This window comes from Synechococcus sp. ATX 2A4 (assembly GCF_024346375.1).
In the GTDB taxonomy this organism is placed as follows: domain Bacteria; phylum Cyanobacteriota; class Cyanobacteriia; order PCC-6307; family Cyanobiaceae; genus MW101C3.
This window is the reverse complement of record NZ_JAGQCV010000015.1, coordinates 1-55,140: the sequence shown is the minus strand read 5'-3', so window position 1 is coordinate 55,140 and position 55,140 is coordinate 1. Positions and strand designations below refer to the sequence as shown.

Here is a 55,140-nt window from a genome sequence, read left to right as displayed (position 1 = left end):
ATCTGCCAGCCGATCGGCCGCTTCACGGCGGAGCCGGGCGTGCGCCTGCGGGCCGGCGGCGGCGAGGAAACCGTGTGGAGCGGCGCCGAGGCGCTCACCGGCTTCGGCCCGGTGCCGTCGGGGTAATGAGGTTTGCGCGGCGAGCGCCGTGCTCAGCCTCGGTGGGTTGGTTCTGCTTCAGCGCTCACCATGTTTCCTTCTCGATCAGCTGTTCAAGCTGTTCGTTCACCTGCACCTTTCCTCATCAATACCTTTCCGCATCAATACCTTTCGGGATCAACACTTTTCGAGATCAACACTTCTCTGCATCACGCCCTCTCACCGCTACTGCTTCTCACGACCACCACCTTTTACTTTCACCGTACCCTTTCACCTCTCGCTTTTTAGTCATGCCCGAAGTCACCCTGCAGCTCGAATGGCCCGACGGCCGCCAGACCACGCTCTATTCGCCCTCGACAGTGATCCTCAAGCACCTGCAGCCTGGTGAGCGGTTGCCGGTGGCGGAGTTGCAGCAGCGCGCCGAGCGGGCGCTGGGTGAGGCGTCCGAGCGGGTGCGGGCCCGCTATGGCTTCGCCTGTACCCGCACCGATGAGGAGCGCAGCAAGTTGCGCCACACCGCCAGCGCCTTCGCCGCCGACCAGTTCGTACAGATCAGCGCCGCTTGAACGCCTCCTGCTTCGCCACGTTCCGCGGCGACCGGGCGCCGCTTCCCCCGTGCAGGCTGCAGGGCCATCGCCGTGGCCGGCCCAACCCGTTGATCGTGTTCCTGGTGCAGCCCAGGTGGAGCTTCCTGCACCGCATTGAGAGGCGGAATCCTGCCGTTGACACCAAGCGATGAAGGATGTTTTTCCTGAAGATTCGGGCGGGCTTCGCAGCACGTAGATGAGCCGCCATTCGTGGCAGGCCACAGCATCCAGTTCATGTGCGGCGAGGAAATACAGCAGCAACAGGTAGGGCGCGAGCATCATCTTTGAGCCAGCATGCTGCAGAGCTTTTGCCGCATCAGCATTGCAACCCCGCTGCAACCCCGCTGCAACCTTGTCATTCGTGCACTATTTTGTAGTCGGTCGTAATGCAGCCATCACTTGGATTCAAGGCTCGTAGCTCGCCTCCGGCCATAGCGCATTGATCTCATCGGCCTGATGGCGGGCGGCGAATCGCTCCCACGCAATACCGTTGACATCCGTGTCCTGGGTGAAATCGGTGGCCGTAGGATCTTCCCAGCCCAGATGACGCAGCGAGCCCGGAGGAATGGCGGGGTCTTGGCGTATGGAAAGATTGAAAGCTTCTGTTCGCCACAGTGCATACTGCCCTGGAATGCTTGAACACGGCGCGGTGCCCAACCGTCTGGAATAGTCCTCAATGGTGGCTTCGATGTTGTCTGTTGAAATGGAGATATGAAGCCGTCTCATTTCTTTCCTGCTGCGGGTTGGCCATCCCAATGATGCAGGAAACGCTGGCCTGGGACCAGGTTTCAGCGTCCAGCCACTCCCCAGCCACTCTTCAGCCAGTCTTCAACCTTCCGCCTGGTGAATCACCCGCTGCGGGAAGGGCATCTCGATGCCTTCTTTGGCGAAGCGCTCCCACACGGCCACGCTCACTTCGCTTTTGATGCTGGCGTTGTTCATCGGATCTTCGATCCAGAAGCGCAGGCCGTAGTTGATGCCGGAATCTCCGTAGCTGAGCAGCAGCGCTTTGGGCGGTGGCTGGCTGAGCACGCGGGGGGAGAGGCGGGCCACGTCCTCCAGCAGGGGGATCACCTGGGCGGGGTCGTGGCGGTAGGCGGCGGCCACCTCCACCTGGCTGCGGCGCAGGCGGTCGGTGCCGGTGTAGGTGACGGTGGTGGTGGTGAAGAAGTCCTGGTTGGGGATCACCAGTTCGGCATTGTCGCGGTCGCGCCAGAGCACGGCGGCCCGCAGGCCGAGGCTGCGCACCTCGCAGGGATCGCCATCGATGAACAGGATCTCACCGGGCCGCACCGACCCTTCAAACAACAACCACAGCCCGCTGATGAAGTTGGAGAACACTTCCTTGATGCCGAAGCCGATGCCCACCGACAGCCCGCCGGCGATGGCGGCGATCGCATTGGGATTGAGGCCCACCCGGTGCATCAGCCACAGCACCCCCGCACCGATCAGCAGGTACCGCAGCACCAGCGTGGTGGCTTCCCGGGTTCCCTCGCTGAAGTGCAGCAGCCCCTGCAGCACGCGCGCCAGCCAGCTCACCGGATAGGCCGACACCGCCACCAGGAAATAGGGAATCGTGAGCAGCAGAAACAGATTGCCGGTGGTGAGCGTGTCACCGAAGACCGGCAGCAAGGGGATGTCGGCCACATCCTCAAGCGAATCGAGCTGGTTCACCAGCGAGCCCGCCACCAGCAGCACATACAACGGCTGCACGATCTGGCTGAACAGCTGTTCCACCCCCCTGGCGGAACAGCGCAGCAGCAGCACTTCTCTCAGAACGGCCAGGAACAGCCAGATTCCATAGATCTGGGCGAAATAGAGGGCCAGGCCGTGCGGTTGGCCCAGCCACTCCAGCGCCAGTGCATTGAGGCGCAGTGCCAGCAACAACCCCACAGCCCCCAACAGGGCCAGCCGCCGGCCTCTGTGGCGCAGGCGCGGGCGAACCACCGTGAGGAACAGTGTCAGCAGGGCTGCGGCACTCAGGCACTGCACCAACACCACTGGGCGGCTGAGATATCCTGCCCAGCCCGTGATTTCGTACAGAAGGGTGTTCATCTGCCTCCCTTCATGGTGCCTGTGGAGCCAAGGGGCGGATCGCCAGCAGCATGGCGGAGGCCTGGGCTGGTGTGAGCTCTCCCTGGATCGTTTCCTGCAGCACTGATTCGATTTCCAGACTCGCCGCAACGGTTTGCTCGGGGTTGCTGAAGTTCAGCATCTGGGAATTCTCCCAGCTTGCAGCCAGGGCAGCCAGGCGGTGGGAACTCTTGGTGGGGATGAGCACGTCCGGGTTCACCGGCAATGTGCCCGGAGACGACAACATCATGTCTTTCTGGTTCACCTTGTTGAGGCTGAAGAACACAAACGCCTCTGCCAACGCCCGTTGACGGCCTGTGGAGTGGCGCCCGAAACTCCACACCCGCAGCGCGGTGATCGGTTCTGCTGGACGTCCATTCCCGCCCGGCAGAACCGACATGCCCAGATTGTTGCCGAGCTTGCGATTGAGCGGCTCCAGCCAGTTGCCATTGCAGCTGACCCAATCCCGTTCGCCCCTCTCCAGTTGGCCCGCCAGCTCGGTATCGTCCTCAGCGAAATCAACGTTGTTCTGGAGGCTGGTGGCTGCGAGCCATTCCAGCCATTTTCTCAGCTGCTCTCGGTCGTTGGTGGTCAGTGGTGGCTGCAGCGATGCTCTTTGACCGGGCGGGGTCTCCACCAGCCGGATGAGTGTGTCGCTGGCACCGAAGCTGCTGGCGGTCCACAACAGGTCGGCAAGCCGCAGGGGCAGACCCACCCGCAGCCCCTTGGCGCTGAGCTCCAGCAGGGCGTCAAGGGTGGCCGGAGGGGTGCTCACACGACGACGATCGAAACAGGCCACCTGGGGCATGGCCAGCAGCGGCACCGCCATGTAGCGATCGCCCCTGCGGAAATCGTCGCGGAAGTAGGGGGCCAGGCGGTCGAGCTTCGCTGGGCTGAGGGCCACGTCGGTGGTGAGCCCCCGCTGGTGCAGCCGCAGCGCCGTGACCACCGAACTCACCACCAGATCGGGCCCGAGGCCGCGCGACTGGCGAAAGGCCATGGCGGCCACGATTCGGTCGGCCGGGTAGTGGGTGATGTGGACGTCCACCCCGGGATTGAGTTTGCGGAAGCCGCTGATCAGGGATTGCGTCAGGGTGGAGACACCGTCGTTGCGGGCTGGCCTGCTGCTGGAGCCCGCTGCTTTCTCCACGTAGATGTAAATCGGCTCACGGCCCAGCAGGTTCGCGATGCCACCCTCACAGCCGCTCAGCGCCAGCAGCACCGTCACTGCGGTGCCGATCCGCCACCAACGCCGGGTTCCATGCTCCCCCCGGCGCTGATTCATCGGCCGATCCCCGTGAGCGTTTCGCTCACTTCCCATAGCTGTCTCCGCTGGGCGGTATCGAGGGCCGCCGGCGCGATCCGCACCTGGGTGGGCCAGCCGCGCATGCCACCCCATTGATTCGGTCCGTAGTGCTCCCCGCCCTTGGCACTGGGGGCCGTGGCGGCATGGAGCTGGGGCAGGGCGCCCATCGCGGCGCTCTGGAACAGCGGATCCATCAGCCGGTAGCTGAGGGCTTCCAGCTTCGAGCCGTTGGCGGCCACCGAGGCGGGCTGCAGGTTGGTGCGTGCCAGGCCGGGATGGGCGGCCAGCGAAGCCACGCCGCTGCCGTCGGCGGCCAGCCGCTCCTGCAGTTCGAGCGCGAACATCACATTGGCCAGCTTGCTCTGGCTGTAGGCCGCCCAGCGGTCGTAGCGCTGCTCTGCCGTCAGGTCGTCGAAGGCGATGCGGCCGAAGTACTGGGCGCCGGAGGTGACCGTGACCACCCGCGCCTCGCGGCGGCCCCGCATCAGCGGCAGCAGCAACAAGGTGAGGGCGAAATGGCCCAGGTGGTTGGTGCCGAACTGCAGTTCGAAGCCATCGCGGGTGAGCGTGCGGGGCGGCGCCATCACACCGGCGTTGTTGAGCAGCAGATCCAGCCGGCCGTACTGCTCGGCCAGCCACAGGCTGGCGCGCCGGATGCTCTGCAGATCAGCAAGATCCAGCTCCAGCACCTCCAGGCCCCCGCCGCTCCGCACGCTGGCGATCAGCTCGTTGCGGGCCGCCTCGCCTTTGCGGCGGCTGCGGCAGGCCAGCACCACGGTGGCGCCATGGGCCGCCAGCGCCCGGGCCGATTCCAACCCCAGGCCGCTGTTCGCTCCGGTGATCAAGGCGATCCGACCGCTCTGGTCAGGGATGGCGTCAGCGGTCCAGGGCATGGGACGAGCGGCTGGGCGGCGGGCATTCACGCCTACCACTGTGCCGTCTGGGGCCATTGAAGCGGATCAGTCCTCCGGAAACAGCAGGTTGGCCAGTTCGTCGGGATCCACGTCGTAGACGCGGGCCAGGCTGGTTTCGATCGCGGAAGTCACTTCACCGGGCAGGAAGCGCATGGCGTTCAGGGCGTCCTCGGCGATGTCATCGGTGAGCAGGGTTTCCTCGCCGCCCAGCTTTTCGTCGTTGATCACCGCCATCACCCAGCTCTGGTAGGCGTACACGAGGTCGGAGAACTCGAGCTCCGGGTCATTGAGATCCAGGGCCATGGAGGTGTCGTGCGCAGTCGAGAGCAGTTTGGCCCCCAGTTGGCCCCCAGCGGTGACGTTGCGCCCAATCCGCTGGTCGGCGCCGCGACGTTGTTCAGTAGCCCGAGGAGCCCGGCGGCGGCGCGCTGGCCGGCTGGCGCCGCAGGTGGGCTGCCACCGCGACCGGCTGGCTCTGGGCGTAGCCCACCGGCAGCCACAGGTCGCCACCGGCGGCAGCGAAGTGGATTTCCCAGTGGTAGAGCCCGATCAGGGCGCGGGGATCCTCCTGGATCAACGACGCGTAGGCCAGCACGGCGCGGCCGTAGTTGTCGCTGTTGTTGTAGCCCCACAGGCCTTTGCGGATGTCCTTGAGGCCGCCGCGCCGTACCAGGTAGCGGGCGGCAGCCTGGATGGCGTCGTGGGGATCGCGGATGTTCCCCTTGCCCACGCCGGCCTGGGCCCAGGTGGTGGGCAGGAACTGCATTGGCCCCTGGGCGTTCGCCACCGACACCCCATCGATGCGCCCCATGCCGCTCTCCACCAGATTCACGGCCGCCAGCACCTCCCAGTCGATGCCGGTGGCCTGCTCCGCCTGCTTGTAGAAGCGCACCAGCTGCTCCAGCGGCGGCGGCGGCAGGATGCGCCAGCCCGGCAGGCTGGTGGGACGCCGGTCGCTGCGGTGCATGGCCAGGAAGGAGCGCCGGGCCAGCAGGTGCCGGTCGTAGATGCTCAGCCAGCCGGACGGGAGCGCGCGGCGCACCTCGGCGGCGAGTGGAGTGCGGTGCGCCAGCACCCGGTAGATCACCTGCTGCTGATGGCCGAGGGCCGGCAGGGTCTCTGCGGGCGTGGCTGCGTCGCGCAGGGCCTCCTCCACCGCCGCCAGCAGGGCCGCCAGCTCCACTGGGTCCGCTGGCACCAGCGGGTAGTGGCGCCCATCGGTGTGGGTGGGCAGGGCCGGATCGGTGGGCAGCCGCGGCAGGCGCGGCCCCACGGCCAGGGTGTCTGCGGCGGCGGGGTCAGGCTGGCTGGGTGGAGCGCTGGCGGGTTCGGTGCCGGCGGCGCGGGAGGCCTCCAAGGCGGGGCGCAGCAACAGGCTGCCGCCCAGCAGGGCCGCCGCGGCGCCCACGCCGATCAGCAGCTGAGGCGGGGAAAGCCTGGGCATGGCGAGTCAGCGGCAGGGTTCCGGCGCCAACGCTAGTGGTGAAAGCCGCTGGCTTCTGCCGGGGTGAGCGTGGCGTGCTGGGGGTGGCGCTCGAAGTAGGCCAAGGCCTGACGGATGTCGTCGAGCAGCAGTTCGGCGAGATCGCGGCTGACGCCATGGCGCACCAGGATGCGCTGCACCACCTGCTCCTGGCAGTGCGGCGGCAGCGTGTACGCGGGCACCTGCCAGCCCCGCACACGCAGCCGGTCGGCAAGGGAGAAGAGGTTGAAGTTGGCGCCGGCGTGTTCCTTCAGCGTCCAGCAGATCGCTGGAATGCCGCCGGCTGGATCTCCGCCATAAATGATCTCGAAGGGGCCGAGCGCGGCGATGGCGCCAGCCATGAATTGCGCCGTGCCGTAACAAGCGGTATGCACCTTCTTGTAGCCCTCGGCTCCCAGGCGCAGGAAGTTGTAGTACTGCGCCACGATCTGCCCACCCGGACGCGAAAAGTTCAAGGTGATATCACGCATGTTGCCGCCCAGATAGTTCACCCAGAAGATCATGTCGTCCGGCAGATCGGCGGCCTCACGCCAGAGCACCCAGCCCACCCCCAGCGGCGCGAGACCGAACTTATGGCCGGAGGCATTGATTGAACGCACCCGCGGCAGCTGGAAATCCCACATCAGCTCCGGTGCGCAGAACGGCGCCAGGAAGGCGCCGCTGGCGCCGTCCACATGGATCGGGATGTCGAGGCCGGTGCGCTCCTGCAGCCCGTCGAGGGCGGTGGCGAGCTGCTGCACCGGCTCGTACTGGCCGGTGAAGGTGACCCCCAGGGTGGGCACCACGCCGATGGTGTTCGCATCACAGGCCGCCAGCGCCGTTTCAGGCGAAAGGATCAGGCGATCGGGCTCCATTGGGATTTCCCGGTGTTCGATGTCCCAGTAGCGGCAGAACTTGTGCCAGCAGATCTGCACCGGACCAGTCACCAGGTTGGGCCGTTCGGTGGATTGTCCGGCTGCTTTTCGCGCTGCCTCCCAGCGCCGTTTCATCGCCAGGCCCCCCAGCATGGCGGCCTCGCTGGAGCCGGTGGTGGAAGCTCCGATTGCCCCTTCGATTGAGGGGGCGTGCCAGAGATCGGCCAGCATGTGCACGCAGCGTGCTTCGATCTCGGCGGTCTGGGGATATTCGTCCTTGTCTTCGATGTTCTTGTCGATGCAGAGATCCATCAGGTCGTGGATTTCGCTTTCCACCCAGGTCTGGCAGAAGGTGGCCAGGTTCTGCCGCGAATTGCCATCCAGCATCAACTCATCGCGCACCGCGGCAAACACCACCTTCGGATCGCTCTCCACCGCCGGAAAGCGCTGCTTCGGCAGTCCGCCGAAAAGATCCACCGCGGCGTAAATGTCGTCTGCTTTGATGTCGTCGTCGGGGGTATCACCGGCGGTGGCGTTTCCTTGGAGTTGCACTGCTCAACCGCACGGCTCTGCGGTGATGCTATAGAGAGAAATCGCGCTGCTCAGCCACGCCTGGCCAGCATCTCCAGCGCCATCACCCCCACCCGGTCCCTCCCACACCCATCGCTGCCGGCACGGCAGCAGGCGTTTCAGCCGCAGCCCACGTCTGCAGGGGCGTGAGGGTCAGCTCCTGGCGCCATTGCTGCAGGGGCTTCTCCCAGTCTTCCTCCCAGCGCATGGCGAACAGCGGCCGGGCCTGCTGGCCCATGCGCAACCCGGTGTGGATGGCCTGCACCAGGGCTGGCAGCTGCTCGGCGTCGAACAGCGTGATCGACTGCAGCGCCTGGGCCGTGAGCATGGCGCCCAGGGGGTAGGGGAACTGGCCGAGGTGGAAGGCCTGCAGGCCGATTTCGCCGTGCAGCGAGGTGTCGAAGCCGGTGAGCACATGCCAGAGGTCGTGGGTCTGGCTGAGGCGAATCTCCACGTAGGCCGCGTCGCTGCTGGCCTCCATGCCGGCGTGCAGGTCGGGGTCGTAGCCGAGGCGGGTCACCGCAGCGGCATAGGCAGCGCCGAGTGAGCCCTGCGGCAGGTCTGCGAGCCGCTCGATGTTGTGTTGGCCCGGCAGCCAGCGGGCGTCGAGCAGGGCCGCGCAGCCGGGATCGCGGCGCAGATGCTCCGCCGCCAGTGCGTAGGAGGGGGTGTCGAGCAACGCGTCGGTGAGGGTGCCCACCAGCTCCAGGCTGGTGTCGCCTCCGCCCATGGCGAGCATCGTGCCGAGCACGCGAAAGAGGGGGTCGGTCATCGATGGGTGCCTGAAGGGTCAGCGCGGGCGGTGAGACACAAACATGAGGAAAGCTCACGTCAGTAAAATATGAGCATCCCTCGTCTTTGTCAAGGCGAATGCGAGGATTGCTCGTGTTGCCTCCCTCTGCTGGTGGCGCCATGAGCGCTAGGCCTGTCGTTCTGCGCCTGTGCCCTTGTCCGCGCCGGCTTGCCCCTTGCTGCTGCCATGACCCAGCGCTCCACCCCCGCGCCCGTCTCCACCACCGGTCTGCGCCGCCAGCCCCGTCAGGCCCGCAGCCAGGAGCGGGTGCGGCGGATCCTGGAGGCGGCCGAGGCCTTGTTCGTGGCCGAGGGCGTGTCCAGCGCCACCACCAATGCGATCGCTGCACAGGCGGGCGTGCCGATCGGCTCCCTCTATCAGTTCTTTCCCGACAAAGCGGCGATCCTGCGCAGCCTCGCCCGTGGCTACGGCGAACAGTTGCACAGGGAACTGGCCGCCTTCGAGCAGAGCGAAGCCGCCGCGCTGCCGCTCGATGCCTATATCGAAGCGATGGTGACGCGCACGGATCAGTTCTTCACCAGCCATCCCGGTTATCAGGCGATCTTCAATGAGGCGCAGAGCGCCACCGCCGATCTGCTGGCGATCGAGGAGGAAGCCGATGAGCGGCTGGTGGCGGATTGGTCGGCGGCCCTGATCGCCCGGGTGGGCGCTGAAGGCTGCGTGCTCAGCGCCGATGATGCCCGCACGATGGCCTACGTGCTGGTGAAGTCAGTGGGCCATCTGCTGTGGTTGTCGCTGGCGAAGGCGCCCTCCTTCCGTGCCCAGCTGCTTCATGAAACGGTGCACCTTGCGGTTGCCTACCTGCGCCGGCGCATCACCCTCCCCCGCGACCCGGGCGAGCCGGCCTCAGGGTGAACCGGGCGTTCCGACAGGAGGCGTATTGCCAGGAAGGGCCTGCACCTCAAGTTCCAGGCAGTTGGTGATGGCGTCGTTGCTGCGGCTCAAGTTCCAGCCGCCGGGGCAGACCAGCAGGATTTCCGCTGTGGTGCGCACGCGGCTGTCTTAGCAGAGGTGGCCGCCGCGCACCTGCCCCTGGCCATCAGCCACGGCAATGTGCAGGTGCGCGCCATCTGGGGTGAGAGAGCCCGATAGCGAGAGGATTTCGAACGGCCCATCAAGCTGGGTTTCCGCTTCGGCGGCGGCGAAGCGGAGCCTGGGATGCCACAAGCTGCCAATGCCTGAAACAACGAAGCAACCGTTGACGGCCGCCGTGGCCGTGGCTTCGAGGGCACGGCGAAGATCCTCACCGGGAGGCAGCCTGAGGGGCAGATAGGACACGGAATATCAAGGCGGAATGATGGGATGGCAGGCCGAAATGGTGGCGTAAGTGACGCCTTATGACGTGACCGGCTGAAGCCTCGGCTGAGCAAAAGCCTGTAGGCCAAGCCAATCGGAGCCGCAAGGTGAATGGCGTTTTCCTTTGCCCGATGGCCTGATGATGTTGGATCAACCGTTGTAGGAAACAGTGCAATCTCTCCCTTGTCGTTTGGCGAGATACAAAAGCTGATCGGCCTGCTTGAGAATCTCCTCAAGGCTCACGTCAGCAGAGGGCAGAACGGAAACAAGCCCGATGCTTGCTGAATAGCGAATGGAGGATTGCTCATAGGCCACCACAGAACCACGGATCGCCTGGTGAAGGCGTTCAGAGAGTGCCAGCGCAGCTTCCTCAGGCGTGTTGGGGAGAAAGATGATGAATTCTTCGCCGCCGATGCGACCGAAGTAATCACTCTTGCGCAAAATCGCCTTCACCGTGATCGCAAAGCTCTTGAGCACTTCGTCGCCGCCAGCATGGCCATGGGTATCGTTGATGTCTTTGAAACGGTCGAGATCTACTGCGAGCACAGAAATATGGCTCTGCTCGCGCTCCGCCAGATGCATCACCTGCTCAATCTGATCAAAGATGGCCTGCCGTGTCAGCAATCCGGTGAGTTGGTCGTAGGTGGCCATCACGCGCATTTCCTTTTCAAGGCTGTCGATCTGCATCACCAGGCCCACCAGTGGCCAGGTGACCAGTGGCGCAACGAATGAAGGAATGGCGATTGCGGTAGCAATTGCAATCTTCGGTGCTTCACATTGCTCGAAAAAGCAGAGAGTTAAAGTGAGTGCGACGGAACACAGGACTGAAAAGGAGGTGACGATCAGCACCGTCGCGAGGGTGCCGAGGCTCTGGATCAGCTGCCGCATGGAACCCCTCCCGTCTCAGCGTCCGTGGCGGAGGGCTCAGCCTTTAGACGTCCGGTGTCATGACGGTGCACGGCAGGAGAGCCGTTCATGCAAAGTTTGCCTTGGGGAAGGTCAATGGCGCGGGTGTGGACAGGCCTGCTTGTGGAGAGTTCAGCGGCACGCATGAGCCTCCTTCCTTTGCATCCGTCTCCATAAGATAGGAGCAGCACAGCATTCAGCGCGCTGCAGGTTGGGTGGCCTGCCAATGTTTCCTGGCTCCGCAGGCCAGGCTTCATTCGCCTCAACCAACTCCCTCGCCGCAACCTTTCCCCCAACCCTTGCTGCAACCCTGCCAGAGCGATGGCGGCTCACCCGCTGCGTCCCAGCCTCAGTCCTGCAGCATGCGTTGACGCGTGTCTCCGCTTTGGTCAGGGTGTGCGCATCACCACCGCTGCCGGCTGCCATGTCCCTGCTTTCTTCTGCGGCCCATTTGGTGACAGGGGCTCTGCTGCCGCCCCTGGCCATGTCCGCCTTGATGGCCGGCGCCCCCGGCGCCTCCCTGGCGCAGTTACGGGCGCCGATTGAGGAGGTGCGGGCCATCAATTTCGCCCGTAGCTACGCCGTCAAGCTCAACGGTGGTCTGCAGGCCTACCGGCCGGCGCCATGCATGTTTGCCACCGTCACCAACGACAACCCCTGCCTGGTGAGCCGCGGCCCTGATGGCTTCGTGTTCCGTTTCCTCGGTGGCCCCCCGGCCTGGGAGGAACGCCAGGAGCCTGCCACCCTGGAAACCGAGATCGTGATCTCCCCCGATGGGCGCAGCCTGCAGAAGCTGGTCTTCAACGGGGCGCCCCGCTGACCCGGTTCCAGCCGCATCGGCCGTGCCGCTGGGACCCTGGCGTTCGGCTCGTAGCCTGGGCGCGCAGATGAGGCTTCCGGCGCACCCATGGACCTGACCCTGTACCAGGCCTGCGTGCCGCCACTGCGGCGTGCCCTCACCAACTTGATCCATGTGCTGGAGAAGGGCCAGGCCCATGCTCAGGTGCAGGGATTCGATTCCACCGTGCTGGTCACCAGCCGCCTCTACCCCGACATGTTCCCGCTGGCGCGGCAGGTGCAGATTGCCTCCGATCTGGCTCGCCGTGGTGTGGCCCGCCTGGCCGGCCTTGAGGCGCCGCCGATGGCAGACAATGAAGCGACCCTCGAGGCGTTGATCGAACGCCTCCAGCAATCGATCGCCTACCTCGACAGCTTCAATGCCGAGCAGATCGATGGGGCAGAGGAGCGCCCGATCACGGTGCCGATCGGCAGGAATGAAACGATCACGATGGCGGGCTGGCCTTTCCTTTCGGCCTTCGTGTTGCCCAACGTCTACTTCCACACCACCACCGCCTACGCGATCCTGCGCCACAACGGCGTGGTGATCGGTAAGCGCGACTTCCTCGGTGCCCCCTGAGCGCCAGGCGCCTCCTTCTTTGCTTTTGCCATGACAAACTCCTCCCCTGCCATCACCACCCAGCTGGGTCAGCAGGGTCTGGGCCAGCAGCCCTGGTGGGTGGAACAGTGGATGGAGTTGATCAACTCTTACCGCTACAAGAAGCGTCTGGAGCGCGCCTGGACCTACGCCCGCTCCGGCAATGTGCTGTCGATCCGCTTCGAGGGGCGGCGGGTGCACGCCAGGGTGCAGGGCACCGAAGCTGAGCCCTACAAGGTGAAGCTCTGGCTCGACACCCTCTCCGATGAAGACTGGGGCTATGTGCTGGAGGCGCTCGGTCAGAAGGCGCGCTGGTCGGCGCAGCTGCTGGCCGGAGTGATGCCGCAGGACATCGAGCGGGCCTTCGCCGCCAGTGGCAAGCGCTTGTTTCCCTTCAAGCTGCAGGAGGTCCGCTGCGAATGCAGCTGCCCCGACAAGGCGGCTCCTTGCAAGCACGTCAGCGCTGTCTACTACCTGATGGGGGATCGCTTCAGCGAGGACCCTTTCGTGCTGTTCCAGATGCGCGGCCGCAGCCGTAGCCAGCTGCTTTCCGATCTGGCCACCCAACGGCGCCGGCAGCTGGCGGCGGCCGTCTCCGAGCCGGCGCCGGAGGCTGCGCCCCATCCGGTTCATCCGGCCGTGATCGAGCCCACCCGCTGGTGGAGCTACACCGCCGCCCTCGACCCCGATCTGGTGGTGATCACCCCGGCGATGGAGGGGGACATGGGCCTCGATGAGGCCGGTGAACTGCCGCTGGCCGCCGAGCCCTGCTTTCCCGACGCCAACCGACTGTTTGCTGAGCGCCTGCGCAGCCAGGGCATCAGCATCGGCCAACAGGCCATGGCCCGCGCCATGGGTGCCGGTGCCAGTTCAAGTGCGAGTTCAAGTGCCTGAGGCGGAGCCGCCGCCGGAGGCCCCCTGGCTGATGCCTGCAGTCCAGGCCAGGGCCGCTCTGCTGCTCGCCTCGCACCTGGAGGCCTTCGGCCGTCCTCTGCTGGCGCTGGGTGCCGGCCCGTCGCAGCTGGCGGCTGCCGGTGATGCACGCCACCAGGCGCAGGAACTGTTCGCCGCCCCCCTGGTGGTGCTCGCCCACGACGACGGCCTCGCCGGCGGCACCCCTGCGGGCGCCGACCCCCGGCTGATCTACGCGAATGCCACCGCGCTGCGGTTGTGGCGGCGGCCCTGGGCGGCAATGGTGGGCCTGCCCTCGCAGCTCACGGCCGAGCCGGCCGAGCGCCAGGGGCGGGAGCAGATGCTGGCGCTGGCGCGGCGCCGCCAGGCGATCAGCGGCTATCGCGGCGTGCGCATTGACAGCTGCGGCCGCCGCTTCGTGATCGATGGAGCCCGCCTCTGGACCCTGCGGGACAGCAACGGCCGCGACCAGGGCCAGGCGGCGGCCTTCAGCCACTGGTGGTGGCTCTGAGCGGCGCCTGCGGCGCCATGGTCGGTTCCCACCACCGCGGGGTGGGGCCGACCGAATCAGGGGGGGAGCGCCGTACCGCCATGGCCGGTTCTTGCGCTTCAGCGTTTCATTCGACCTGGCGAAAGTAGCTGCACGGGCGGAGCGATTCCCCGTTCTTCACCATCTCAGGTGCCTGCGAATCGCAACACCTGAATGCCATACCTCAGCCATTCTGTGGAGGACATTCCCATGCTGACCCTGCGCCAATCCCCCTTTGATCTGTTCGAACGGCTGGAGCAGCAAGTGCTGCAGGCCGAGCGCGTGCCGGCCGCCGAAGTGCATGAGCACGATCATGCTTACACCATCGTTCTGGAGCTGCCCGGTGTCGACAAGGACTCGATCGATGTCAAAGCCACCGACCGCACTCTGCTGATCAGCGCCGAACGCCGCAGCGATCGCCATGCCCCAGCGCGAGCACAGGCCGACGCCAACGGCACCGCCCCGGGTGCGGAGGCCACGCCTGCAGCAGCCACGCCTGCAGCAGCGAAAGTGCCCGCCCGACCGGCCCCGCTGCACAGCGAGTTCCGTTATGGCACCTGGAGCCGCAGCTTCACCTTCCCCGGCGGCCTGCAACGGGACGGCCTCGAAGCCCACTACCGCGATGGTCTGCTCACGATCACCGCACCCAAGGCCCAGACAGTCACCACGGTGAACGTCAAAGTGGAAGGCTGAGCGATTGGGACAGAGTTAGGCAGGTTCTGCTGCCCTTTTCTGCCCGCTGCATTGTGTCCCTGCAGCCCCGGCTAAGCCGGGGCTTTATTATTGAGGCGCTGAAGCACGTTTTCTTGGGTAACGCAGCCAGCAAAGTTTCTGGCAGTTTCTCTCCTTATGGTGGCCGTCTGGCTGTGCTGGCCACCATGCATGGCAAGCAGCGCGCCATTGCCCGGCCGCTGCGGGCTGCGCTGGGCCTGGAGCTGGTGGTGCCCCCTGGTTTTGATACCGATGCCTTCGGCAGTTTCTGCGGTGCGGTGGCGCGGCCTGGCACGCCGCTGGAGGCCTGCCGCCGCAAGGCGGAACGGGCGCTCGAAACCAGTGGCTGTGATCTGGCGCTCGCCAGTGAGGGGGCGTTCGGGCCGCATCCGGCGGTGGCGTTTCTGCCTTGCGGCCTGGAGTGGATGGTGTTTCTCGATGCCTCCCAGGGTCTGGTGATTGCCGACCACCTGCTGGCCCGGCGCACCAATTTCGATCACTGCACCTGCCGGCGCGCCGAGGCCCTCGCAGATTGGCCGGCCCGTGTTGGTTTTCCCAGCCACGCCCTGCTGGTGCGCCCCCACCAGCTCCCCCCCGGCGCGCCCCCTGGCCTGGCCCTGCGCAAGGGGATCACCGGCACCGCCACGCTGGAGGCCGCCATCACCGTGGCGGCCGCCGCTTCCATCGATGGCCTGGCGCAGGTGGAAACCGACATGCGCGCCCATCGCAATCCCACCCGCATGGCTTCGATCCGCGCCCTCGCCTTCCGGCTGGCGCGGCGCATCGCCACCCCCTGCCCCGCCTGCCGGGCTCCGGGCTGGGGGCGGGTGGAGCCGCTTCCGGGGTTGCCCTGCAGCTGGTGCGGTACTCCCACGTCGTTGCTGCGGGCAGAGCGTTTCGGTTGTGTGCGCTGCGAGGCCAGCGAGGAGCACCCCCGCAGCGATGGGCTGCTGTTGGCCGATCCCCAGCACTGCCCGCACTGCAATCCCTGAACCCCAGCCGCTGCCGGTCTCAGCGACTCAGGGCAAACACCACCACGAACACGCTCAGAACCACCAGCCCCACCTGGGCGATCCCCAGCAGCAGCGGCCCCAGTCGATCCGCCGGCGCCACCTGCCGGCCCTGCATCACCCGCAGGTTCATCCAGCCCAGCAGGGGGGTGGTCACGAACGACACCACCATCGCCAGCTGCACCAGCGCCCCCATCGAGCTGGCCCAGAAGAGCAGCACGGCGGCGGCGGCTACCCCGTGGATCACGATCCAGAGCCCGTGGTCGCTGCGGCTGTGCACCTCGCGGCCCTCGAAGCCCCGCAACAGGCGCAGCCCTGCTGACGCGGAACGGGGGTAACCATCCAGGCAGGTGATCACGGTGCTGAACATGGTGGTGAACGCGGCGCCGGCGATCAGCGCATGGGCCCAACCGCCCAGGCTGGCGGTGTAGAGCTGGATCAGCTGCTGAGCGAACACGCCGCCGGCCGGCGAGAAGCTGCGCCCGGTGCCGTGCATCACCCAGGCCCCCAGCAGCACGAACAGCACCGCCATCACCACCGTCACGAGGTAGCCGATGTTGAAGTCGGCCTCCGCTTCCGCCCTGGTGCTCACGTGGCGGGAATCCTCGCGGCGGGCAAAGATCCACAGCGACGACCAGGCCGCCAGATCGAGCGGGCAGGGCATCCAGCCCATCAGCGCGATCAGGAATGGCAATGCCGAGAGGGTCCAGGGGCTGGGGCTGAACATCGCTCCGATCGATTCCCCTGAGGCGGGCCCCTTGAGCAGGGCGGCCAGGGTGGCCACGGCGGTGCTCACCACCAGCAGGGCCACGACCACCTTGCTGAAGCGATCAAGGCTGCGGTATCGCCCCCAAAGCAGCAGCACCAGGCAGAAACCCAGCATCCCTATGGCCAACGTGGTGGGTGGCAGTGACGCTCCGAACCCGGCGGGCAGCAGGTTGGTGGCGAGGCTGCCGCACACTGCTGCCACTGCTGCGATGTTGGCCACGCCGGTGGCGGCGGTGATCAGCAGGAACAGGGGCAGATACCAGCCGGCCTGGCGCTGATATCCCTCCAGCAGGCTCACGCCGGTGGCCGCCGTGAAGCGCGTGCCCACCAGCAGGAAGGGGTACTTGATCAGGTTGATCAGCAGCACCAACCCCACCAACCCCAGCCCGTAGGAGGCACCCGCCTGGGTGGAGGACACCAGGTGCGAGCCGCCGATGGCGGCGCCGGCCAGGAGGATGCCGGGTCCGAGGCTCTGGCGCAGGCCCTCCAGGCTGAGGCGGTTCGAACCGGCGGTGGAGGTCATGGCGGCCAGGAGCAGCCAACAGTTTGATCAAGAGCAGGCAGCCTGTCTCCCGCCTTCAGGAGATACGGGCCCGGTCCGCCGCCAGGGTCCGGGGCGCTTGGGTTGGTGTTTGGCGCTGGCGCCAGGCGTGCCAGAAGGTGATTCGCCGCCTGTCACCCAGCGTTTTCGCCATCTTTCTCTCCACTTCTTTCGCTACTTTCCATCCACTTCTTTTGTAGAGGTTTCAACAGCTGAAAAGCCCGGCTGTGCGATGGGCGCACAGCCGGGATGAAGATGGCAGGCAGGCCTGATCAGAAGCCGGACGGATCGAAACGCTTCAGTGTGGATGCATTCCAGCCCCCATCAGAACTTGTGATCGCGCAGGGCTTCCACCTGGTAGATGTATGTGATGATTGAGAAGTCTGCATAATACTTGGCCGCGATGTCGCTGGTGATCTTGTCGGCCAGCTCACGGGTGCTGGTGAGCACCTCAATTTTCACATTAGCAAGCGTGTGCGACACACTTGGCTCTCCGGTGGAGCGTACGTTGCGGCTTCCTTCACCACCTGCTGCATTGACGGTGTAACCGGTGGCACCAGCAGCCTTGATGAGCTTGATGAGTTTCTTGGAGAGGATTTCCTCTGCAACGATCACCAGCTTCCAGACTTGTTGACTCATGGCGTTGACTTCTGAATTGGTTGTGGTTTTGAACGTTTATCGGCCAATCATCATCTCTGCAAGCCCCATGAACAGGGGGATGCAGATGGCGATCGCCACGGGCGTGCCGATCGCCGTGGAAGCACCGATGTAGGCCGAGGGATTCGCCGACGGGATGCCAGCGCGAAGGGTCGGCGGGCCCGAGATATCCGAGCTGGACGCAGCGATCACCGCCAGCACCACCGCGCCACCGATGCTGAAGCCGGTGAGCTTGTGGATGATGAGGCCAAGACCGAATGCCAGAAAACCATGCACGATGGGCGCAAAGAAGGCATAGATGGCAAACCACTGGGCAACTTTACGCAGCTCATTCATGCGCTGGGCGGCCTCCATCCCCATGATGATCATCAGAATCGCGAGGAAGCCGCGGAACAGAGGGTTGAAGAAGCTATCCCAGACGGGCTCTGGCTTGGTGAGAATGCCAAGGGCCACGCCCAGCAGCAGCGAGGTGACGGCCGAACTCTGCAGGCTTTCCTTGATGATCGGCCAGATCTCGACTTTCTCGGAAGCGTTGCCGGACTTCTTGCTGAAGTAAACGCTGGCCACCACGATCGCCGTCACCAGCGCGGGAATGTCCATGAAGGGATAGAGGGCCGCCGTCCAGGCCTCATAGGGGATCTTGGCGGCATCCAGCTGGGGCAGGACCGCTGCCAGAGTGGAGCCACTCACTGCTCCGAACAGACCACCGGTGGCCACGGCATCAGGCACGCTGATGCCTGGCAGCTTCCCCAAGGTGTAACGACCGATGTAAACGATCGCGATGCCAATCCCCACAGCCGCGAGCGCCGGGAGAAAGATCTCGGTGGGGTTGGAATTGCGAATGGCGATCCCGCCAGTCAGGCCGATCTTCATCAACAGGAAGAAGCTGATGAACTTGTAGATTGAATCTGGAATGGCCAGTTCGCTCCCTAATGCAGCAACAACGATGCCGCCGATCAGGAAGCCAAGGGTCGGAGACTGAAACTGCTCCAAGAATAGTCTGATGAAGTCTGTCAATTCAATCCTCTTGATGTGACTTAGATTGTTTTGTTCTGGATGTAACTCTTGGGCTGGCTCTGGCTCTGGCTCTGGCTCTGGCTGTGAGAGTGAGGGTGAGGGTGAGGGTGGTTGAAGTGCCTGGGAGCTCAGTTGTTCATGTGTGCAAGCAGGGCAAGCCTGTGCCTCAGATGAAAGAAGTTCTGAAGCATGAAATAGCTCTGCTGGACATATCTGCGTTGCCACCAATGGCCACGCATTCGCTGAACGCGATGGGGTCAGCGGGATCAGCTGGAGTGCCCTGATCACGCCGGCATATCGCCCCAGTCTTATTGGGGTGCCTCAGTCATGGGTCATCAGCGGTGTGGGCAAAGGAGGGGAATTGGGGACTGTTGCTTCGGCCGAATGGAGGGGCTGCATGACAAGGCGAGTTCGCGGTTGGATGAGTGCTTGCCGGTGCAATCAAGTGCCACGAACTTCTGCAGCGAATGGCGATCTTCAGTGACGAGACATGGGCCTTAGGCGGAGTGGCTGAGAAGTTAACCCCATCCCAATCCGGTTGGGTGCATGCTGCAAATGGACTTGCCTATCCCTCCGATAAGCAGCAATGATCTGGTGCCAAGATGATGCAAACTCGCCGAGTACCTGCCGAGTACCTGCCGAGCACTCCCCGAGCACTTGGCGGCAGTGGCGGACCCTGTTCTGCGCCCCCGCCGCCTGGGGTGCTCACACGACTCCAGGGTGGTCATCGAACCCCGCCATGGCCCGTGGCCAGGTCCTCTTCACACCCCCGATCCGCCCTGGCTCTGCTCGCGCCGATCACTGCCATCAGATTGTCGAATCGGCCCAGCCAGCCCGGGTGCTGCTGGAGGCAAGGAAACTCCCGCAGCGTTTCTAGAGTCGATGCCCCCGCAGCCACCGTCGATGCCTGTCGCCACCACTGCCCCGCCTCGCCTTTCGCTGCAGTGCGAGCCGATCGGGCCCGACACCACCACGCTTCGCTCGCTTGACTGGGACCGCAGCCGCTTCGACATCGAGTTCGGCCTGCGCAACGGCACCACCTACAACGCCTTCCTGGTGCGGGGGGAGCGCACCGCCCTGATCGACACCAGCCACGCCAAGTTCGAAGCCACCTGGCTGCCGCTGCTGGAGCAGCAGATCGATCCAGCCACGATTGATCACCTGATCGTGTCCCACACCGAGCCCGACCACTCCGGCCTGATCGGCGCCCTGCTCGACCGCAACCCGGAGATCGAGATCGTGGCCTCGAAGGTGGCGATCGCGTACCTGGCCGACCAGGTGCACCGCCCCTTCCGCAGCCGCGCGGTGAAAAGTGGCGAGGAGCTGGATCTGGGCACCAACCCCGAGAGCGGCGTGGCCCACCGCGTTGAGTTCCTCAGTGCCCCCAACCTGCACTGGCCCGACACGATCTTTTCGTTCGACCACGGCACCCGCATCCTTTACACCTGCGATGCCTTCGGCCTCCACTACTGCGGCAACGACGTCTTCGACGTCGATCCCGGCGCGATTGCCCCCGACTTCCGCTTCTACTACGACTGCCTGATGGGCCCCAACGCCCGCAGCGTGCTGCAGGCGCTCAAGCGCATGGACGCTCTGCCTGAGATCGCCATGATCGCCACCGGCCACGGGCCGCTGCTGCGCGAACACCTGCGCCTCTGGATCGGCGACTACCGCGACTGGAGCAGCCAGCGCAGCGCCGGTGAAACCTATGCGGCGGTCTGTTACGTGAGCCAGTACGGCTTCTGTGACCGGCTCAGCCAGGCGATCGCCCGCGGCATCGGCAAGGCGGAAGCCCAGGTGCAGTTGGTGGATCTGCGCGCCTCCGATCCCCAGGAGTTGGCTGCCCTGGTGGGGGAGGCCAGCGCCGTGGTGGTGCCCACCTGGCCCGCCAGCCCCGATGCGGAGCTGCAGCAGTCGATCGGCACGCTGCTGGCGGCGCTCAAGCCCAAGCAGTGGGTGGCCTGCTACGACGCCTTCGGCGGCAACGATCAACCGATCGACAGCGTGGCCAGCCAGCTGCGTGGCCTGGGCCAGAAGGAGGCCTTCGCGCCGCTGCGCATCCGCCAGGCTCCCGATGGCAACGATTACCAGCGCTGCGAAGAGGCCGGCACCGACCTGGGCCAACTGCTCACCAAGGCGAAAACGATCGCCGCCATGAAGGCGATCGATGCCGATGTGGACAAGGCGCTGGGGCGGCTCAGCGGTGGTCTTTACATCGTGACCGCCCGCCAGCATGAACGCAGCAGCGCCATGGTGGCCAGCTGGGTGAGCCAGGCCAGCTTCGATCCACCGGGCCTCTCGATCGCCGTGGCCAAAGACCGCGCCATCGAGGCGCTGATGCAGGTGGACGACCGCTTCGTGCTCAACATCCTGCGCGAAGACAACTACCAGCCCCTGCTGCGCCATTTCCTCAAGCGCTTCCCCCCGGGCGCCGACCGCTTCGCCGGTGTGCCCACCCTTGAGGGCGCCGCCGCCGGTGGCCCGGTGCTCAGCGATGCGCTCGCCTTCCTCGGCTGCCGGGTGGTGCAGCGCATGGAAACCCCCGACCACTGGATCATCTACGCCGCGGTGGAAGAGGGCACGGTGTCTGACACCGAAGCCACCACGGCTGTGCATCACCGCAAGGTGGGGAATCACTACTGATGGCTGATCTCGTTCTTGATCCCACCACTGCGGCCCCGGCAGTGATCGACCGCAGCGTCATCACCATTCCGCTCGACGATGGCCTGACCTGCCTGCGCTGCCTCAGCCCCAAGCGGCTGCGCTTCGAAGTGGAGTACGGCCTGGAGCGCGGCACCAGTGCCAATGCCTTCCTGTTCGCCGGTGGCCGCAGCAGTGCCCAGCGGGAGATCCCGCCGGTGCTGGTCCATCCCCCGGGCGCTTCCTTCACGGCGCCGTTCCTGGCCCAGCTGGCCTCTTTGGTGCCAGCGGAGGCGCCGCTCAAGGTGGTGCTCGGTCACGTCAATCCCAACCGGGTGGCGCTGCTGCGCGAGCTGGCGGCGGCCTGGCCCGCCCTGATGCTGGTGGCCTCCAACACCGGCGCCCGGCTGGTGGAGGAGCTGTGGCAGCAACGCCGCCCCGCCGCTCCGGGCAGTGAGGCGGACGAACCGCCGCTGCCGCCCCTGCCGCCGATCGATGTGGTGAAGCAGGAGGTCAGCCGCGAACTGGCCCGTGGCTTCCGCCTCACCCTGCTGCCTGCCCCCACGCCCCGCTGGCCCGGTGCCCTGATCGCCTTTGAGGAACGCACCGGTCTGCTGATGAGCGGCAAGTTCTTCGCCGCCCACCTCTGCAGCGAGGCCTATGCCGAGGCCAACCGCGACAGCACCGAGGAAGACCGGCGTCACTTCTACGACTGCCTGATGGCGCCGATGGCCCGCCAGGTGGAAACGGTGGTCGACCGGCTCGATGAGCTGGAGATCCGCACGATTGCGCCCGGCCACGGCCCGGCGATCACCGAAAGCTGGCGCAGCCTGCTGGCCGATTACCGGCGCTGGGGCGAGAACCTCGAGAAAACCCGCCTGTCGGTGGCGTTGCTCTACGCCAGTGCCTACGGCAACACCGCCGCCCTCGCCGATGCGATCGCCCAGGGCGTGGCGCGCACGGGCGTGCGGGTGGAGAGCATCAACTGCGAGTTCGCTCCCCCCGACCAGCTGCTTGAAACGATCCGCAGCTGCGATGCGGTGCTGATCGGCTCTCCCACCCTGGGCGGCCACGCCCCCACGCCGATCGTTTCGGCACTCGGCACCCTGCTGGCCGAAGGTGACCGCGCCAAGCCGGTGGGGGTGTTCGGCAGCTTCGGCTGGAGCGGTGAAGCCATTGATCTGCTGGAAACCAAGCTGCGGGATGGCGGCTTCCGCTTCGCCTTCGAGCCGATCCGGGTGAAGTTCAGCCCCGATCCGCCCACGCTCAAGCGCATGGAGGAAACGGGCACGGCCCTGGGGCGGCAGCTGCTCAACCAGCAGAAGCGTCAGCGGCGGGTGGTGGCCGGCGGCCTCAGCGAAAGCCGCAGCAACCCGGCGGTGCTGGCCTTGGGCCGGGTGGTGGGCTCGCTCTGCGTGCTCACCTGCGTGAAGGGAGAGGGGGCCGCCGCCCTCAGCGGCGGCATGGTGGCCAGCTGGGTGAGCCAGGCCAGCTTCACCCCGCCCGGCTTCACGGTGGCGGTGGCCAGGGATCGGGCCGTGGAAAGCCTGCTGCACGTGGGCGATCGCTTCGTGCTCAACGTGCTGGCCGAAGGCCGCGAGAGCGGCCCGATGAAGCGCTTCCTGCAGCCTTACCCCCCCGGCGCCGACCGGCTGGCGGGCCTGGAGCTGGAGCAGAGTCCGGCGGGTCAGCCCGTGCTGCCCGAAGCACTGGCCTGGCTTGAGGCCAGCGTGAGCCAGCGGATGGAATGCGGCGATCACTGGCTGGTCTATGCCCAGGTGAGCCATGGCGGCCTGCTGGATGGCACCGGCGTCACCGCCGTGCACCAGCGCCGCAGTGGCGCCACTTACTGAAGCCAGCGCTACTACCGAGCTAGCCCCTTCACCTCCTGAGGCAGCGCCATCACCACTTACCGAGCCACTGACTGAGGCAGTGGCACGGTCGGCAGGGGCACGGTCGGCAGGGGCGAGCGGGCCTGGCGGAAACACGGTGCCTCGAACAACTTGTGCTGGCTCAGGCTTTCCACTTGGGGGGGAACGCCTGGCCTGGTGTAGCGCAGCACGAAGATCTGGTCGAAATCCATCGCGCCGATGGCGGGCATCGTCGCCCAGCCCAGCCCCCGGGCCAGGTCGGGCATCCGGCGGTGCTCCCAGAACAGAACAAGGTTTCCGCCCTTGTAGGCCGCTTTGCGCAGGATGTCCTGCCCATCCATGAAGGAATCCTCCACCGAGGCCTGGGAAATGGAGATGTTGATCCCGGTGGCCACCCCGAGCGGCACGGCGCTCTGGTAGCTGCGGGCGTTCTTGCTGGTGTCGGGGTTGAGGAAGAAAGTGCGGATGTGGGTTGGGGCGCCGAAGCAGGCGGGGATGAGCCGTCCCAGGTTGATCGCGCGCAGAAGGCCGTTGGCCGAGAGGTTGTAGTTGCCATCGCCTGAGGCCACCTTGTCGCCGTGGCGCAGCAGGATCACCTGCCGAGGCAGCGCCTCCACAGGTGCGGCACCAAGCACGACGGCGCTCACAGCAACAGCGGCCGCAGCCGCAACAGAAACTGCAGCACCGCCAGACAGAGAGGAGACAGCAGCCGTCGTTGCAAGAGCCGCAGCTACAGCCGTGGCGCGGAGCCGGGGGCCGATGACGGCCACAGCACGGCGGCGGTGTGTAGCCGTCAAGGCCATGGGTGCTGGGCGGTGGGTCCGGCCGGAACAGACGCCTGCGGGCGCACGGCCCATGGTGGCAGCGGAGCAGGCTCGACCACCGAGGGGGTGGCCGTTCCACGGATGCCTTCACCATCCCAGGCCCCACCACAGCCCCGTCAACTGCTCCATCCCAGCCCCGCCCACCGCACCCCGCCGTCCCCACCGCACGCCGTCTCCATGGACATCTCCAAACCCGGCACCCTCGCCAACCTCGAAGCGGCCTTCGGCGGCGAGAGCATGGCCAACCGCAAATACCTCTTTTTCGCTGATGTGGCCAAACAGCTCGGCAACAGCGAGCTGGCCCGCCTCTTCCGCGACACCGCCGCCCAGGAAACCGAGCACGCCTTCGCGCATTTCCGCCTGCTCCATCCCGAGCTGGTGGTGGCCGATCCCGCCGCGCTCTCAGAGGAAGCCAGGCAGCAGGTGCTGAGCCGCTGCCTGGAGCTGGCGGTCGAGGGCGAAACCTACGAGTACACCACCATGTATCCGGAGTTCGCTGCTCAAGCCCACGCCGACTGCGACGACGGTGCCGTGGCCGAATTCACCGAGCAGATCGCCGAATCCGAGCAGCACGCCGGCCTCTTCCGCCAGGCGGCCAGCAACTTCGGCCGGCTCACCCCGATCGAGCACCACCACGCCGACCGCTACAGCGTGGCCCTCGAAGCCCTTCAGGGCCAGGGCGCGGCTGGGGAAAGCGAGCCCGTGGCGGGCCTGTGGGTCTGCAAGGTCTGCGCGGTGATCTACGACCCCGCCCTCGGCGACCCGGATTCCGGCATCGTCGCCGGCACCCCGTTCGAGGCCATCCCCGACAGCTGGGTCTGCCCGCTCTGTGGCACCCGCAAGGCCAATTTCATCCCTTACCGGCAGCCGGTGCTGCTGCCGGCCTGAGCTGGTGCCGCCGTAGGGCAGGGCGCGCCGTCGCGCCGATCACGACTCCGATGGCGTCGCCCCCCAGGCGTGCAGGCTCTCCAGCACCGGGATCAGCGTCCAGCCGCGTGGCGAGAGCCGGTATTCCACCCGCGGCGGCACCTCGGCAAACACTTCGCGCTCCACCACCCCTGCGGCCTCCAGCTCCCGCAGCTGGCTGGTGAGCACCTTCGGGCTCACGCCCTCCAGCGCCCGCTGCAGGGCGGAGAACCGCCGCGTGCCATCCGCCAGCTCCCGCAGCAAGGGCACTTTCCAGCGCCCCTGCATCACACTCAGCGCCAGCTCGGCGGGGCAATGGGCATGGTCATGGGCGTCCAGGAAGCCGTCTGATTGCACCATCTGTTTGCACCATCCGATTGCATCAGGGTTACCGACAGGTAAGCGACGCACATAACGGTGCGTTCTTGTCAGGCAACCCGCAGGCATTCCACTGTGACCCCAAGGGGTGAACTGCCGCTCGCTGGATGGTCTGATCCCCATCATTTCCGCCTGGCCATCCTTCCGCCCCAGGGGGTGCGGCCCCACAGGCCGCCGGGTGTCTTTACGCACCTGCCAAGCCAGCGGACCGGGGTCATCCTGTGGCGACAGCCCGTCCCGGTCATCCATCTTTTCCGTCATGACCCCTGATCTGTTCACGCCCCTGACTCTCGGGGCCCTGGAGCTGCCCAACCGGGTGCTGATGGCTCCGCTCACCCGCTCCCGCGCCGAGGAGGGCCACATCCCTGGCCCCTTGATGGCGGAGTACTACGGGCAGCGGGCCGCCGCCGGGTTGATCATCGCCGAGGCCACCATGGCGATGGAGGGCCACTCCGCCTTCATCCGCGAGCCCGGCATCCATTCGGCGGCCCAGGTGGAGGGCTGGAAGCTCACCACCGAGGCGGTGCATGCGCGCGGCGGCCGGATCGTGCTGCAGATCTGGCATGGCGGCCGGGCCTGCCATCCCCTGCTCAACAACGGCCTTCAGCCGGTGGCCCCCAGCGCCATCGCCATCAGCGGCGACCAGATCCACACCCCCCAGGGCAAGGTGGATTACGTGGTGCCGCGCGCCCTGGCCGACGACGAACTGCCGGCGATCGTGGCGGGCTTCCAACTGGCGGCCCGCCACGCCGTCGCCGCCGGTTTCGACGGCGTGGAAGTGCACGGTGCCAATGGCTACCTGCTGGATGAATTCCTGCGCGATGGCAGCAACCACCGCAGTGGCCCCTATGGCGGCCCGATCGAGAACCGGGCGCGGCTGTTGCTGGAGGTGATTGAGGCGGTGCGGGCCGAAACGGAGCTGGTGGGGCTGCGCCTCTCGCCGCTCAACAGCTACAACGCCATGCGCGACAGCGATCCTGTGGCGCTCGCGAGCTGGCTGGCGGATCACCTCAACGGCACCGGCCTCGCCTTCCTGCACGTGATGCGCGGCGACTTCTTCCAGCAGCAGCAAGGCGATGTGCTGACGCCGGTGCGCGAGCGCTTCAAGGGTGTGCTGATTGCCAATATGGGCTACAGCGCCGCAGAAGCCAACGCTGCCATCGGCGCCGGCGCCATCGATGCGGTGGCCTTTGGCACGGCCTTCCTGGCCAACCCGGATCTGCCGGAGCGGCTGCGGCTGGGGGCACCCCTCAATGCGCCCAATCCGGCCACCTTCTACAGCCAGGGCCCGGCTGGCTACACCGACTACCCCTCGCTCAACACCGCCGCCTGATCACCGTTGGCGTCGGCCCCACTGCCTTCGCCAACTCTCCCTGCCTTCGCCAACGCTCTCTCCCTTCGCTAACCCCTCCCCCCCAGTCCCGTCCTCACCCTCCATCCATTTCCGGGAGCACCGCCATGACCACCACCAACACCCCGCGTTCTGCCGCCACCTCGGTGTTCCGCCCTGGCCCGGAACGCTTCCACAGCCAGCTCGACTGGCTCGATAGCTGGCACAGCTTTTCCTTCTCCAGCCACTTCGATCCGGCCTGGATGGGGTTCGGCCCGCTGCGGGTGATCAACGACGACACCATCGCTGCCGGCCGCGGCTTCGGCATGCATTCCCACAACGACATGGAGATCGTCACGGTGATGGTGGAAGGGGAGCTCACCCACCACGATTCGATGGGCAACGGCGAGGTGCTGCGGGCCGGTGAAGTGCAGCGCATGAGCGCCGGCACCGGCGTGGTACACAGCGAGGTGAACAAGGGGGCGGCCCCCTGCAGGCTGCTGCAGATCTGGATCCAACCCGCCAGCACCGGCATACCGCCGGCCTACGAGCAGAAGCCGTTCAGCGTCGGTGAGGGTTGGACCCTGCTGCTGGATCCCGAGCAGCGGGACGGTGCCATGGCCGTGCACCGGTCGGTGCGGCTCTGGCGGGCACGGCCGTCGGCCGGCACCCGTCTGGAGCTGCCGCTGGCGGCCGGCCGCCAGTGCTGGCTGCAGCTGATCGACGGCAGCATCACCCTCGACGGCGGCCGCCGGCTGGAGCGCGGCGATGGCCTGGGCTTCGAGGGCGGAGATCCTGGCGCCCCCTCCGCCATTGCCAGTGAAGTTCCGCAGGCGCTGGGGGCCGGGCAAGCCGGCGCCGACCTGCTGTTGTTCGAGCTGGCCTGAGCTTGGGGCGGCTTGCACCCGGCGGGGACCGGCCGGCCACCGCCATGGGCGCCAGCAAATCTGCTGAGTGTTTCTGAAGAGTCTTCGATTGCCCGCAGAAAGGAAGCGAAAGATGCTGCCAAATGCAACTGGGTTCGCTGAAATAACTGCTTACCAGTTGCCGCGTACGGTCATGGCCACGGTTCGTTCACTGTCCGATGCCAGCCTGCCCACCATCCTTCCGGCCGCTGATGGCAGCGGCAGCGGCCGCCGCTGGGTGGTGCGCTACCGCGGCTTCGTGCTGATGCCCCAGACCGACCTCACCTGGCTGGTGCGCCCGGAGCGCAGCCCCATGGATGTGTTGCCGTTCCGCGCTCCCGCCAGCTCACTGGCGGATGTGAAGGCCTTGGTGGATTGGCGGCTCGGCAAGGCTGCCTGAGAGCAGGGCTTCAGGCGGCCTGGGGCGGCGTGGGGCCACCGGCATGGAATGGAAGCACCAGGGTGACCCAGGTTTCCGGCCGTGCCGGGCGGTGTCGGCGCGGCTGACGCACGCCGAAGGGAACGCGCACCACGTTGGTGCCATCCACGCGGATGGTTTCGCCGCGGGCGGAGGAATGGGCCAGAGAGCCCGGAATCGGCGGCAGCTCGGGAGTCCGGTTCAGCGGAGCCGTTTTGCCGGCACGAATCGAAAGCTCAGACAGGATCGGGGAAGTGGGGCCGTCGTTGCCGTTCATGGTTCGATCGAAACGTGTGCCGTGGCCTGGGTTGTTGCGGGTTGGGTGCCTTGTGGCCCGAGCTTGCCTCGTTGGGCAGGATCCAGCAACAGGGTTTTCTATAGAAATAATGTTGATTGTAGCAGTGGCGTACACCCATCACCGAGATCACCGGCCCTGCCTTGCCAGTGAACCACTGTGCCAGGTGTTGCCCTGAATGCTGGCCTGAGGTAAGGAGATTCGAATCGGCACCGCCACTGACACTCAAATGGCCACCGCCACCGCCACTCAGATGGCCACCGCAACTGGCACTCAGATGGCCACCGCCACCGGCACCCGCTCCGGCGTGACGGCCACGCTGCTGCTGGCCAGCTCCTCCACCGAGGGGCAGGTGCACACCAGGTTGCGATCGCCGTAGGCGTTGTCGATGCGGGCCACCGCCGGCCAGAACTTGTTCTGCCGCTGGCCGTCGCCGGCCGGGAAGGCCGCCTCGCTGCGGCTGTAGGGGCGGTCCCAGAGGTCGGCGGTGACCGCCGCCAGGGTGTGGGGCGCCCGTTTCAGGGGGTTGTTCTCCGCTTCGGTCTGCCCCGCTTCGATCGCGGCTGCCTCGACGCGGATCGCCACCATGGCGTCGCAGAAGCGGTCGATCTCCGCCAGGGATTCGCTTTCGGTGGGCTCCACCATCACCGTGCCCGCCACCGGCCAGCTCACGGTGGGCGCATGGAAGCCGTAGTCCATCAGCCGCTTGGCCAGGTCGTCGACCTCCAGCCCGGCGCTGCGTTTCAGCGGCCGCAGATCCAGGATGCATTCGTGGGCCACGCGTCCGCCGCTGCCGCGGAACAGCACCGGGTAATGGGGCTCCAGCCGCTCGGCGATCACGTTGGCGGCCAGCAGCGCCACGGCGCTGGCCTGGCGCAGGCCGGCGCCGCCCATCATGCGGATGTACATCCAGCTGATCGGCAGGATGCCGGCGCTGCCCCAGGGCGCGGCAGACACCGGCCCGATCGCCGCCTCGCCGCCCACCGCCGCCAGCGGATGGCCCGGCAGGAACGGCACCAGATGGCTGGCCACAGCGATCGGTCCCACCCCCGGGCCGCCCCCGCCATGGGGAATGCAGAAGGTCTTGTGCAGGTTCAGGTGGCACACGTCCGCGCCGTAGTGGCCGGGTTTGGCCAGGCCCACCTGGGCGTTGAGGTTGGCGCCATCGAGGTACACCTGGCCGCCGTGGCGGTGGATCACCTCGCAGAGCCGGCGGATGCCGGTTTCAAACACCCCATGGGTGGAGGGATACGTCACCATCACCGCAGCGAGAGCAGCGGCGTGGCGCTCTGCTTTCGCCTCCAGATCCTCCAGATCGATGTTGCCGTTGGCATCGCAGGCCACCGGCACCACCTGCAACCCGGCCATCACGGCGCTGGCGGGGTTGGTGCCATGGGCACTGGTGGGAATCAGGCAGACCTTGCGGTGAGCCTCGCCGCGGCTGTGGTGCCAGGCGCGGATCACCAGCAGCCCTGCGTATTCCCCCTGCGAGCCTGCGTTGGGCTGCAGCGATACCCCGGCGAAGCCGGTGATCACCGCCAGCCAGGTCTCCAGATCAGCCACCAGCTGCCGGTAGCCGGCCTGCTGGGCGGCGGGAGCGAAGGGATGCAGCTCCGCGAAGGCGGGCCAGCTCACCGGCGCCAGTTCAGCGGCGGCATTGAGCTTCATCGTGCAGCTGCCCAGCGGGATCATGCCGTGCACCAGCGAGAGATCCTTCGCCGCCAGGCGTTGGATGTAGCGCAACAATTCCGATTCGCTGTGGTGCCGCTGGAACACCTCCTGCTGCAACCAGGGCTGCTGGCGCAGGGGCACCCCCGCCAGCAGCGCCGCGTCGTCGGGCAAGGCGGCGAGCAGGGCGGCGGCGGTGGGCCGGGGGGCAGCGTTGTCTGCCATGCCATCTGCGCCAGCTGCGGCGGCGAACAGGGCGAGCAGGCGATCGAGCTCGGCGGTGTCGGTGCGCTCATCGAGGCTGATCGCCACCCCGATCAGCGCCGCGCCCGCTGAGCCTGCCACTGAGTCAGCCACTGAGTCAGCCGGTGAGCCTGCTGACGACCCAGCCGCAGGGAGCGGCCGCAGGTTGAAGCCGGTGGCTTCCGCCCGCTCCAGCAGGTGGCCGGCCCCGGGCAGGGTGAGGCTGAGTGTGTCGAAGGCGGTTCCGGGCTGCACCGCCAGCCCAAGGGCTTCAAGGCCCGCAGCGAGGGCGGCCCGCTGGCGCAGCACCCGCCGGGCGATCGCCGTGAGCCCGCCGGGGCCGTGATGCACCGCATAGAACCCGGCCATCACCGCCAGCAGCACCTGGGCGGTGCAGATGTTGCTGGTGGCTTTGTCGCGGCGGATGTGCTGCTCGCGGGTCTGCAGGGCCAGCCGCAGGGCGGGGCGGCCTTCCGCATCCAGCGAGCGGCCCACCAGCCGGCCGGGAATCTGACGCTTGTGCGCGTCGGTGGTGGCGAAGAAGGCGGCATGGGGCCCGCCGCCACCGAGCGGCACCCCGAAGCGCTGGGTGCTGCCCACGGCGATGTCGGCGCCGAGGGCGCCCACCGGCTCCAGCAGCACCTGGGCCAGCGGATCCACCGCCGCCGTCACCATCGCCCCGACCGCATGGGCCGCGGCGATCACGGCGCGCGGATCCCAGAGGCGACCGCTGGCGCCGGGCAACTGCAGCAGCAGGCCGAACACCGTGGGGTCGAGGGGGGAAGCCGCGTCGCCAGTGGCGAGTGTGGCGGGGTCCACCAGCTCCACCGCCAGGCCGAGCGGTTCGGCCCGGGTCCGAAGCACCGCCAGCGTCTGGGGGAAGACGTCCTGATCCACCAGGAAGCGGCGGGCGGCAGGCCGCTTGCAGGCCCCGAAGCTGAGTGCCATCGCCTCGGCCGCGGCGGTGCCTTCATCCAGCAGGGAGGCATTGGCGATCGGCAGGCCGGTGAGCTCGCTGATCAGGGTCTGGAAATTGAGCAGTGCTTCCAGGCGGCCCTGGGCGATCTCGGCCTGGTAAGGGGTGTAGGCCGTGTACCAGCAGGGGTTTTCCAGCACGTGGCGCTGGATCAGGGCCGGCGTCACGGTGCCGTAGTAGCCGAGGCCGATCAGGCTGCGGCGCACCTGGTTGGTGGCGGCGATGGCGCGCAGCTCGTTCAGCGCCTGGGCTTCGCCCACCCCCAGTGGCAGGTCGGCCGCGGCGGCGCTCGGTTCGATCAGGATGTCGCCCGGCACCACCTCGGCCACGAACGCCTCGAGATCGCTGGCGCCCAGCCGTTTGAGCATTGCGGCCAGATCCTGCGGTGATGGCCCCAGATGCCGTTCCAGAAATGGAGAAAAGCCGGTGGGGTCAGCGAAGGGTGCGGTCACGGCGCGACGCCCGGCAGGTGGGGCGGATCTTAGGGAAATCTGGATTTGCGCCGTTCCAACGCTGCGCTTGCCTTGATCGCGATGCCCGCTCGTCTGCCGCTGCTCCGCTCCAAGGCCGCCGGCCCCGTTCCGCCAGCCCCGCTCAGCTGCCTTCCACCTTCAGGCGGTAGGTGGCGGCATCCATCAGGTCGTTGAATTCGGCAGCGTCGCTGGGGCGCACCGCCAGCAGCCAGCCTTCGCCATAGGGATCGTTCTGCAGTTCTTCGGGGCTGGCCAGCACCGCTTCGTTGCGCAGCTCCACCGTGCCGCTGATCGGCGCGTACATCTCCTCCACCGCCTTCACCGATTCCACTGAGCCGAAGCTGGAGCCCCGCTCCAGCTGGCTGCCCACCTCGGGCAGCTCCACAAACACGATGTCGCCCAGCTGATCCACGGCGAACGCGCTCACGCCGATGCGCAGCAGCTCCCCATCCGGCCGGGCGTATTCATGGCTGTCGGCGTAGCGGCAGCTGTCGGGGAACTGGAGCGCCATCGAAGGCGGAAGCGAAGACGGCGCCAGTCTGACCGCCCCTGGCGTTGGAGGCTCAGCCCCCACGCTGCGGATTCAGAACCGTGAGGGCCCGCTCCAGGGCCAGCTCCACGTGGGTGCGGTGCGTGCCCCCCTGGGCGAACAGCACGTAGGGCTCACGCAGGGGGGCGTCGGCGGAGAACTCACTGGTGCTGCCGTCGATGAAGCTGCCGCCTGCCATCACCAGCTCACTGGCGTATCCCGGCATGGGCGCGGGCACCGGGTCGAGGTAGGCCCCTACCGGCGAGCAGGCCTGGAAAGCGCGGCACACCTGAATCAACGGCTCCGGCGCCCCGAAGCGCACCGCCTGGATCACGTCGCTGCGGGGGGCCCCCACCAGTGGCTGCACGGCGTAGCCGAGCGCGCTGAACACCGAGGCCACCAGCTCGGCGCCGATCAGGGCCTCCCCCACCATCTGGGGCGCCAGGAACAGACCCTGGAACAGCAGCCGGTAGAGATCGAAGCCGGTGCCCCCCTCACTGCCGATGCCGGGCGCCGTGAGCCGGCAGCAGGCCCGCTCCACCCATTCGGCGCCGCCGGCCACGTAGCCGCCGGTGGGGGCGATGGTGCCGCCGGCGTTCTTGATCAAGGAGCCGGCGATCAGGTCGGCGCCCACGGCCGGAGGCTCCAGCGCCTCCACGAATTCGCCATAGCAGTTGTCGACGAAGCAGAGACAGCCGGGCTGCAGCTGCTTGACGCGCTCGACCAGGCGGCCGATCGTGGCCACCTGCAGCGAGGGGCGCCAGCTGTAGCCGCAGCTGCGCTGGATCAGCACCAGCCGGGTGGGGGGTGTGAGCGCGGCGGCGAGGCCGTCTTCATCCACCGCGCCATCGGCCTGCAGGGCCAGTTCGTCGTAGTGGATGCCGAATTCGGCCAGCGACCCCTGGCCGCTGCCGCGCAGGCCAATCACTTCTTCCAAGGTGTCGTAGGGGCGGCCGGTGATCGAGAGCAGGCGGTCGCCGGGCCGCAGCACGCCGAACAGGGCCGCGGCGATCGCGTGGGTGCCGCTGACGAACTGCAGCCGCACCGCCGCCGCCTCCGCCCCCAGCACCCGGGCGAACACCCGATCCAGCACCTCCCGGCCCAGGTCACCGTGGCCGTAGCCGCTCACCGAGGCGAAGTGGTGGGTGCCGAGACGCTCGGCGGCGAAGGCGGCCAGCACCCGCTCCAGACCGGGCTTCACCGCAGCGGTGTGCCGGGCTGCCAACGGTGCGATCCGCGCGGCGGCGGCCTCCACCTGATCGCAGGCCCAGGCCGAGGCGGCTTCCTTCCTTTGCTGCCCATCCATCCCCGCCACTCCAGCCAGTGGCCATGCTGCCTGCCGACCTCGCTCCCGCCGCTAGATTTCTCGCTGATGTGTTGGCTACAAACGGCCTTCATCACCAGGTTCTGGTGAGCCACTCTCTCCTTCGGGAGCTTCCAGCAGCGGGTTCTGCCCGCTGAGGGCGAACGGGTGAACTCCAGCCTGCGTCACTTTCGCGAGAGTTCATTTGGTCGCCGCTTCAGATGCCCCCTCAACCGCTACCCCGGCGGATCCGCGGGCCCCGTTCAAGCCCCTGCGCAGCCATGGGGGCCACGCTTCCGACCGCCAGGAAGCCCTCATCCGCGCCGGTGTGACGGCCCCACGCACGCCCCTGCCGAAGAGCCAGCGGACCTACAAGTTCGGCACCACGGCGTTCATGCTCGCCATCCACGTGGGGGCGGTGTTCGCCCTGTTGCCCGGCTTCTGGAGCTGGCAGAGCGTGGTGGCACTGGCGGTTCTGTATTGGGTCACGGTGCTGGGAGTCACGCTCGGCCTGCACCGCCTGCTGGCCCACCGCAGCTTCGTCGCCCCCCGCTGGGTGGAGCGCACCCTGGTGCTGATGGGCACCCTGGCCTGCCAGAGCGGGCCGATCGAATGGGTGGGGCTGCACCGCCACCACCACAAGTTCTCCGACCAGGCCAACGACCACCACGACGCCGGCCGCGGCCTGTGGTGGAGCCACAGCGACTGGATGCTGCATGAGATCCCGGCCGTGCAGCATGTGGAGCGCTTCACCGGCGACCTGCAGCGCGACCCCTTCTACCGCTGGCTGGATCGCTGGTTCCTGCTGCTGCAGATCCCCCTGGGCGCGGCCCTTTGGTGGTACGGCGAGCGGGCCAACGTGCACGGCGGCGGGCTGGGCCTGGTGCTGTGGGCCATCCCCCTGCGCCTGGTGATCGTGTATCACGTCACCTGGCTGGTGAACAGCGCCACCCACGCCTTCGGCTATCGCAACTTCGACAGCCCTGATCTTTCGCGCAACTGCTGGTGGGTGGCGATCCTCTCCTTCGGCGAGGGCTGGCACAACAACCACCACGCCCACCCGGCCAGCGCCCGCCATGGCTTGCGCTGGTTCGAGTTCGACATCACCTGGCAGCACATCAAGCTGCTGCGTTCCCTGGGCCTGGCCAAACGCATCCGCGAGGCCCGCTATGTGCCCGGTGCCGCCTACGTCCCCAACTCCTGACGGATGGCGGCCCCCAGTTCGCTGCTGAGCCCGCTGGCGCCTGTGCTTGCGGTCAGCTGAGCGGCCTTGCGCCGCAGCACAGTGAGGAACTGAGCGGTGCTCAGTTCCTGCTCGCCGGCAGCGCCGAGGCCCGCCAGGGTGCTCTTCAGATCCAGTAGCTCACTTTCCAGTTCAGCGGCCTCGAAATCCTTCTGGCCGGCCATCACGGCGGCGAAGCGTTCGCGGCGCTGGGTTTTTTCTGCTGGATAGGCCGCCAGCACCGCCTCGCGGCAGAGGCGCCAGGGCCGGCCGGCGGTGAGCAGCTCCGCTAAGGCGAAGCTGAGCGCCGGGGCTTCGGTCGCGGCGATGCGCAGATCGAAGGCCGCCGGCGGCTGACGCTGGCCCACGAAGATGTCCAGAAAGTCCCCGGGCCCGAGCGGCACGCCGGCGGCGTCGTTGAGCAGCGGTACGCTGCCGGCCACCAATGCTTCCAGCAGTTCCGGGTGGCTGGCCAGGGCGCTGGGGCCTTCGGCCACGGCGGCAGCGGCGATCCATTGATTGATGCGCCCCAGGGCGAGGAACACCTCAGGGCCGGGGGAGGCCAACTTGCGGTTGCGCAGCATCGACACCTGGGAGCTGTGGATGCGGCCGAGATCAAGCACCTCGGCTAAACCGGGAAGGATGCGGTGGGACCAGCCGTTGCGCTCATGCCAGGCCCTGATCAGATGCGCAAAGGCCTCACGGCCTGATCCGATTTCTTCCTGATATCCCACTCAATCCGAATCCGAACTGCTACCATTCTAAAAGACCGATCAGGAACCAGCTCCTATGACCGTCCTGTCCAAGCGCCGCTCCCGTCCTGCGGGCGTGGCCAGCCTTGCTCCGGCCGCCCTCTCTCTGGCTCGGGCCGAGGCACTGCATCGCCCCCGTCGCGGGGAGCCCGTCCCCTCGTCGCCGCCGGGCCGCCGCTGGGGCACGATCGGCTTCATGATCGTGATCCACGCGCTGGCCCTGGTCGCGCTGCTGCCCCAGTTCTGGAGCGTGCCGGCCGTCACCAGCCTGCTGGTGCTCTATTGGATCACCGGCTGCCTGGGCGTCACGCTCGGCTACCACCGCCTGCTGGCCCACCGGGCCCTGCGGGTGCCCCAGTGGCTGGAGCGTTTCTTCGCCACCTGCGGCGCGCTCAGCTGCCAGCACGGTCCGATCGACTGGGCCGGCCTGCACCGCCACCACCACAAGTTCTCCGACACCGACGCCGACCACCACAACAGCCACAAGGGCTTCTGGTGGAGCCACATGGGCTGGATGATGGAAGAGATCCCGGCGATGGCCGCCGTGCCCCGGCTCACCGGCGATCTGGCCCGCGATCCCTACTACCGCTGGCTGAACACCAACTTCCTGCTGCTGCAGGTGCCCCTGGGCCTGCTGCTGTTCTGGATCGGCACGGTCACCGGTGCCGGCGGCTGGGCCCTGGTGCTGTGGGGCATTCCCCTGCGCCTGGTGGTGCTTTACCAATGCACCTGGCTGGTGAACAGCGCCACCCATTGCTGGGGCAGCATCGCCCACATCAGCGGCGACAAGTCACGCAATAACCCCTGGGTGGCGGCGCTCACCTTCGGTGAGGGCTGGCACAACAACCACCACGCCTTCCCCCACTCGGCCCGCCACGGCTTCGGCCCCCGTCAGTTCGACCTCACCTGGCAGCACATCCGGCTGCTCAAGGCCCTGGGCCTGGCCACCCAGGTGCGCCTGCCGAGAGCCGCGGCAAGCCACTGAGGCGGCAGCCTTCCGGGCAAGCAACCCTCTGGCCTAAGCTGCCGGATTGCTTGAGCGGCACGTCACCCCGGCGGTGGCCCCCGCTCGTCGATCCGCCCTGCGGCACTCCCTGTTTCCCTAACCCGATCCCATGGCCAAGCGTGTTTCCGTGGTCCTCAGCGAGGACATTCTCAGCCTCGGTAAGGACGGTGAGCTGGTGGAAGTGGCGCCCGGCTACGCCCGCAACTTCCTGCTCCCCCAGGGCAAAGCCGTTCCCGTCACCCCGGCGGTGCTGCGCCAGGTGGAGCACCGCCGGGCCAAAGAGGCCGAGCGCCAGGCGGCGCTGCTGCAGGAGGCAGAAGCCTTCCGCACGGCCCTGAACACCATCGGTCGCTTCACGGTCAAGAAGCAGACCGGCGGTGACGACGTCCTCTTCGGCACCGTCACCAATGGCGATGTAGCCGAGGCCATCGAAGCCGCCACCAAGAAAGAGATCGACCGCCGCCACATCGAGGTCCCCGAGATCCACCGCACCGGCTCCTACAAGGTGCAGATCAAGCTCCACCACGACGTGGTGGCCGAGATCAACCTGGAAGTGGTCAGCCACTGAGGCTCCGGCGGGGCTCTGCCGCCCGCCCATTCCCTTGCCCCACCGCCAGACCCCTCAGGGGTTTGGCGGTCTTTTTTGTGGGTCTGCGTGGCTGATGAAACAGCTCCGTCGCTGTCCGCGCGGGCACCAACGCACACCGGAGCGCCGGCCCGGAACCCTTAGCCTGCCGCCATGGTGAGCGTCCCTTTTCCAGCTCAGGACGGCCCCGGCGCCGCAGCCACTGCAGGGCTGACAGCCCCTGTGGCGGCAGGCGGCGCCGGGACGTTCCGGCGGCGCGGGCGCGAGCATGAGGAAGCCCGCTTCGAGGCCCTGCCTGACCAGCAGCCCCCCCAGAACCTGGAGGCGGAGGAGGCGGTGCTGGGCGGCATCCTGCTCGATCCCGATGCCATGGGCCGCATCGCCGACGTGCTGCGGCCGGAGGCCTTTTATCTCACCGCCCACCGGGAGGTGTACCGCACCGCCCTGATGCTGCACAGCCAGGGCAAGCCCACCGATCTCACCGCCATGGCCGCCTGGCTGGCCGACACCGGCCAGCTGGAGAAGGTGGGCGGCACCAACCGGCTGGTGGAGCTGGTGGAGCGCACGCTCAGCACCGCCTCCATCGACCAGGTGGCCCGCCTGGTGATGGACAAATACCTGCGCCGGCAGCTGATCCGCTCCGGCAACGAGGTGATCCGGCTGGGTTTCGATCAATCGAAGCCGATGGAGCAGGTGCTCGATGAGGCGGAGCAGCAGATCTTCGCGATCAGCCAGGAGAAGCCTTCGGTGGGGCTCACCCCCACCGCCGAAATCCTCACCAGCACCTTCAACGAGATCGAAAGCCGCTCCGTCGGCACGTCGGTGGCAGGCATCGCGGTGAACTTCTACGACCTCGACGCCATCACCCAGGGCCTGCAGCGCAGCGATCTGATCATCGTGGCCGGCCGGCCGGCGATGGGCAAAACCTCGATCGTGCTCAACATCGCCAAGAACGTGGCCCAGCTTCACCAGCTGCCGGTGTGCGTGTTTTCGCTGGAGATGAGCAAGGAGCAGCTCACCTACCGGCTGCTCTCGACGGAGGTGGGGATCGAGAGCGGCCGGCTGCGCACCGGGCGCCTGCAGCAGGAAGAATGGCCTCTGCTGGGCCAGGGCATCAATACCCTCGGCCAGCTGCCCCTGTTCATCGACGACAAGCCCAATTCCGGCGTGCTGGAGATGCGCTCGCTCTGCCGGCGGCTGATGGCGGAGCAGGGCAAGGAGCTGGGCCTGATCGTGATCGATTACCTGCAACTGATGGAGGGCACCACCCCCGACAACCGGGTGCAGGAGCTGTCCCGCATCACCCGCGGCCTCAAGGGCATGGCCCGCGAACTCAACGTGCCGGTGATCGCCCTTTCCCAGCTCAGCCGCGGCGTGGAGAGCCGCACCAACAAGCGGCCGATGCTGAGCGATCTGCGTGAATCGGGTTCGATCGAGCAGGACGCCGACCTGGTGTTGATGATCTACCGCGACGAGTACTACAACCCGGACACGGCCGATCGCGGCATCACCGAAGTGATCGTGACCAAGCACCGCAACGGCCCGGTGGGCACGGTGAAGCTGCTGTTCGAGCCCCAGTTCACCCGTTTTCGCAATCTGGCGAACCCATCCGGCGGCTGAGCCGCTGCGCCGGCAGGCTGAGCGCGATCAACCCGGCGGCGATCAGGCTGTTGGTGGTGTCGCCGATGGCGGCGCTGAGCAGGAAGGCGAGCGAGCCGAGCCACACCACCGACGCGCTGAACGGGAAACCCCAGGCCCGCACCGGGCGTTCCAGCTCCGGTTCACGCCAGCGCAGCACAAACAGCGACGTGATGCCGGTGAAATAGAGCAGCACATAGAAAAAGACGGACACCCCCAGCAGCACCTGGAAATCGCCGCAGGCGATCAGGGTCGCCGTGACGGCGGTGGTGAGAAGCAGGGCCGCATCAGGGGTGCCGCCCGCATTCACCCGCGCGAACACGGGTAGAAACAGGCTGTCGCGGCTGAGGCCGAACAGGATGCGCGGCGCGCACATGATCACGGTGTTCACCAGCCCGATCGACGACAGCAGCGCCAGGGCGGTGATCAGCTGGGCGCTGAACGGCCCGAACAGGCGGGCGGCGGCATCGGCCAGCGGCAAGGTGGAGGTGGCCATCGCCTCCAGCGGCAGCACCTTGAGCAAGGCCACGTTCATCAGCAGATAGAGCCCCGTGACAGCGACCACGCCGCCGATCAATGAGCGGGGCAGGTCGGTGGCCGGCGCGGTGAACTCTTCGGCGAAGTAGATCGGGCTCTGCCAACCGTCGTAGGTGGTGATCACGGCCTGAAGCGCGAACACGCCGGCGGCGGCCAGCGCCAGTGGGGTGTTGTTGAGAATGGCCAGTGATGCGACCCCAGTCCCACCAGCGGCTGCGGCCAGCGGTGTGCTGGCGGCGGGCGGGGCCACCAGCAGGCAGGCGCCGATCAGCGCCAGAAAGGCGATGGCCTTGACCAGGCTGAGGATCTGCTGGCTGAGGCTGCCGGCCCGCAGGCCCAGCCGTTGCAGCAAGGCGAAGCCCACCAGGGTGAGCAGGCCTACCACCTTGCCGCTGGGGGGCAGGGCCGGCACCAGGCCGCGGGCGAACTCACCGATCGTGATCGCCACCCAGGCCAGGCCGGCGCAATGACCGAGCCAGTCGATCCAGCCCACCGCAAAGCCGGCGCGATCGCCGAGGGCGCGGCGGGCGTAGACCGTCCAGCCACCGGCGCGGGGCAGGGCCGCACCCAGTTCGGCCACGGCGAAGGCGCCGCAGAGGGCATAGAGCCCGCCGACCAGCCAGGCCAGCAGGATCAGTGGGGCGCTGCCCAGCTGGGCCGCCACCAGCCCCGGGGTGCGCAGGATGCCGGCACCGATCGAGCCTCCCACCGCCCCCGCCAACCCAAAGCCGAGCCCGAGGATGTGCAGCAGGCCACCGGCGGCGGCGGGTGGCGCGACCGGCGGCGTGGGCGGTTCCGGTTGTGCTGGCGAGGGCTGTGGCAACGGCGGTGGTGTTTCCGGCTCCGGCGTTCTGGCCGTCGGGTTGGGTTCCATCGCAGGCCCCACGGCGGCCCCGAAGCGTAAGGCTGGTGCAGGGCTGCGACCTTCGGTTGTTGGGGCCAGGTGCGGCCGGCCTGGCACTCCCGGTGCAACCAGGCCAGGGGCTTCCGGTGCGGTCCGGAATGCCATTCCGTAGTTGTGGCCACAGTCATTTCTGGGGCTTCGGTGGACTCTGGGCGCAGCGGAAGAAGTTTCTAGGGTTCCGGTCTGCATCTGTTCGCATCAGCGAGCAGGTTCAGACGTCTGGTCCGAGAGAAGCTCACCGGGGTCACCCGGTTGCACGGAGGGATAAAAGCCCGGGAGACCGCACCCCCCACCTCCGTGTTCTCCCATGACAGCAACCCCAGGGCCTGAAGAGGCCTTCGACCGGCGCAGTTCCAGCCCAGGCTCCGGCTCAAGCGTCGGCCAGCAGGGCGCCGAGGCGCTCGAGAAGGAAGCCCGTCTGCCGCTCACCGGTTGGCAGCAGGAGGTGGAGCAGGGCCTGCGCTATGGCCTCGAAGCGGCCGAGAGCATCGTTGACCGGCGCATCTCCACCTTCTCGCGCGGTGAGCTGCCCCACTACGCGGGCATCAACACCTTCATAAAGGCGCCCTACATCGAAGACGTGAACCGCGTCGGTGAATTCGATGTGGCGATCGTGGGCATTCCGCACGACTGCGGCACCACCTACCGCCCCGGCACCCGCTTCGGCCCCCAGGGCATCCGCCGCATCTCGGCGCTTTACACCCCCTACAACTACGAAATGGGGGTGGATCTGCGCGAATCGATCACGCTCTGCGATGTGGGCGATATTTTCACGATTCCCGCCAACAACGAGAAGAGCTTCGATCAGATCTCCAAGGGTGTGGCGCATGTGTTCGCCAGCGGCGCCTTCCCGATTCTGCTCGGCGGTGATCACTCGATCGGCTTCCCCACCGTGCGGGGCGTGTGTCGCCACCTCGGCGACAAGAAGGTGGGCATCATCCACTTCGACCGCCATGTGGACACCCAGGAGATCGATCTGGATGAGCGCATGCACACCTGCCCCTGGTTCCATGCCACCAACATGGCCAACGCACCGGCCGAAAACCTGGTGCAGCTGGGCATCGGCGGCTGGCAGGTGCCGCGTGAAGGGGTGAAGGTGTGCCGCGAGCGGGGCACCAACGTGCTCACTGTCACGGACATCTGCGACATGGGCCTGGAGGCCGCCGCCAAATATGCGATCGAGCGTGCCACCGACGGCACCGACTGCGTGTACATCTCCTTCGACATCGACTGCATCGACGCCGGCTTTGTGCCCGGCACCGGCTGGCCGGAACCGGGCGGCCTGCTGCCACGGGAAGCCCTCAAGCTGCTGGAGCTGATCGTGCGCAACGTGCCGGTGTGTGGCCTGGAGGTGGTGGAAGTTTCCCCCCCTTACGACATCAGCGACATGACCTCCTTGATGGCCACGCGGGTGATCTGCGATGTGATGGCCCACCTGGTGGTGAGCGGTCAGCTGCCGCGCAAGCAGAAGCCGGCCTGGCTGCATGAGGCCTGCAACATGAACGTCGATCAGAAATGGAGGTGAGCCATGCATGAAGTTGACATGACCCGCTGCCTGCTGCTTTCGCTCGAAGAGTGGAAGCAGGAGCACCATCCCCACGTTCCCTGCGTACAGGTGGTGCATCTGCAGGTGGGTGCCTTCACCTGTGTGGAACCGGCCGCGCTGGTGTTCACCTATGGGGCCGCCGTGCAGGGCAGCTGGCTGGACGGCTCGGAGCTGCGCATCGAAACGGTGCCGCTGCGGGCCCGCTGTGTGGCCTGCGGCAGCGATTACAGCCCCGAGCCTGCCTTGGGCTACCAATCCCCGTGCTGCCACCACCCGATGGAGGAGATCCTCTCGGGCCGTGAGCTGAGGATTCGCAGCATCGATTACACCTCCCCCGCTGTACCCGCAGACCGGGCTTCCATCCTTTCCGCCTGAACGCCATGCACATGCCCCTGGAAGACACACTCGGACGCAATTTGTTGGCGGCCAATCAGCACCGCGCCGACCACAACCGCGCCCATTTCGATGCCTGGAACCTGCTTTGCCTGAATGTGATGAGCAGCCCCGGCGCTGGCAAGACCTCCCTGCTGGAACGCACGATCACGGCCCTTTCGCCCCAGCTGGCGATGGCGGTGCTGGAGGGCGACATGACCACCCAGCTGGATGCCGAGCGGCTGGCGGCGGTGGGGGTGCCGGTGGTGCCGATCACCACCGGACGGGCCTGCCACCTCGATGCGTCGATGGTGAGCGGCGGCCTCACCCTGCTGCAGCAGCGGCTTGATCCTGCGGCGCTGGATCTGCTGTGGGTGGAGAACGTGGGCAATCTGGTGTGCCCGGCGGAATTCGAGGTGGGTGAACACCTCAAGGTGGCGTTGCTGAGTGTCACCGAAGGCGATGACAAGCCGCTCAAGTATCCGGTGATGTTCCGCGAAGCCGATTGTGTGCTGATCACCAAGATCGATCTGCTGCCGTATGTGCCGGTGGATGTGAGCCGCATCGAGGCCCATGTGCGGGCGGTGAATCCCCGCGCCCAGGTGTTCCGTGTGTCGGCCGGCACCGGCCAGGGCATGGGCGAGTGGCACCGCTGGCTGCTGACCACGGTGAGGGAGCACGCCGCCAGCCAGCCGCCGGCCCTGGTGAACGCCTGATGGAGCTGGTGAGCCCATCGGCACCGCTGCCGGCCAGCCCAATGGCCCCGCTGCCGACGACCGCAAGCGTGGGTGAAGACGTGCAGGTGGATCTGCTCAGCCGCGGCGTGAAGTATGCGCTGGCCAACTTCGTGGACATCCACGGCAACGGCAAGGCGAAGGCGGTGCCACTGGATCACTTCGCCTCGATGTTGTCGGGTTCGGAACTGTTCACCGGCGCGGCCCTCGATGGCGTGCCGCAGGACGTCAGCGACGACGAAGTGGCGGCCATCCCCGATCTGGCCAGTGCCACGGTGCTGCCCTGGCGCCGCGATGTGGTGTGGCTGGCCAGCAGCCTGGAGTTGAACGGCGCCCCGTTCGAGGCCTGCAGCCGCCAGATCCTGAGCCGGGTGCGGCAGCAGGCGGCGGCGCTGGGCTACTGCTTCAACCTCGGCATCGAAACCGAGTTCTTCGTGCTGCGGCGCCAGGACGATGGAACGCTGGTGCCGGCCAGCGGCCGCGACACGCTCGATAAACCCTGCTACGACCTGGGCGGCCTGCTCGACAACCTCGACTGGCTCGATGAGCTGGTGCAGAGCATGAATGGCCTGGGCTGGGGCGTGTATTCCTTCGACCACGAAGACGGCAACGGCCAGTTCGAGATCGATTTCGCCTATGCCGAGGCGCTCACCATGGCCGACCGGCTCACCTTCTTCAAGCTGATGGCGAAGGAGATCTGCCGCCGCCATGGGCTGATCGCCAGCTTCATGCCCAAGCCGTTCGCGCACCGCACCGGCAGCGGCGCCCACTTCAACATGTCGCTGGCGGATGTGCAGAGCGGCGCCAATCTTTTCGATCCCGGCCGTGGCGAGGCCGGTGCGATCACCCCGCTGGCGGAGCAGTTCATCGCCGGGGTGCTGCGCCATGCCGCCGCGATCTGCGCCGTGATCGCCCCCACGGTGAACAGCTACAAGCGGCTGGTGGCGCAGGGAAGCATGAGCGGCTTCACCTGGGCACCGGTATTCATCTGCCACGGCAACAACAACCGCACCAACATGCTGCGCATTCCCTCCGCTGGCGGGCGGGTGGAATGCCGCGCCGCCGACAGCTCCTGCAACCCCTATCTGGGTGCGGCACTGATCCTGGCGGCGGGGCTGGAAGGCATCCGCGAGCAGCTGGTGCCGCCCCCGGCCAACCGGGTGAATGCCTACCGGCTGAGTGCGGCGGAGCGGGCCGAACGCGGCCTGCATACCCTGCCGCGCCATCTGGGTGAGGCGGTGGAGGCGTTTGCCGCCGATCCGCTCTGCCGTGAGGTGTTCGGCCCCGCGATGTTCGACGCGTTTGTGTCGTTGAAGCGGGCGGAATGGGAGGCCTATCACGGCGCAATTTCGGCCTGGGAGCTGGAGCACTACCTGGAGTTCTTCTGACATGCCCGCCCGCGCCAGCCCCAGCCACGCCTCGCGCCAGCCGCCCCCCTAAGCCGCGCGGGCACCTGCCGCTTTCTTCCTCCCGCCCCTGCTCCCGCTCCATTCCCCCCACACCCCCGTTTCCCCATGACCGCACCCTCCCGCTTCCGTTTTCCACGCTTCCGGCGCACCACCAGCCTGCTGCTCACGGCCCTGTTGGGCGGCGGCTTGCTGGTGGCCTGCCAGCAGCAGCCGGCAGAAACCTCCGCCACGCCGGTGCGCATCGGTTACAGCGCCTGGCCGGGCTGGATCCCCTGGAAGGTGACCGAAGAAAAGGGATTGTTTGAGGCGGCGGGCGTGCCGGTGACCCTGCAATGGTTCGACGGCTACCTCGATTCGATCAACGCCCTCAATGCCGGCCAGCTGGATTGCAACAGCCAGACGCTGGGTGACACGATCAGCTCGATCGCCGGTGGCGCCGCCCTCACGGTGGTGCTCACCAACGACAACTCCACCGGCAACGACCAGATCATCGCCGCTGAAGGCATCACCAGCGTGGAGGGTCTGAAGGGCAAGAAGGTGGCCGCCGAAGAAGGCACGGTGGATCACTACCTGCTGCTGCTGGGCCTGAAGAAGGCGGGCCTGAGTGCGGCCGACATCACCTTCGTGCCGCTGGAAACCGGCGCCGCCGCCGCTGCGTTTGTGGCGGGCCAGGTGGATGCGGTGGGGGTGTTCGCGCCGTTCACCACCCAGGCGCTGAAGCGTGCGGGCAGCACCACCTTGTTCTCGTCGAAGGATTTCCCCGGCTCGATCAGCGACCACCTGGTGTGCCGCACCGAATTTGTGGAGAAGAATCCTGAGCAGCTGCAGAAGGTGGTGAACGCCTGGTTCGCCACGCTGGCGGAGATCGAGGCCAATCCGGCCCCGAGCCTGGCGATCCTGGCCGCCCGCGCGGGCGTGAGCGAGGCGGAGTACACCGAGTACGACGCCGGCACCACGATCTTCACGCTCGAGCAGAACCGGCAGGCGATGAAGCCGGGCGACACAATGGATTCGCTGCCATTTGCGGCTGGGGAGATCAGCACCTTCCTGCAGGAGGTGGGTCTGGCCAAAACCCCGCCGGATCTCAGCAAGCTGTTTGATCCGCGCTTCGTGGACGCGGCGCAGTGAAGCTGAGCGCGGGCCTGCGGCGACGCCTCGACCATCCCTGGGTGCTGGGTGTGCTCGGCATCCTCACGGTGCTGGTGCTGTGGCAGCTGATTGCGGCGAGTGGCAGCGTCGACAGGCTGTTTCTGCCCAGCCCGGCGGGGGTGCTGGCGGCGGGCTCCGCCCAGGCGGAGGCGGGCATCCTGCTGGCCGATGCGATCGCCAGCATCGGCCGGGTGCTGGGCGGCTATGCGCTTTCCATGCTGGTGTCGCTGCCGCTGGGGATCGCGATGGGCAGCAACCGGATCATCTGCCGGTTGCTGGAGCCGCTGATCGGCCTGATCCGCTACATGCCCGCGCCGGCTTTCATCCCGCTGCTGATCATCTATTTCGGCTTGGGGGAGCTGCCCAAGGTGCTGCTGATCTTCATCGGCACCTTGTTCTTCAACACCTTGATGATCATGGATGCGGTGAAGTTCGTGCCGGCCGAGCTGCTGGAATCGGCGCTCACCATGGGTGGGCGCCGCCTGCAGATCCTCACCCGCGTGGTGACACCCTTCATCGCGCCCCAGGTGATTGATGCCTACCGCATCAACATGGCCGCCGCCTGGAACCTGGTGATCGTGGCGGAGCTGGTGGCCGCCAACGAGGGGCTGGGCAAGCGCATCAGCCTGGCCCAGCGCTTTCTGCGCACCGATGAGATCTTTGCGTACCTGATCGTGATCGGGTTGATCGGTCTGGTGATCGATCTGCTGTTCCGATTGGTGTTGCGCCGCACCTGCCGCTGGGCCATCTGAGATGCATCTTTCGCTCACAGCGGTGTGCAAAACCTTCGGGCAGGGCCGCGCTGCCAAGCAGGTGCTCGACACCATCAGCTTCGAGATCAATTCCGGCGAATTCGTGGCGCTGGTGGGCAGCTCCGGATCGGGCAAGAGCACGGTGATGCGCCTGATCGCCGGGCTCGATCGGCCTACCAGCGGCACGATCCTGATGGATGGCCGCCCGATCACGGGGCCCGGCCACGACCGCGGCATGGTGTTCCAGAAATACAGCCTCTATCCGTGGCTGACGGCGGCCGACAACGTGGCCTTCGGCATGACGTTGCAGGGGCTGCCAGCGCGGGAGGTGCGCGAGCGCACCGGCTATTTCCTGGAAGTGGTGGGCCTGCAGGATGCGGCAGGGCGTTTGCCACGGGAGCTGTCCGGCGGGATGCAGCAACGGGTGGCGATTGCCCGCGCCCTGGCGGCCGATCCGAAGGTGATGCTCCTGGATGAACCCTTCGGCGCCCTCGACCTGCAGATCCGCGAATCGATGCAGGAATTTCTCTATCAGCTGTGGAACCGCACCGGGCTCACCGCCCTGCTGATCACCCACGATCTGGAGGAGGCGCTGCTGATGGCCCAGCGGGTGCACATCATGGCGCCGCATCCGGGCCGGATCGTGCGCACGGTGGAAACCGAGCTCGACCGCAGCGATCTGGGCGCGCTGCGGGTGGATCGGCGTTTTCTGGAGGTGCGCGAAGACCTGGCCCGCTGCCTGCGGGGGTTGAGTCAGGAGGCGGTGACGCCGCTGCCGCCGGTGTGATCGGTGCCGCCCTCAAGCAGCTCAGGCTGAATGCCGAGATACACGGCCTCGCGATACAGCGCCTGCTTGGCGGTGATGTTGCCGGCGTGCACGGCAGCCCGGTAGCGGCGCTGCAGCGACACGAGCATGGCGTGTTGGTGAGGATCGCGAAGGGTGCGGGGCATGGCCTGTGCTGGGCGGATGGAACGCCCAGTGTCTGTTCATTGCGAACAGATTCTATGGCTGTGACGGGCGATCTGGGGAGTTCAGCCGCGTTTGCGGGCCACGTGAAAAGCGGAGTGGCCGCTGAGCTCCAGGCTGCCGCCGGCCTCAGTGTCGATGATGCGGCGCAGCTCGGCGAAGAGAGCTTCGCGGGCGCCGGGCTCCAGGCGCAGATAGGGGGAGTAGGTGCTGAGCAGGGCCAGGTATTGCTCGGCGCTGTAGGTGAGCTGCACCGGCACCCGCCCCGCCTGCGGCGGCAGGAACAAGGCGGGGTCCACGAGTTGCTGCACCAGCGCTTCGAGGATTGCCTGCTGCTCGGCGTCACTTTCGCGGCGGTGCAATGCGGGGGCGTAGCGGGCATAGCTGGCCGCGAAGCGCTGGTGCAGGGCAAGTGAGGGTTGCAGCTCCTTGTTCCAGAGCAGGATCAGCGCGCCACCTGGCTTGAGCGCCCGGGCGGCGGTGCGCGAGCCGAGGCCGGCGGGGATCCAGTGAAAGGAGCTGGCGGCGAGCACGGCATCAAAGGCCTGCTCCTGCACCGGCCACTGCTCGCAGGCCAGCGGCTCGATGTGCACGCGCTTGAAGCCGGCGCAACGCTCACGCGCCAAGGCCACGAAGGCGGGGTTGGGCTCCAGGGCGGTGATGGCGCAGCCACGCCGCGCGAAGGCCACGGTGGCGGTGCCCGGCCCGCAGCCCAGCTCCAGCAGCGCCGAGCCGTCGCCCACCCCGGCCAGGGCCGCCACCTGCTTGATCATCGCCGCTGGATAGCCGGGTCGCACGGCGTCGTAGGCGGCAGCGGCCGGCGCATACCAGTCGGCCCGCTGCTGCAGCGGCAGGGCAGCGGCACTGCTCACGATCCGCTGCTGCTCGTTGTTCGCGGGGGCTTGCGGCTCCAAACGCGCGCTTGCCTCCGCCGCCGGCTTCCAGCGCTCCAGCGCCGCCTGCAGCGCGCCCGCCAGGGCGGCGGCTTCGCGGGCATCGGCGAGGCCCTGCAGCTGGACGGGGGGACGGCGCTCGCTCCAGAGCACGACCTGGGGCTCCGGCTGATCGAGCGGCAGCGCGGCCAGCACCGTGCGGGTAGGCAGGTGAACGGCGGCATGGCCGGTGCGCCACACGCCCACCTGTTCGGAATCGATGCGCAGCTCCTGCCGGCTCCAGTGGCGGTAGCTGCCGAAGCCGGCGGCACCGAGCGCCGCCACCACCAGCAGCGCCTGGATCACGCTCCACTCGGGCAGGACGAGCGAGAGCAGGCCGGGCAGGGAGAGATCGAGCACGAGCGTGGTGGGGGCGGTGAGGCCCAGCCGCGGACCCAACATCCACACCAGAAAGCCGCCGTACTTCACCATCACGGTGTTGAGCACGGCGAGAAACAGCAGGTAACCGCCCTGGCGCACAAACGCCCGCCACCACTGAGCGGCGTTCACGGTGCTGCGGTCGCGGAAGATCCGGGTGGCGCCTTCTTCCTCCACCACCGCCCACATGCTCGCCGGCGGCCCCGCTTCCTCGTCCTCCTGGCTGTCCGCCTCCGCCAACCGCAGCGGCAACGCCAGCTTGCGGGCGAGGGCAAAGGCGCGCTGCCAGGCGAGCGCGAGCGTGGGCTGACGGTCGAGCAGCAGCTCGCGGGCAGGATCCTGCACCGCCAGCAGCACATCCCAGCCCTGCGGACGGGCTTCGCCGAGCGGCAGGGCGAGCGGGGCGGCGCGGATCAGCACGGCCGTGAGTGCGCTGTGCTGCAGCTCCAGCTGCTCGTGACTGCCGGCGGCATCGCACCGCCAGGAGAGCCGATCCCCCCAGCGCTCCAGCACCACTCGGCATTCCGGCCGCCAGGAATGGCCGAGCTGGTTGGCGAGCAGTTCCAGGGGCAGCAGGAACAGCAGCAGGCCGATCACATACGGAACGACCCCTTCCAAGGTGGCCCAGAGGCAGAAGGCGGAGAACAGCAGAAAGGCGAGCAGGTTGCCGAGCTGGCTCTCGAGCGGCTGGTTGGCGATCAGCTCCTGCCACAGCAGGCTTTCGAGCGTGCGGCCGAGCAGGTGCACGGTGCGGCGCAGCACCAGCAAGGGAAACAGCAGCAGGCCGAGGCCGTTGCGTTCGAGGCGGCGAATCGTGGCGCGCCACTGCATGAACGAACCGGCCGGCGGAGGGGCTGCGTGCTCCATTGTGAAGCCGGCGGTTTCTAGGGTTAGCGCCCCTTGCTCCTGGTGGGGTCTGCCCATGGCTGCCACGCGCCGCCTGCTGCTCACTGGCGGCAATTCCGGCATCGGCTTCGAGGCGGCGGTGCGGCTGTGCCAGGCCGGCCACGCGCTCACGCTGCTGTGCCGCGATGCGGCAACGGCCGAGACGGCCCAGCGCCAGCTGGCGGAACGGGCCGGTGGAGGCAAGGCGCCGGCGGTGGCCGTGTGCGACCTGGGCGATCTGGAGAGTGTGCGCGCCTGCGGGCAGGCGCTGCTGGCGCAGGGGCAGCCGATCGACACGTTGGTGCTGAATGCGGGCCTGCAATACGCCGGCGCCAAAACGCCACGGCTGACGCCCCAGGGCCATGAACTCACCATCGCGGTGAACCACCTGGGCCATTTCCTGCTGGCCCAGCAACTCACGCCATTGCTGCTGGCGGGGCAGGCGCCGCGGCTGGTGGTCACGGCGTCGGAAGTGCACGACCCGCTCACCGCTGGCGGCAAGGTGGGCTCACCGGCGGGGCTGGGCGATCTGGCCGGCCTGCAGGCGGGGCAGCCGGTGCTGATGGTGGATGGCAGCCGCTTCGATGCCGACAAGGCCTACAAGGACAGCAAGCTCTGCAATGTGCTGATCGCCCGTGAGTTCGCGCGCCGCATGGAGGAGGCCGGCACACCGCTGCCGGTGCTCAGCTGGAGCCCGGGCCTGGTGATCCCGCCCACCAGCGAGGGCGGCTTCTGGCGCTACAGCCGCCAGAGCAACGAACTGGGCCAACGCCTGTTCGCCTTCGCGGCCCGCTCCGTGCTGCGCCTCACCGAAAGCGTGGAAACCGCCGGCGCCCTGCTGGCTTCCCTCTGCTGCGACCCCGCCTACGCCGCCTACGGCTTCAGCTTCCACCGCAACCGCGTGGTGGGCCCAGGCCGGCGGGTGTTCGAAGCCAGCGCCACCAGCGCGGAAGGGCAGGACACGGAGTTGGCGCGACGCCTATGGGTGGCGAGTGAGGGGGTGGTGGGGTGAAGGGGGCGGCTGGTTGGCGCCAGGCGTGGAGGGGGATTTCCGTGACCTGCTGCTCCCCTACAAGGCCCACCGCTCCAGTAGCGACCGGGAAGCGCGGCTGCTCAGAAAGTCCGGCGGCACCGGTGCTGATCTCTGTTCACGGGGCCATTGCCTCACAGACAACCGCCATGGCCTAGTGGTGGCTAGGTACAGGGGGTTCAGGCATCCCCTATGAACTGATTCGCAAAGTTATCGAAAGCCCGCCACTTGCCTCAGGGGCACTTGCCAAAGCCCTGGCGAATTGATCTCAATCTGGAGGAGGTGCTCAACAGGCAAAGGAATCAGTATGGCGTGGCAATCGCTGGCGACGCCACGGCAAAGTCAACCCCAAGCTGGTCGACAAAACTCTTCGCCGATTGGTGAGCAAAGCCTAAACCTCGGGCTTAATGGAGCAGTGAATCTATCGCTGCCACCAGTTCGGCGAACCGGGGCCGACTCGCCGCAACTGGCGCTACGCAGCGGAGTTGCAGTGCTTTTAACGATGGGAGGAGCGCTTCATGGTCGGGTTCAATGCGCTCTAGTAGTTCGCCAAGCAAGCAGCCGAAGGCGCGCACCTCCAGCGCCTCGAATGGATTTGTGCTTCCACTTGCCTGAGATGGGTAAAAGGAGGCCGCCCCGAAGTCCCCCAAGTAGCAGCCGCCTTCGGGGCGATACAGGACGTTGTGCGCATAAAAATCCCCGTGCGAAATTCCACGGGCGTGCAGGTGCTCGCCAACAGCGGCCAAGCCCTTTGCCAGATCCAGCACCAAGGGGAGGGAGAAACGTTGGCCGTCGTCGTAAATGTCCCTGGTGCATGTCGCCAGATTGGGCGGGCCGGCCAGACTGCGAAACCCAGGCTCGACCCAGGGCATCACCAAGCCGGTGCTGCCGGCTGGGTGCCCGGTGAGTTCACCAATGACCCCGATCAAGTGAGAGTGATTACCCGCCGCCAAACAGGCCGCCATTTCTTCTGCCGGAAACCCGTCACTGGTGACCGCCCCCTTAAAGAGTTTCACCGCGACGGGATGCCCGGCTTCCTGCGGCGACGGCTGCCAGTGCGCTTTGTGGATCACTCCCGAGGCGCCTTCACCGAGTTTTTCACCCAACACCAGATCCCCCCAATGGAAGCGGGCCACGGCCGGACGCGGGGCGTGCGGCACCGCTGAAACCGGATTTCCGCCAAACGCCAACCAGGTCAACCGGGGCAATTGCAGCAGCCACTCCGGCAGAGCCTTGAAGCGGTTGGCCGAAATCCGCAACAGCTCAAGCCCAACGCAGCCGCGCATCGCCTCCGGCAACTCTGCCAGTTGATTTCCGGCCAACATCAGTTTTTGCAGGCGCGCACAGTTGCCGATTGAGTCGGGAAGTGCCGAAATCTGATTATCCGTGAGGATCAACCAGCGCAACCCGGGGGAAATGGCGGCAGGCACCACCTCCTGAATGGTGTTCGCCTTAAACCCGACCATCTCAAGGTGAACACATGAGGACAGCACCTCGGGCAGCTGGGTAAAGCGATTGTCCGAGCAGAAGATCACTCGTAACTTACTCAGCCGCGATAAGTCGTCCGGGAGCTCGGATAACATGTTGCCCGAGAGATTAAGAACTTCAAGGGTGTCGGACAGCTCGAAGATCTCCCGCGGGAATTCCTGCAGGCCGCAGGCAAGATCCAGCCGCGTGATCCCCTTCAGTTGACCGGAGCGCAAGGCGGCAAGAGTGGCGGTGGTTGTCGTCATGGGTTGAATGGCAGGCCTATTCACCGCGGATGATGAAGGCGGTACGACATCTAAAACCGAAGTCCGGCAGCGCCTGATCGCCTATGGGAGCAGGCGCGCAACTGCCGCGCAGCGCCGGAACTGTCGCCAGAACGTAGTGCTAACGCCATGAATTCGCCACGCCTTGATCACATGATAATGCGTTGGCCAACACTGCTCGCCGCTCCTCAGCGCTCAAGCCGCGGCGGTACCCCTGCTTTTGGACGTGCGTCTGTATGCGATTTAAGCAACTATCAGAAGAAATTACTCGCTTTGGCCGCGGCTTCCCGTCTCCAGCTATCTAACGCTTTGCCCACCGGAATATGTCGAGCGATAGCGAGTCGTTTTTCCGGTGCGGCAAATTGTTGTACGGCGCAGCTATGATGTTTGATTCTTCAGCGCTTGGAGAATCACCGGCCAGTCCTCTGGATGTAATTCATGCCCCGTGCCTTTCAGCGTAAGTAGTTTCGAATCACGAATCGCATCCTTCAGTGCCAAGCCGTGTGCATAAGGAAGCACAGGATCTTCTGTGCCATGAATGATTAGTGTTGATACAGTTATCTCATCTAATCGCCCGAGCCACTCTTCGCCACCACCTAAAGTAGTGTGATTGAATGTCGTTAGTATATTTGGCGTATGATCAAAATTTGACTGAGCGATCTGCCGAATCTTTTCAGCGTCAAATACATGGGCAGTACCTGAGTTGATTCGCCACGCACCAACCTGATACTCCACCACCGCATCTTTATCAGACCAGTCAAGTGATCCTGCCTGCTGGCGATACTCCATGATTGTAGGATCAAAAGGGGGCATATCTGGGTCTATCTCCGCAAGACGCTCTGAAGAGATCAGGGCTAAACTCTTTACCCGATTCGGATACTTGAGAGCAACAAGCTGGGATAGAAATCCTCCCAGAGACATGCCAACCAGGTGCGCAGCCTTCAGACCATAACCACCAATGACGCGAACCACATCATCTGCTAATTCTTCAACGGAATATGGAGCCTGGCCTGGCTCATAGCTAGTTGACTTCCCCGTATCGCGATGATCATATCGGATCACGTAGCAATCCATTGCGGCCAGCCGGGCACAAAAATCATCAGGCCACCATACCGCCGACGACATTGCCCCCATGACCAAAATAATGGGTTCATGGGCTGGGTTACCGAATGATTCGGTATAGAGTGAAATATCGTTATCAGTAACTACTTTGGCTTCCATAATTACACTGCCTTGAGGTTTCTCGTACAACGCTGGCCCAGAGTGGCAGGTAGGGAGGCTGGGGTGGCGCAGCAAAGAGCTGGTGGTGGCCTGTCCACTCGAGGGGTGTGTTCGAAGTGTCGCTTCTCCATAGGCAACGTCCACAGACCTTCGCATCCACTGGATGACCCATAGCAATTACGGGTTGACCAAAGGAATTGTTTGCCTTCCATGGCGGCGGTAGATATGGAAGTCGCTATCGGTAGTGAGAAGCAATGGTGAATCGTTCATCTCCGCAAGCCGAATCAAAGCAGCATCAGCTAGAGATGCAGGAACATTCTCATACCTCTTGAAGAGTGAACTCACAGACCCGATCTGCTCCTGGAGCACGAAAGGCAATTGAACGGCCCCTCGCTCAATGAACTGCAACGCCAGGGAAGGATCAAAACCGGAGCGCTTCAGCAGGAAACAAGTCTCCGCAACGACAGCCTCACAGCTCAGCAATGGTGGCTGAAAGAACTGAAACTGTTCAACAGCCCATTGATGATGGGTGTCGTTGCGACTCAACAGGGCAACCCAAGGGCCTGTATCCAGCAGAACCGCCATAATCAGAGTGTGCCGAAGTCAGACATGTAAGCGGGATTGGATGACAGATCTACTGGTCCATCTTCACAACAACCCACCAAATCGGCCAACAGATCAGCAGCTGATTGTCGTGCTGAGCCTTCCACACCCTGCTCTGAGGACTGGAGAAACGCCGTCAATGCTCGCCGAACCAACTCAGACTTGCTCAGCCGACGACGATGAGCCTGCTCTGTGAGCTGCGCATCTAGGGCTTCGGTCAACTTGAGTGAGATCACCGCCATGGCAAGCACCCCGCTGCTACGCCGCCATCCTACCAGCTGCCAAGCGATATTACGTCCATCATTGGCGTGCAGTGCTCGGAGTTGGCGGCAGAGTGTACTTATGCCAACAGCAGCAGCCTCCGCACGGGGCATTTCTGCTCCCTCTTTCCGTTCCTTCGAACGCCCAAGATCAGTGGCGGGCAGTAGCCAATTGCGCTTAACAAGGCATCTCTGGCCCCGGCCGCTGGAGCTTGATGTTTGGCATCGCGCTCATGATGAACTACACCGGCTCGAAGCCCGATGCTGCGGGAGAGACGACTGAAACGAAAACAAGCGGATCTTGCCCGGTGTTGAGTACACCATGAACTTCTCGGCGATGGGCTACCAGCACATCCCCCTTGGCGATGGCAATCGACTCCCCATTAGCACTGACGCGGTACTCGCCGCAACCTGAAAGGATGGTCCATGTATCTTGACCATCAGGATGCACATGAGCCGAAATACGCTGGCCGGGCTTGATATACCAAGCAACAACCGCTGCGTCAGCCGACTCGGTGATGACTGAGCGAATGGGCTCACCGTCTGCTGGTTGGACGAAATCTGTGACCTTGAACAAACGCTCCGGGCTCATTATTGACTCGATGGAAAAGGGTTTGGCGAGTTTTAGCAAGAATGGCGGGCCAGCCGTTGTTAGGCTGCACCGGCGAGAGAGCGTGAAAAAATCACCTTTGAGTCTCCTTCAGCATAGAAATCAGGGATACGCCCTCGCTCTTCATATCCGCGCTTCAGGTAAAAGTTTCGAGCTCGCGCCAACGCTTCCTGGTCGCTTGTCTCAATAACAATAACGCGCGCACCAAATGCTGCCGTGTCTCGCTCGATGTTTGAAAGAATGGCTTGGCCGACACCGCCACCATGATGACTGGGACTTACGCCGAGCCACCACACGTTCCACACCCCCTCGGCATAGGGGTCTGGCGCATAGTACGACCACCCAATGGCTGGGCCGTCTTGAGACTCACGACAAGCCACAGCAGTATGCCCCTCGGGCAGCTCCCCAGCAGCTAGGAGTTTGTTGCTCGTAGAGAATCGGTCCACCGATTGCAGCGAGTTCGGGCTTGTTGACGCTGACGGCTCCGGGCTGTGGCTTTCTGCACCGAGCTTCATGGAAGTGGAGGTAATGCAGGAGCCCCTCATCCCGTCGCTTCCATCAACATCTGCTGCTGTGATCGCCGGAACCTGAACAGCTTGAGCAGATTGTGTGTGGCGGCGATCAGGGCCCATTCGCCATTCACTTTCTCCAGACC

Annotated in this window: 57 protein-coding genes, 1 pseudogene and 1 riboswitch (1 of these 59 only partly in view); of the genes and pseudogenes, 28 read left to right on the top strand and 30 right to left on the bottom strand. The window is 66.2% G+C overall.

Annotation, left to right across the window (positions count from 1 at the left end):
* Both KBY97_RS13135 and KBY97_RS13130 read left to right on the top strand, forming a co-directional pair.
* Positions 1-126: the end of a sll0787 family AIR synthase-like protein gene (locus KBY97_RS13135; protein WP_255147577.1), read on the top strand. Its footprint begins 873 nt before the window's first position; only the last 126 of its 999 coding nucleotides appear in the window; its start codon lies beyond the left edge, outside the window; it ends in the stop codon at positions 124-126.
* A gap of 263 nt (positions 127-389) precedes the next feature.
* On the top strand, positions 390-665 hold the full coding sequence (locus tag KBY97_RS13130; protein WP_255147576.1) for an MSMEG_0570 family nitrogen starvation response protein: 276 nt from the start codon (positions 390-392) through the stop codon (positions 663-665).
* A 426-nt stretch (positions 666-1,091) separates the two neighbouring features.
* Here KBY97_RS13130 and KBY97_RS13125 read toward each other — a convergent pair whose 3' ends face one another.
* The 8 genes from KBY97_RS13125 to KBY97_RS13090 form a co-directional block, all read right to left on the bottom strand.
* The gene (locus KBY97_RS13125; protein WP_255147575.1) at positions 1,092-1,412 is read right to left on the bottom strand and encodes a hypothetical protein; all 321 of its coding nucleotides are present in this window, start codon (positions 1,410-1,412) and stop codon (positions 1,092-1,094) included.
* Positions 1,413-1,514: 102 nt separating this feature from the next.
* Positions 1,515-2,741 carry a mechanosensitive ion channel family protein gene (locus KBY97_RS13120; RefSeq protein WP_255147574.1) on the bottom strand — a complete coding sequence of 409 codons (1,227 nt, stop codon included), beginning with the start codon at positions 2,739-2,741 and terminating at the stop codon, positions 1,515-1,517.
* 10 nt (positions 2,742-2,751) lie between these two features.
* Positions 2,752-4,044, bottom strand: a complete 1,293-nt coding sequence (locus KBY97_RS13115; RefSeq protein ID WP_255147572.1) for an extracellular solute-binding protein — start codon at positions 4,042-4,044, stop codon at positions 2,752-2,754.
* Entirely contained in the window at positions 4,041-4,958 is a 918-nt protein-coding gene (locus tag KBY97_RS13110) for an oxidoreductase (RefSeq protein ID WP_255147561.1), read from the bottom strand. The genes KBY97_RS13115 and KBY97_RS13110 overlap by 4 nt, the downstream gene beginning before the upstream one ends.
* A gap of 66 nt (positions 4,959-5,024) precedes the next feature.
* Positions 5,025-5,282 carry a hypothetical protein gene (locus tag KBY97_RS13105; protein WP_255147560.1) on the bottom strand — a complete coding sequence of 86 codons (258 nt, stop codon included), beginning with the start codon at positions 5,280-5,282 and terminating at the stop codon, positions 5,025-5,027.
* Between the two features lie 94 nt (positions 5,283-5,376).
* The gene (locus tag KBY97_RS13100) at positions 5,377-6,423 is read right to left on the bottom strand and encodes a lytic transglycosylase domain-containing protein (RefSeq protein WP_255147559.1); all 1,047 of its coding nucleotides are present in this window, start codon (positions 6,421-6,423) and stop codon (positions 5,377-5,379) included.
* A 32-nt stretch (positions 6,424-6,455) separates the two neighbouring features.
* Positions 6,456-7,868: a glutamate decarboxylase gene (locus KBY97_RS13095; protein WP_255147558.1), complete on the bottom strand. Its 1,413-nt coding sequence runs from the start codon at positions 7,866-7,868 to the stop codon at positions 6,456-6,458.
* Between the two features lie 82 nt (positions 7,869-7,950).
* Entirely contained in the window at positions 7,951-8,658 is a 708-nt protein-coding gene (locus tag KBY97_RS13090; RefSeq protein WP_255147556.1) for a Coq4 family protein, read from the bottom strand.
* 207 nt (positions 8,659-8,865) lie between these two features.
* On the opposite strand from KBY97_RS13090, the gene KBY97_RS13085 reads away from it, so the two are divergent.
* Entirely contained in the window at positions 8,866-9,555 is a 690-nt protein-coding gene (locus KBY97_RS13085) for a TetR/AcrR family transcriptional regulator (RefSeq protein ID WP_255147555.1), read from the top strand.
* Here KBY97_RS13085 and KBY97_RS13080 read toward each other — a convergent pair.
* From KBY97_RS13080 to KBY97_RS13070, 3 genes are all read right to left on the bottom strand, one after another.
* Positions 9,547-9,693, bottom strand: coding sequence for a hypothetical protein (locus KBY97_RS13080; protein WP_255147553.1), 147 nt, complete (start codon positions 9,691-9,693; stop codon positions 9,547-9,549). The two genes, KBY97_RS13085 and KBY97_RS13080, sit on opposite strands and share 9 nt — an antisense overlap.
* A gap of 9 nt (positions 9,694-9,702) precedes the next feature.
* Positions 9,703-9,978 carry a PPC domain-containing DNA-binding protein gene (locus KBY97_RS13075; protein ID WP_255147551.1) on the bottom strand — a complete coding sequence of 92 codons (276 nt, stop codon included), beginning with the start codon at positions 9,976-9,978 and terminating at the stop codon, positions 9,703-9,705.
* A gap of 168 nt (positions 9,979-10,146) precedes the next feature.
* A complete protein-coding gene (locus KBY97_RS13070) occupies positions 10,147-10,884 on the bottom strand; it encodes a GGDEF domain-containing protein (protein WP_255147549.1) in 738 nt (245 codons plus the stop codon).
* A 442-nt stretch (positions 10,885-11,326) separates the two neighbouring features.
* Here KBY97_RS13070 and KBY97_RS13065 point away from each other — a divergent pair, with 442 nt between their 5' ends.
* From KBY97_RS13065 to KBY97_RS13040, 6 genes are all read left to right on the top strand, one after another.
* A complete protein-coding gene (locus tag KBY97_RS13065) occupies positions 11,327-11,722 on the top strand; it encodes a hypothetical protein (RefSeq protein WP_255147547.1) in 396 nt (131 codons plus the stop codon).
* 87 nt (positions 11,723-11,809) lie between these two features.
* On the top strand, positions 11,810-12,319 hold the full coding sequence (locus KBY97_RS13060; protein WP_255147546.1) for a DUF1993 family protein: 510 nt from the start codon (positions 11,810-11,812) through the stop codon (positions 12,317-12,319).
* Between the two features lie 30 nt (positions 12,320-12,349).
* The gene (locus KBY97_RS13055) at positions 12,350-13,231 is read left to right on the top strand and encodes an SWIM zinc finger family protein (protein ID WP_255147545.1); all 882 of its coding nucleotides are present in this window, start codon (positions 12,350-12,352) and stop codon (positions 13,229-13,231) included.
* Positions 13,224-13,760, top strand: a complete 537-nt coding sequence (locus tag KBY97_RS13050; protein WP_315857170.1) for an MEKHLA domain-containing protein — start codon at positions 13,224-13,226, stop codon at positions 13,758-13,760. The genes KBY97_RS13055 and KBY97_RS13050 overlap by 8 nt, the downstream gene beginning before the upstream one ends.
* 228 nt (positions 13,761-13,988) lie before the next feature.
* Complete coding sequence (locus tag KBY97_RS13045) at positions 13,989-14,471, top strand: Hsp20/alpha crystallin family protein (RefSeq protein WP_255147543.1); 483 nt, start codon at positions 13,989-13,991, stop codon at positions 14,469-14,471.
* Between the two features lie 185 nt (positions 14,472-14,656).
* Positions 14,657-15,481 carry a DUF6671 family protein gene (locus KBY97_RS13040; protein WP_255147542.1) on the top strand — a complete coding sequence of 275 codons (825 nt, stop codon included), beginning with the start codon at positions 14,657-14,659 and terminating at the stop codon, positions 15,479-15,481.
* Between the two features lie 19 nt (positions 15,482-15,500).
* Here the strand turns inward: KBY97_RS13040 and KBY97_RS13035 are convergent, their stop codons facing one another.
* The 3 genes from KBY97_RS13035 to KBY97_RS13025 all read right to left on the bottom strand — a co-directional run bounded on the left by KBY97_RS13035 (position 15,501) and on the right by KBY97_RS13025 (position 18,482).
* Positions 15,501-16,790: an NRAMP family divalent metal transporter gene (locus KBY97_RS13035; RefSeq protein ID WP_255147540.1), complete on the bottom strand. Its 1,290-nt coding sequence runs from the start codon at positions 16,788-16,790 to the stop codon at positions 15,501-15,503.
* A 342-nt stretch (positions 16,791-17,132) separates the two neighbouring features.
* On the bottom strand, positions 17,133-17,447 hold the full coding sequence (locus KBY97_RS13030; RefSeq protein WP_255147538.1) for a P-II family nitrogen regulator: 315 nt from the start codon (positions 17,445-17,447) through the stop codon (positions 17,133-17,135).
* Between the two features lie 36 nt (positions 17,448-17,483).
* Positions 17,484-18,482, bottom strand: coding sequence for a sodium-dependent bicarbonate transport family permease (locus KBY97_RS13025; RefSeq protein ID WP_255147537.1), 999 nt, complete (start codon positions 18,480-18,482; stop codon positions 17,484-17,486).
* Between the two features lie 903 nt (positions 18,483-19,385).
* On the opposite strand from KBY97_RS13025, the gene KBY97_RS13020 reads away from it, so the two are divergent.
* Together KBY97_RS13020 and KBY97_RS13015 are read left to right on the top strand one after the other, a co-directional pair.
* Positions 19,386-21,125 carry a diflavin flavoprotein gene (locus KBY97_RS13020; protein WP_255147536.1) on the top strand — a complete coding sequence of 580 codons (1,740 nt, stop codon included), beginning with the start codon at positions 19,386-19,388 and terminating at the stop codon, positions 21,123-21,125.
* Positions 21,125-22,975, top strand: a complete 1,851-nt coding sequence (locus KBY97_RS13015) for a diflavin flavoprotein (protein WP_255147533.1) — start codon at positions 21,125-21,127, stop codon at positions 22,973-22,975. The genes KBY97_RS13020 and KBY97_RS13015 overlap by 1 nt, the downstream gene beginning before the upstream one ends.
* A gap of 56 nt (positions 22,976-23,031) precedes the next feature.
* Here the strand turns inward: KBY97_RS13015 and KBY97_RS13010 are convergent, their stop codons facing one another.
* Positions 23,032-23,640: a hypothetical protein gene (locus KBY97_RS13010; RefSeq protein ID WP_255147532.1), complete on the bottom strand. Its 609-nt coding sequence runs from the start codon at positions 23,638-23,640 to the stop codon at positions 23,032-23,034.
* 354 nt (positions 23,641-23,994) lie between these two features.
* Here KBY97_RS13010 and KBY97_RS13005 point away from each other — a divergent pair, with 354 nt between their 5' ends.
* Positions 23,995-24,705, top strand: coding sequence for a rubrerythrin family protein (locus tag KBY97_RS13005; protein ID WP_255147531.1), 711 nt, complete (start codon positions 23,995-23,997; stop codon positions 24,703-24,705).
* Positions 24,706-24,744: 39 nt separating this feature from the next.
* Here the strand turns inward: KBY97_RS13005 and KBY97_RS13000 are convergent, their stop codons facing one another.
* On the bottom strand, positions 24,745-25,083 hold the full coding sequence (locus KBY97_RS13000; RefSeq protein ID WP_255147530.1) for a helix-turn-helix domain-containing protein: 339 nt from the start codon (positions 25,081-25,083) through the stop codon (positions 24,745-24,747).
* A gap of 277 nt (positions 25,084-25,360) precedes the next feature.
* Between KBY97_RS13000 and KBY97_RS12995 the strand changes: the two genes are divergently transcribed.
* The 3 genes from KBY97_RS12995 to KBY97_RS12985 all read left to right on the top strand — a co-directional run bounded on the left by KBY97_RS12995 (position 25,361) and on the right by KBY97_RS12985 (position 27,736).
* Entirely contained in the window at positions 25,361-26,434 is a 1,074-nt protein-coding gene (locus KBY97_RS12995; RefSeq protein ID WP_255147529.1) for an alkene reductase, read from the top strand.
* A gap of 125 nt (positions 26,435-26,559) precedes the next feature.
* On the top strand, positions 26,560-27,318 hold the full coding sequence (locus tag KBY97_RS12990; RefSeq protein ID WP_255147527.1) for a pirin family protein: 759 nt from the start codon (positions 26,560-26,562) through the stop codon (positions 27,316-27,318).
* Between the two features lie 172 nt (positions 27,319-27,490).
* The gene (locus KBY97_RS12985; protein WP_255147602.1) at positions 27,491-27,736 is read left to right on the top strand and encodes a hypothetical protein; all 246 of its coding nucleotides are present in this window, start codon (positions 27,491-27,493) and stop codon (positions 27,734-27,736) included.
* Between the two features lie 10 nt (positions 27,737-27,746).
* Here KBY97_RS12985 and KBY97_RS12980 read toward each other — a convergent pair whose 3' ends face one another.
* The 4 genes from KBY97_RS12980 to KBY97_RS12965 all read right to left on the bottom strand — a co-directional run bounded on the left by KBY97_RS12980 (position 27,747) and on the right by KBY97_RS12965 (position 33,244).
* Complete coding sequence (locus tag KBY97_RS12980) at positions 27,747-28,031, bottom strand: hypothetical protein (RefSeq protein ID WP_255147526.1); 285 nt, start codon at positions 28,029-28,031, stop codon at positions 27,747-27,749.
* Positions 28,032-28,322: 291 nt separating this feature from the next.
* Positions 28,323-31,304: an aminomethyl-transferring glycine dehydrogenase gene (gene gcvP / locus KBY97_RS12975; RefSeq protein WP_399217835.1), complete on the bottom strand. Its 2,982-nt coding sequence runs from the start codon at positions 31,302-31,304 to the stop codon at positions 28,323-28,325.
* Between the two features lie 226 nt (positions 31,305-31,530).
* Positions 31,531-31,920, bottom strand: coding sequence for a glycine cleavage system protein GcvH (gene gcvH / locus KBY97_RS12970; RefSeq protein WP_255147522.1), 390 nt, complete (start codon positions 31,918-31,920; stop codon positions 31,531-31,533).
* Between the two features lie 52 nt (positions 31,921-31,972).
* Positions 31,973-33,244, bottom strand: coding sequence for a methionine gamma-lyase family protein (locus tag KBY97_RS12965; protein ID WP_255147521.1), 1,272 nt, complete (start codon positions 33,242-33,244; stop codon positions 31,973-31,975).
* A 268-nt stretch (positions 33,245-33,512) separates the two neighbouring features.
* On the opposite strand from KBY97_RS12965, the gene KBY97_RS12960 reads away from it, so the two are divergent.
* A complete protein-coding gene (locus KBY97_RS12960) occupies positions 33,513-34,445 on the top strand; it encodes a fatty acid desaturase (protein ID WP_255147597.1) in 933 nt (310 codons plus the stop codon).
* Here KBY97_RS12960 and KBY97_RS12955 read toward each other — a convergent pair.
* A complete protein-coding gene (locus KBY97_RS12955; protein ID WP_255147520.1) occupies positions 34,427-35,197 on the bottom strand; it encodes a hypothetical protein in 771 nt (256 codons plus the stop codon). The two genes, KBY97_RS12960 and KBY97_RS12955, sit on opposite strands and share 19 nt — an antisense overlap.
* Positions 35,198-35,252: 55 nt before the next feature.
* Between KBY97_RS12955 and KBY97_RS12950 the strand changes: the two genes are divergently transcribed.
* The 3 genes from KBY97_RS12950 to dnaB all read left to right on the top strand — a co-directional run bounded on the left by KBY97_RS12950 (position 35,253) and on the right by dnaB (position 38,427).
* Positions 35,253-36,200, top strand: a complete 948-nt coding sequence (locus KBY97_RS12950) for an acyl-CoA desaturase (RefSeq protein WP_399217818.1) — start codon at positions 35,253-35,255, stop codon at positions 36,198-36,200.
* A gap of 130 nt (positions 36,201-36,330) precedes the next feature.
* Positions 36,331-36,789 carry a 50S ribosomal protein L9 gene (gene rplI / locus KBY97_RS12945; RefSeq protein ID WP_255147519.1) on the top strand — a complete coding sequence of 153 codons (459 nt, stop codon included), beginning with the start codon at positions 36,331-36,333 and terminating at the stop codon, positions 36,787-36,789.
* Between the two features lie 171 nt (positions 36,790-36,960).
* Complete coding sequence (gene dnaB / locus KBY97_RS12940; protein WP_255147517.1) at positions 36,961-38,427, top strand: replicative DNA helicase; 1,467 nt, start codon at positions 36,961-36,963, stop codon at positions 38,425-38,427.
* Here the strand turns inward: dnaB and KBY97_RS12935 are convergent.
* A complete protein-coding gene (locus KBY97_RS12935; protein ID WP_255147516.1) occupies positions 38,387-39,856 on the bottom strand; it encodes an APC family permease in 1,470 nt (489 codons plus the stop codon). The two genes, dnaB and KBY97_RS12935, sit on opposite strands and share 41 nt — an antisense overlap.
* Positions 39,857-40,045: 189 nt before the next feature.
* Positions 40,046-40,167: riboswitch (guanidine-I (ykkC/yxkD leader) on the top strand.
* Between the two features lie 26 nt (positions 40,168-40,193).
* Between KBY97_RS12935 and speB the strand changes: the two genes are divergently transcribed.
* The 7 genes from speB (at position 40,194) to KBY97_RS12900 (ending at position 46,635) form a co-directional block, all read left to right on the top strand.
* Positions 40,194-41,411, top strand: a complete 1,218-nt coding sequence (gene speB, locus KBY97_RS12930; RefSeq protein ID WP_255147515.1) for an agmatinase — start codon at positions 40,194-40,196, stop codon at positions 41,409-41,411.
* Positions 41,412-41,414: 3 nt separating this feature from the next.
* Positions 41,415-41,807, top strand: coding sequence for a hydrogenase maturation nickel metallochaperone HypA (locus tag KBY97_RS12925; RefSeq protein ID WP_255147514.1), 393 nt, complete (start codon positions 41,415-41,417; stop codon positions 41,805-41,807).
* Positions 41,808-41,812: 5 nt separating this feature from the next.
* Positions 41,813-42,520, top strand: a complete 708-nt coding sequence (hypB, locus tag KBY97_RS12920; protein WP_255147513.1) for a hydrogenase nickel incorporation protein HypB — start codon at positions 41,813-41,815, stop codon at positions 42,518-42,520.
* A 41-nt stretch (positions 42,521-42,561) separates the two neighbouring features.
* Positions 42,562-43,926 (top strand): type III glutamate--ammonia ligase, encoded by a 1,365-nt coding sequence (glnT, locus tag KBY97_RS12915; protein WP_255147594.1) that lies wholly within the window; start codon positions 42,562-42,564, stop codon positions 43,924-43,926.
* A gap of 126 nt (positions 43,927-44,052) precedes the next feature.
* The gene (locus KBY97_RS12910; RefSeq protein WP_255147512.1) at positions 44,053-45,075 is read left to right on the top strand and encodes an ABC transporter substrate-binding protein; all 1,023 of its coding nucleotides are present in this window, start codon (positions 44,053-44,055) and stop codon (positions 45,073-45,075) included.
* Complete coding sequence (locus KBY97_RS12905) at positions 45,072-45,848, top strand: ABC transporter permease (RefSeq protein ID WP_399217813.1); 777 nt, start codon at positions 45,072-45,074, stop codon at positions 45,846-45,848. The genes KBY97_RS12910 and KBY97_RS12905 overlap by 4 nt, the downstream gene beginning before the upstream one ends.
* Position 45,849: 1 nt before the next feature.
* The gene (locus tag KBY97_RS12900; protein WP_255147511.1) at positions 45,850-46,635 is read left to right on the top strand and encodes an ABC transporter ATP-binding protein; all 786 of its coding nucleotides are present in this window, start codon (positions 45,850-45,852) and stop codon (positions 46,633-46,635) included.
* Here the strand turns inward: KBY97_RS12900 and KBY97_RS12895 are convergent.
* Both KBY97_RS12895 and KBY97_RS12890 read right to left on the bottom strand, forming a co-directional pair.
* Entirely contained in the window at positions 46,602-46,799 is a 198-nt protein-coding gene (locus KBY97_RS12895; protein WP_255147509.1) for a hypothetical protein, read from the bottom strand. The two genes, KBY97_RS12900 and KBY97_RS12895, sit on opposite strands and share 34 nt — an antisense overlap.
* 81 nt (positions 46,800-46,880) lie before the next feature.
* A complete protein-coding gene (locus KBY97_RS12890; protein ID WP_255147508.1) occupies positions 46,881-48,956 on the bottom strand; it encodes a class I SAM-dependent methyltransferase in 2,076 nt (691 codons plus the stop codon).
* A gap of 91 nt (positions 48,957-49,047) precedes the next feature.
* Here KBY97_RS12890 and KBY97_RS12885 point away from each other — a divergent pair, with 91 nt between their 5' ends.
* Complete coding sequence (locus KBY97_RS12885) at positions 49,048-50,022, top strand: SDR family NAD(P)-dependent oxidoreductase (protein WP_255147506.1); 975 nt, start codon at positions 49,048-49,050, stop codon at positions 50,020-50,022.
* 67 nt (positions 50,023-50,089) lie between these two features.
* Positions 50,090-50,203 (top strand): annotated as a pseudogene (locus KBY97_RS12880) (IS5/IS1182 family transposase); the annotation flags it as partial.
* Between the two features lie 241 nt (positions 50,204-50,444).
* On the opposite strand, the gene KBY97_RS12875 reads toward KBY97_RS12880, so the two are convergent.
* The 6 genes from KBY97_RS12875 to KBY97_RS12850 all read right to left on the bottom strand — a co-directional run bounded on the left by KBY97_RS12875 (position 50,445) and on the right by KBY97_RS12850 (position 55,000).
* The gene (locus KBY97_RS12875) at positions 50,445-51,773 is read right to left on the bottom strand and encodes a leucine-rich repeat-containing protein kinase family protein (protein ID WP_255147504.1); all 1,329 of its coding nucleotides are present in this window, start codon (positions 51,771-51,773) and stop codon (positions 50,445-50,447) included.
* A gap of 396 nt (positions 51,774-52,169) precedes the next feature.
* The gene (locus KBY97_RS12870) at positions 52,170-53,042 is read right to left on the bottom strand and encodes an alpha/beta fold hydrolase (protein WP_255147502.1); all 873 of its coding nucleotides are present in this window, start codon (positions 53,040-53,042) and stop codon (positions 52,170-52,172) included.
* 147 nt (positions 53,043-53,189) lie between these two features.
* The gene (locus tag KBY97_RS12865) at positions 53,190-53,597 is read right to left on the bottom strand and encodes a type II toxin-antitoxin system VapC family toxin (protein WP_255147501.1); all 408 of its coding nucleotides are present in this window, start codon (positions 53,595-53,597) and stop codon (positions 53,190-53,192) included.
* Positions 53,598-53,599: 2 nt separating this feature from the next.
* Positions 53,600-53,857: a ribbon-helix-helix protein, CopG family gene (locus KBY97_RS12860; protein WP_255147499.1), complete on the bottom strand. Its 258-nt coding sequence runs from the start codon at positions 53,855-53,857 to the stop codon at positions 53,600-53,602.
* Positions 53,858-54,116: 259 nt separating this feature from the next.
* A complete protein-coding gene (locus KBY97_RS12855) occupies positions 54,117-54,467 on the bottom strand; it encodes a cupin domain-containing protein (protein WP_255147497.1) in 351 nt (116 codons plus the stop codon).
* 59 nt (positions 54,468-54,526) lie between these two features.
* A complete protein-coding gene (locus tag KBY97_RS12850; RefSeq protein ID WP_255147496.1) occupies positions 54,527-55,000 on the bottom strand; it encodes an N-acetyltransferase in 474 nt (157 codons plus the stop codon).
* Between the last annotated feature and the right edge of the window lie 140 nt (positions 55,001-55,140).

Coding starts and splice junctions, on each gene's coding strand:
- KBY97_RS13130 (WP_255147576.1), top strand. CDS start 390: ATGCCCGAAGTCACCCTGCAGCTCGAATGGCCCGACGGCCGCCAGACC.
- KBY97_RS13125 (WP_255147575.1), bottom strand. CDS start 1,412: ATGAGACGGCTTCATATCTCCATTTCAACAGACAACATCGAAGCCACC.
- KBY97_RS13120 (WP_255147574.1), bottom strand. CDS start 2,741: ATGAACACCCTTCTGTACGAAATCACGGGCTGGGCAGGATATCTCAGC.
- KBY97_RS13115 (WP_255147572.1), bottom strand. CDS start 4,044: ATGAATCAGCGCCGGGGGGAGCATGGAACCCGGCGTTGGTGGCGGATC.
- KBY97_RS13110 (WP_255147561.1), bottom strand. CDS start 4,958: ATGCCCTGGACCGCTGACGCCATCCCTGACCAGAGCGGTCGGATCGCC.
- KBY97_RS13105 (WP_255147560.1), bottom strand. CDS start 5,282: ATGGCCCTGGATCTCAATGACCCGGAGCTCGAGTTCTCCGACCTCGTG.
- KBY97_RS13100 (WP_255147559.1), bottom strand. CDS start 6,423: ATGCCCAGGCTTTCCCCGCCTCAGCTGCTGATCGGCGTGGGCGCCGCG.
- KBY97_RS13090 (WP_255147556.1), bottom strand. CDS start 8,658: ATGACCGACCCCCTCTTTCGCGTGCTCGGCACGATGCTCGCCATGGGC.
- KBY97_RS13085 (WP_255147555.1), top strand. CDS start 8,866: ATGACCCAGCGCTCCACCCCCGCGCCCGTCTCCACCACCGGTCTGCGC.
- KBY97_RS13070 (WP_255147549.1), bottom strand. CDS start 10,884: ATGCGGCAGCTGATCCAGAGCCTCGGCACCCTCGCGACGGTGCTGATC.
- KBY97_RS13065 (WP_255147547.1), top strand. CDS start 11,327: ATGTCCCTGCTTTCTTCTGCGGCCCATTTGGTGACAGGGGCTCTGCTG.
- KBY97_RS13060 (WP_255147546.1), top strand. CDS start 11,810: ATGGACCTGACCCTGTACCAGGCCTGCGTGCCGCCACTGCGGCGTGCC.
- KBY97_RS13055 (WP_255147545.1), top strand. CDS start 12,350: ATGACAAACTCCTCCCCTGCCATCACCACCCAGCTGGGTCAGCAGGGT.
- KBY97_RS13045 (WP_255147543.1), top strand. CDS start 13,989: ATGCTGACCCTGCGCCAATCCCCCTTTGATCTGTTCGAACGGCTGGAG.
- KBY97_RS13040 (WP_255147542.1), top strand. CDS start 14,657: ATGCATGGCAAGCAGCGCGCCATTGCCCGGCCGCTGCGGGCTGCGCTG.
- KBY97_RS13035 (WP_255147540.1), bottom strand. CDS start 16,790: ATGACCTCCACCGCCGGTTCGAACCGCCTCAGCCTGGAGGGCCTGCGC.
- KBY97_RS13030 (WP_255147538.1), bottom strand. CDS start 17,447: ATGAGTCAACAAGTCTGGAAGCTGGTGATCGTTGCAGAGGAAATCCTC.
- KBY97_RS13020 (WP_255147536.1), top strand. CDS start 19,386: ATGCCTGTCGCCACCACTGCCCCGCCTCGCCTTTCGCTGCAGTGCGAG.
- KBY97_RS13015 (WP_255147533.1), top strand. CDS start 21,125: ATGGCTGATCTCGTTCTTGATCCCACCACTGCGGCCCCGGCAGTGATC.
- KBY97_RS13005 (WP_255147531.1), top strand. CDS start 23,995: ATGGACATCTCCAAACCCGGCACCCTCGCCAACCTCGAAGCGGCCTTC.
- KBY97_RS13000 (WP_255147530.1), bottom strand. CDS start 25,083: ATGGTGCAATCAGACGGCTTCCTGGACGCCCATGACCATGCCCATTGC.
- KBY97_RS12995 (WP_255147529.1), top strand. CDS start 25,361: ATGACCCCTGATCTGTTCACGCCCCTGACTCTCGGGGCCCTGGAGCTG.
- KBY97_RS12990 (WP_255147527.1), top strand. CDS start 26,560: ATGACCACCACCAACACCCCGCGTTCTGCCGCCACCTCGGTGTTCCGC.
- KBY97_RS12985 (WP_255147602.1), top strand. CDS start 27,491: ATGGCCACGGTTCGTTCACTGTCCGATGCCAGCCTGCCCACCATCCTT.
- KBY97_RS12980 (WP_255147526.1), bottom strand. CDS start 28,031: ATGAACGGCAACGACGGCCCCACTTCCCCGATCCTGTCTGAGCTTTCG.
- gcvP (WP_399217835.1), bottom strand. CDS start 31,304: ATGCTCAAACGGCTGGGCGCCAGCGATCTCGAGGCGTTCGTGGCCGAG.
- gcvH (WP_255147522.1), bottom strand. CDS start 31,920: ATGGCGCTCCAGTTCCCCGACAGCTGCCGCTACGCCGACAGCCATGAA.
- KBY97_RS12965 (WP_255147521.1), bottom strand. CDS start 33,244: ATGGATGGGCAGCAAAGGAAGGAAGCCGCCTCGGCCTGGGCCTGCGAT.
- KBY97_RS12950 (WP_399217818.1), top strand. CDS start 35,253: ATGACCGTCCTGTCCAAGCGCCGCTCCCGTCCTGCGGGCGTGGCCAGC.
- rplI (WP_255147519.1), top strand. CDS start 36,331: ATGGCCAAGCGTGTTTCCGTGGTCCTCAGCGAGGACATTCTCAGCCTC.
- dnaB (WP_255147517.1), top strand. CDS start 36,961: ATGGTGAGCGTCCCTTTTCCAGCTCAGGACGGCCCCGGCGCCGCAGCC.
- KBY97_RS12935 (WP_255147516.1), bottom strand. CDS start 39,856: ATGGAACCCAACCCGACGGCCAGAACGCCGGAGCCGGAAACACCACCG.
- speB (WP_255147515.1), top strand. CDS start 40,194: ATGACAGCAACCCCAGGGCCTGAAGAGGCCTTCGACCGGCGCAGTTCC.
- KBY97_RS12925 (WP_255147514.1), top strand. CDS start 41,415: ATGCATGAAGTTGACATGACCCGCTGCCTGCTGCTTTCGCTCGAAGAG.
- hypB (WP_255147513.1), top strand. CDS start 41,813: ATGCACATGCCCCTGGAAGACACACTCGGACGCAATTTGTTGGCGGCC.
- glnT (WP_255147594.1), top strand. CDS start 42,562: ATGGCCCCGCTGCCGACGACCGCAAGCGTGGGTGAAGACGTGCAGGTG.
- KBY97_RS12910 (WP_255147512.1), top strand. CDS start 44,053: ATGACCGCACCCTCCCGCTTCCGTTTTCCACGCTTCCGGCGCACCACC.
- KBY97_RS12900 (WP_255147511.1), top strand. CDS start 45,850: ATGCATCTTTCGCTCACAGCGGTGTGCAAAACCTTCGGGCAGGGCCGC.
- KBY97_RS12895 (WP_255147509.1), bottom strand. CDS start 46,799: ATGCCCCGCACCCTTCGCGATCCTCACCAACACGCCATGCTCGTGTCG.
- KBY97_RS12890 (WP_255147508.1), bottom strand. CDS start 48,956: ATGCAGTGGCGCGCCACGATTCGCCGCCTCGAACGCAACGGCCTCGGC.
- KBY97_RS12885 (WP_255147506.1), top strand. CDS start 49,048: ATGGCTGCCACGCGCCGCCTGCTGCTCACTGGCGGCAATTCCGGCATC.
- KBY97_RS12875 (WP_255147504.1), bottom strand. CDS start 51,773: ATGACGACAACCACCGCCACTCTTGCCGCCTTGCGCTCCGGTCAACTG.
- KBY97_RS12865 (WP_255147501.1), bottom strand. CDS start 53,597: ATGGCGGTTCTGCTGGATACAGGCCCTTGGGTTGCCCTGTTGAGTCGC.
- KBY97_RS12860 (WP_255147499.1), bottom strand. CDS start 53,857: ATGGCGGTGATCTCACTCAAGTTGACCGAAGCCCTAGATGCGCAGCTC.
- KBY97_RS12855 (WP_255147497.1), bottom strand. CDS start 54,467: ATGAGCCCGGAGCGTTTGTTCAAGGTCACAGATTTCGTCCAACCAGCA.
- KBY97_RS12850 (WP_255147496.1), bottom strand. CDS start 55,000: ATGAAGCTCGGTGCAGAAAGCCACAGCCCGGAGCCGTCAGCGTCAACA.